At 62.4% G+C, this 57671-nt stretch carries 49 protein-coding genes and 1 pseudogene (2 of these 50 running past the window's edge); 16 read left to right on the top strand and 34 right to left on the bottom strand.

The features are described from left to right. From CBM2586_RS23350 to CBM2586_RS23330, 5 genes are all read right to left on the bottom strand, one after another. Positions 1–483, bottom strand: partial view of an FAD-dependent monooxygenase gene (locus tag CBM2586_RS23350; RefSeq protein ID WP_115690087.1) — the 5' end (the start) only. It extends 675 nt beyond the left edge of the window; only the first 483 of its 1158 coding nucleotides appear in the window; its start codon is at positions 481–483; its stop codon lies beyond the left edge, outside the window. Continuing rightward, positions 480–1361, bottom strand: coding sequence for a VOC family protein (locus tag CBM2586_RS23345; protein ID WP_115690085.1), 882 nt, complete (start codon positions 1359–1361; stop codon positions 480–482). The genes CBM2586_RS23350 and CBM2586_RS23345 overlap by 4 nt, the downstream gene beginning before the upstream one ends. A gap of 10 nt (positions 1362–1371) precedes the next feature. Further along, entirely contained in the window at positions 1372–3063 is a 1692-nt protein-coding gene (locus tag CBM2586_RS23340) for an AMP-binding protein (protein WP_115690083.1), read from the bottom strand. A gap of 88 nt (positions 3064–3151) precedes the next feature. Next, a complete protein-coding gene (locus CBM2586_RS23335; RefSeq protein ID WP_115690081.1) occupies positions 3152–4339 on the bottom strand; it encodes an alpha/beta hydrolase in 1188 nt (395 codons plus the stop codon). Positions 4340–4578: 239 nt separating this feature from the next. Continuing rightward, positions 4579–5643, bottom strand: coding sequence for a porin (locus CBM2586_RS23330; RefSeq protein WP_115690079.1), 1065 nt, complete (start codon positions 5641–5643; stop codon positions 4579–4581). A 443-nt stretch (positions 5644–6086) separates the two neighbouring features. Here CBM2586_RS23330 and CBM2586_RS23325 point away from each other — a divergent pair, with 443 nt between their 5' ends. The 7 genes from CBM2586_RS23325 to CBM2586_RS23295 all read left to right on the top strand — a co-directional run bounded on the left by CBM2586_RS23325 (position 6087) and on the right by CBM2586_RS23295 (position 14077). Then, the gene (locus CBM2586_RS23325) at positions 6087–7040 is read left to right on the top strand and encodes a Bug family tripartite tricarboxylate transporter substrate binding protein (RefSeq protein ID WP_431194960.1); all 954 of its coding nucleotides are present in this window, start codon (positions 6087–6089) and stop codon (positions 7038–7040) included. Between the two features lies 1 nt (position 7041). Beyond that, a complete protein-coding gene (locus tag CBM2586_RS23320; RefSeq protein WP_115690075.1) occupies positions 7042–7530 on the top strand; it encodes a tripartite tricarboxylate transporter TctB family protein in 489 nt (162 codons plus the stop codon). Positions 7531–7577: 47 nt separating this feature from the next. Next, the gene (locus tag CBM2586_RS23315; RefSeq protein ID WP_115690073.1) at positions 7578–9089 is read left to right on the top strand and encodes a tripartite tricarboxylate transporter permease; all 1512 of its coding nucleotides are present in this window, start codon (positions 7578–7580) and stop codon (positions 9087–9089) included. 34 nt (positions 9090–9123) lie between these two features. Further along, a complete protein-coding gene (locus CBM2586_RS23310) occupies positions 9124–10227 on the top strand; it encodes a porin (RefSeq protein WP_172587109.1) in 1104 nt (367 codons plus the stop codon). A 410-nt stretch (positions 10228–10637) separates the two neighbouring features. Continuing rightward, positions 10638–11642, top strand: a complete 1005-nt coding sequence (locus CBM2586_RS23305; RefSeq protein WP_115690069.1) for a Bug family tripartite tricarboxylate transporter substrate binding protein — start codon at positions 10638–10640, stop codon at positions 11640–11642. Positions 11643–11758: 116 nt separating this feature from the next. After that, positions 11759–12658, top strand: coding sequence for a GntR family transcriptional regulator (locus CBM2586_RS23300; RefSeq protein WP_115690067.1), 900 nt, complete (start codon positions 11759–11761; stop codon positions 12656–12658). Between the two features lie 90 nt (positions 12659–12748). Continuing rightward, entirely contained in the window at positions 12749–14077 is a 1329-nt protein-coding gene (locus tag CBM2586_RS23295) for an NAD(P)/FAD-dependent oxidoreductase (protein ID WP_115690065.1), read from the top strand. A gap of 380 nt (positions 14078–14457) precedes the next feature. Here the strand turns inward: CBM2586_RS23295 and CBM2586_RS23290 are convergent, their stop codons facing one another. The 6 genes from CBM2586_RS23290 to CBM2586_RS23265 form a co-directional block, all read right to left on the bottom strand. Then, positions 14458–15513, bottom strand: a complete 1056-nt coding sequence (locus CBM2586_RS23290) for a lactonase family protein (protein WP_240988008.1) — start codon at positions 15511–15513, stop codon at positions 14458–14460. A gap of 131 nt (positions 15514–15644) precedes the next feature. Then, the gene (locus CBM2586_RS23285; protein WP_115690061.1) at positions 15645–17036 is read right to left on the bottom strand and encodes an aldehyde dehydrogenase family protein; all 1392 of its coding nucleotides are present in this window, start codon (positions 17034–17036) and stop codon (positions 15645–15647) included. Between the two features lie 24 nt (positions 17037–17060). Then, positions 17061–17363: a putative quinol monooxygenase gene (locus CBM2586_RS23280; protein WP_115690059.1), complete on the bottom strand. Its 303-nt coding sequence runs from the start codon at positions 17361–17363 to the stop codon at positions 17061–17063. A gap of 13 nt (positions 17364–17376) precedes the next feature. Continuing rightward, positions 17377–18432: an Ldh family oxidoreductase gene (locus CBM2586_RS23275; protein ID WP_115690057.1), complete on the bottom strand. Its 1056-nt coding sequence runs from the start codon at positions 18430–18432 to the stop codon at positions 17377–17379. Between the two features lie 54 nt (positions 18433–18486). Further along, complete coding sequence (locus tag CBM2586_RS23270; RefSeq protein WP_115690055.1) at positions 18487–19953, bottom strand: CitMHS family transporter; 1467 nt, start codon at positions 19951–19953, stop codon at positions 18487–18489. Between the two features lie 188 nt (positions 19954–20141). Continuing rightward, positions 20142–20561, bottom strand: coding sequence for a cupin domain-containing protein (locus tag CBM2586_RS23265; protein ID WP_115690053.1), 420 nt, complete (start codon positions 20559–20561; stop codon positions 20142–20144). 342 nt (positions 20562–20903) lie between these two features. On the opposite strand from CBM2586_RS23265, the gene CBM2586_RS32685 reads away from it, so the two are divergent. Then, on the top strand, positions 20904–21089 hold the full coding sequence (locus CBM2586_RS32685) for a hypothetical protein (RefSeq protein WP_240988007.1): 186 nt from the start codon (positions 20904–20906) through the stop codon (positions 21087–21089). Between the two features lie 75 nt (positions 21090–21164). Here CBM2586_RS32685 and CBM2586_RS23255 read toward each other — a convergent pair whose 3' ends face one another. The 9 genes from CBM2586_RS23255 to CBM2586_RS23215 form a co-directional block, all read right to left on the bottom strand. Beyond that, the gene (locus CBM2586_RS23255; RefSeq protein WP_258874962.1) at positions 21165–21809 is read right to left on the bottom strand and encodes a transporter; all 645 of its coding nucleotides are present in this window, start codon (positions 21807–21809) and stop codon (positions 21165–21167) included. A 102-nt stretch (positions 21810–21911) separates the two neighbouring features. Next, positions 21912–23003, bottom strand: a complete 1092-nt coding sequence (locus tag CBM2586_RS23250; RefSeq protein ID WP_115690049.1) for an amidohydrolase family protein — start codon at positions 23001–23003, stop codon at positions 21912–21914. Between the two features lie 18 nt (positions 23004–23021). Then, positions 23022–23891, bottom strand: coding sequence for a 4-hydroxy-2-oxovalerate aldolase (locus tag CBM2586_RS23245; RefSeq protein WP_115690047.1), 870 nt, complete (start codon positions 23889–23891; stop codon positions 23022–23024). 11 nt (positions 23892–23902) lie between these two features. Continuing rightward, positions 23903–24859: an acetaldehyde dehydrogenase (acetylating) gene (locus CBM2586_RS23240; protein WP_115690045.1), complete on the bottom strand. Its 957-nt coding sequence runs from the start codon at positions 24857–24859 to the stop codon at positions 23903–23905. Between the two features lie 19 nt (positions 24860–24878). Beyond that, positions 24879–25664, bottom strand: a complete 786-nt coding sequence (locus CBM2586_RS23235) for a 2-keto-4-pentenoate hydratase (RefSeq protein WP_115690043.1) — start codon at positions 25662–25664, stop codon at positions 24879–24881. Continuing rightward, the gene (locus CBM2586_RS23230) at positions 25661–27424 is read right to left on the bottom strand and encodes a bifunctional 3-(3-hydroxy-phenyl)propionate/3-hydroxycinnamic acid hydroxylase (RefSeq protein WP_115690041.1); all 1764 of its coding nucleotides are present in this window, start codon (positions 27422–27424) and stop codon (positions 25661–25663) included. The genes CBM2586_RS23235 and CBM2586_RS23230 overlap by 4 nt, the downstream gene beginning before the upstream one ends. Then, positions 27421–28410, bottom strand: a complete 990-nt coding sequence (locus CBM2586_RS23225; protein WP_115690039.1) for a VOC family protein — start codon at positions 28408–28410, stop codon at positions 27421–27423. Before CBM2586_RS23225 ends, CBM2586_RS23230 begins: the two co-directional genes overlap by 4 nt. Continuing rightward, complete coding sequence (locus CBM2586_RS23220) at positions 28407–30185, bottom strand: FAD-dependent monooxygenase (RefSeq protein WP_240988006.1); 1779 nt, start codon at positions 30183–30185, stop codon at positions 28407–28409. The genes CBM2586_RS23225 and CBM2586_RS23220 overlap by 4 nt, the downstream gene beginning before the upstream one ends. Further along, a complete protein-coding gene (locus CBM2586_RS23215) occupies positions 30113–30988 on the bottom strand; it encodes an alpha/beta fold hydrolase (RefSeq protein ID WP_115690035.1) in 876 nt (291 codons plus the stop codon). The genes CBM2586_RS23220 and CBM2586_RS23215 overlap by 73 nt, the downstream gene beginning before the upstream one ends. A gap of 119 nt (positions 30989–31107) precedes the next feature. Between CBM2586_RS23215 and CBM2586_RS23210 the strand changes: the two genes are divergently transcribed. From CBM2586_RS23210 to CBM2586_RS23200, 3 genes are all read left to right on the top strand, one after another. Next, the gene (locus CBM2586_RS23210; protein WP_115690033.1) at positions 31108–31803 is read left to right on the top strand and encodes a TetR/AcrR family transcriptional regulator; all 696 of its coding nucleotides are present in this window, start codon (positions 31108–31110) and stop codon (positions 31801–31803) included. 505 nt (positions 31804–32308) lie between these two features. After that, positions 32309–33268, top strand: coding sequence for a LysR family transcriptional regulator (locus tag CBM2586_RS23205; RefSeq protein WP_115690031.1), 960 nt, complete (start codon positions 32309–32311; stop codon positions 33266–33268). A 106-nt stretch (positions 33269–33374) separates the two neighbouring features. Continuing rightward, positions 33375–33887, top strand: coding sequence for an SRPBCC domain-containing protein (locus tag CBM2586_RS23200; protein WP_115690029.1), 513 nt, complete (start codon positions 33375–33377; stop codon positions 33885–33887). A 468-nt stretch (positions 33888–34355) separates the two neighbouring features. Here the strand turns inward: CBM2586_RS23200 and CBM2586_RS23195 are convergent, their stop codons facing one another. The 5 genes from CBM2586_RS23195 to CBM2586_RS23175 all read right to left on the bottom strand — a co-directional run bounded on the left by CBM2586_RS23195 (position 34356) and on the right by CBM2586_RS23175 (position 41023). Then, positions 34356–34601, bottom strand: coding sequence for a hypothetical protein (locus CBM2586_RS23195; protein ID WP_145987442.1), 246 nt, complete (start codon positions 34599–34601; stop codon positions 34356–34358). A 1080-nt stretch (positions 34602–35681) separates the two neighbouring features. Beyond that, a complete protein-coding gene (locus CBM2586_RS23190) occupies positions 35682–36674 on the bottom strand; it encodes an ATP-binding protein (protein ID WP_145987441.1) in 993 nt (330 codons plus the stop codon). After that, on the bottom strand, positions 36664–38601 hold the full coding sequence (locus tag CBM2586_RS23185; RefSeq protein ID WP_145987440.1) for a helix-turn-helix domain-containing protein: 1938 nt from the start codon (positions 38599–38601) through the stop codon (positions 36664–36666). Before CBM2586_RS23185 ends, CBM2586_RS23190 begins: the two co-directional genes overlap by 11 nt. Positions 38602–38621: 20 nt before the next feature. Continuing rightward, positions 38622–39251: a hypothetical protein gene (locus CBM2586_RS23180; protein WP_145987439.1), complete on the bottom strand. Its 630-nt coding sequence runs from the start codon at positions 39249–39251 to the stop codon at positions 38622–38624. Positions 39252–40732: 1481 nt separating this feature from the next. Continuing rightward, the gene (locus CBM2586_RS23175) at positions 40733–41023 is read right to left on the bottom strand and encodes a hypothetical protein (protein ID WP_115690019.1); all 291 of its coding nucleotides are present in this window, start codon (positions 41021–41023) and stop codon (positions 40733–40735) included. Positions 41024–41504: 481 nt separating this feature from the next. On the opposite strand from CBM2586_RS23175, the pseudogene CBM2586_RS23170 reads away from it, so the two are divergent. Further along, positions 41505–41981: pseudogene (locus CBM2586_RS23170) on the top strand (helix-turn-helix domain-containing protein); the annotation flags it as partial. Between the two features lie 459 nt (positions 41982–42440). On the opposite strand, the gene CBM2586_RS23165 reads toward CBM2586_RS23170, so the two are convergent. Continuing rightward, a complete protein-coding gene (locus CBM2586_RS23165) occupies positions 42441–43307 on the bottom strand; it encodes a LysR family transcriptional regulator (protein ID WP_115690017.1) in 867 nt (288 codons plus the stop codon). Between the two features lie 175 nt (positions 43308–43482). Between CBM2586_RS23165 and CBM2586_RS23160 the strand changes: the two genes are divergently transcribed. The 3 genes from CBM2586_RS23160 to CBM2586_RS23150 all read left to right on the top strand — a co-directional run bounded on the left by CBM2586_RS23160 (position 43483) and on the right by CBM2586_RS23150 (position 46119). After that, entirely contained in the window at positions 43483–44772 is a 1290-nt protein-coding gene (locus CBM2586_RS23160; RefSeq protein ID WP_115691432.1) for a DUF3422 family protein, read from the top strand. 42 nt (positions 44773–44814) lie between these two features. Further along, entirely contained in the window at positions 44815–45000 is a 186-nt protein-coding gene (locus CBM2586_RS23155; RefSeq protein WP_115664439.1) for a hypothetical protein, read from the top strand. Positions 45001–45195: 195 nt separating this feature from the next. Further along, positions 45196–46119 (top strand): LysR family transcriptional regulator, encoded by a 924-nt coding sequence (locus CBM2586_RS23150; protein ID WP_115664442.1) that lies wholly within the window; start codon positions 45196–45198, stop codon positions 46117–46119. Between the two features lie 41 nt (positions 46120–46160). Here CBM2586_RS23150 and CBM2586_RS23145 read toward each other — a convergent pair whose 3' ends face one another. The 7 genes from CBM2586_RS23145 to CBM2586_RS23115 form a co-directional block, all read right to left on the bottom strand. Next, on the bottom strand, positions 46161–47141 hold the full coding sequence (locus CBM2586_RS23145; RefSeq protein WP_115664444.1) for a Bug family tripartite tricarboxylate transporter substrate binding protein: 981 nt from the start codon (positions 47139–47141) through the stop codon (positions 46161–46163). Between the two features lie 53 nt (positions 47142–47194). Then, positions 47195–48406, bottom strand: coding sequence for a tricarballylate utilization 4Fe-4S protein TcuB (gene tcuB, locus CBM2586_RS23140; protein ID WP_115690015.1), 1212 nt, complete (start codon positions 48404–48406; stop codon positions 47195–47197). Beyond that, a complete protein-coding gene (tcuA, locus tag CBM2586_RS23135) occupies positions 48390–49820 on the bottom strand; it encodes an FAD-dependent tricarballylate dehydrogenase TcuA (protein WP_115690013.1) in 1431 nt (476 codons plus the stop codon). The genes tcuB and tcuA overlap by 17 nt, the downstream gene beginning before the upstream one ends. 764 nt (positions 49821–50584) lie before the next feature. Continuing rightward, positions 50585–51046: a RidA family protein gene (locus CBM2586_RS23130; protein ID WP_115664449.1), complete on the bottom strand. Its 462-nt coding sequence runs from the start codon at positions 51044–51046 to the stop codon at positions 50585–50587. 34 nt (positions 51047–51080) lie between these two features. Beyond that, positions 51081–52529: an aminotransferase class V-fold PLP-dependent enzyme gene (locus tag CBM2586_RS23125; protein WP_115690011.1), complete on the bottom strand. Its 1449-nt coding sequence runs from the start codon at positions 52527–52529 to the stop codon at positions 51081–51083. Between the two features lie 237 nt (positions 52530–52766). Next, on the bottom strand, positions 52767–53438 hold the full coding sequence (locus CBM2586_RS23120; RefSeq protein WP_115690009.1) for a response regulator: 672 nt from the start codon (positions 53436–53438) through the stop codon (positions 52767–52769). After that, entirely contained in the window at positions 53435–54889 is a 1455-nt protein-coding gene (locus tag CBM2586_RS23115) for a cache domain-containing protein (RefSeq protein WP_240988004.1), read from the bottom strand. The genes CBM2586_RS23120 and CBM2586_RS23115 overlap by 4 nt, the downstream gene beginning before the upstream one ends. 556 nt (positions 54890–55445) lie before the next feature. Between CBM2586_RS23115 and CBM2586_RS23110 the strand changes: the two genes are divergently transcribed. Further along, the gene (locus tag CBM2586_RS23110) at positions 55446–57458 is read left to right on the top strand and encodes a hypothetical protein (RefSeq protein ID WP_115690007.1); all 2013 of its coding nucleotides are present in this window, start codon (positions 55446–55448) and stop codon (positions 57456–57458) included. A 43-nt stretch (positions 57459–57501) separates the two neighbouring features. Here CBM2586_RS23110 and CBM2586_RS23105 read toward each other — a convergent pair whose 3' ends face one another. Next, a protein-coding gene (locus CBM2586_RS23105; RefSeq protein ID WP_115690005.1) for a YncE family protein crosses the window boundary here: on the bottom strand, positions 57502–57671 show its final stretch. Its footprint extends 1219 nt past the window's final position; 170 of the gene's 1389 nt are visible here — the last part of the coding sequence; the start codon falls outside the window, past its right edge — the gene reads right to left on this strand; its stop codon occupies positions 57502–57504.

Here is a 57671-nt window from a genome sequence, read left to right as displayed (position 1 = left end):
ATGGTTGGTCAGGCTGTGGCGGCGCGTGCCGAAGCCGGCCTCGTTGGCGGCGCGCAGCTGTGAATTGACGCCGTCCGCACCGACCACCAGGTCGGCATCGATGGCCGAGAAATCGCTGATGCGCTGGTTGTACGTGATCCGCACCCGCAACTCGCGCGCGCGCGCCTGCAGGATCTGCAGCAGCCGGATGCGCGGGATCGCGCCGCCGCCCGCGCCGGGACGCTTCATCGTGATCAGATGCTCGTGGCTGACGATGGAGTGGCGATCGCTGAAACGCATCGCACGCGCCAGTTCATCGACCACTGCCGGCGAAGCCGCGCGCAAGTTGGACAGTCCGGTATCTGCCAGCACCACGCCGAAACCGAAGGTGGCGTCTTCCGGATTCTGCTCGTAGATATCGATGTCGACATCGGCAAGCCGTTCCTTCAGCAGGATCGACAGGAACAGCCCGGACGGGCCGCCCCCGATAATGGCGATCTTCATTTGGCTTCTCCCGGGGCGATGACCAATGCATCCATGTCGAACTGTTCGATGCGCCCTGCCAGCCCTCCCGTCAGCGCGCCGTACCAGACCGCCGGTTTGAAGCCGAGCGCCTTGCGGCCGAAGCGGATGCCGGGGTTGCCGTCGATGCGCACGTAGCCGTTGCCGAGCGGCGTGGTGGCGTACCCTTCGATCTTGCCGGCCACGTCGAGCAGCGCAGAAAACTCGGGAACGTCGAGCACGAACACTGAAGCCTTGCCCGCCGGCGCGGTCTTGTCGATCAGCGCGGCCTTGCGCTGCCACACCGGTTCGATCGAGCTGAACGGCGCGCCATCCTTGCCGGCGTTCTCCAGCTCGATGGCGGCCTCAATGGTCAGCCGGGCATCGTCGGCATCGGACCCGCTGAACGGACGCACCTGCCAGGTGATCTCGATCGGATACCCGTTGGGGTCGTTAAAGTAGATCGATTCGATCACCTCGTGCCGGATCTGGTAGCGCAGCGGGATGCCAACCGCTTCGACGCGCTGGCGCCACATCAGCAGTTCGGCCTCATCGCGCACGCGCCAGGCGGTGTGCGTGGCGCGGTCCTGGTAGTGCTCGCGCACGGTCAGCCAGTCGGGGCGTTCGGTACCGATGTAGTAGAAGAAGGCGATGGTGCTGCCGTTGCCGCTGTCGAAGAAGAAGTGCAGGAAGTCCGCATGGTTGTCCGGACCCCAGCCCTTGGCGGAGATCGCATGCACCAGCGGCAGGCCGAGCAGATCGCGGTAGAAGTGCACGGTCTCGGCCAGCTTCCAGGTCGGGCGCGCGGTATGGTGCACGCCATGCAGCTGCACGGAAGGCGCTGCGGCAATGGTCGTCACTTGGGTCGTCGCTTGGGTCATCTCACTTCCCTTAGTTGGTGTTGCCACGGGCCGCCTCGGCCTCGAGGGTCTGCGTGATCTGCTGGCGCAGTAGAGCCTTGCTGAGCTTGCCCGATGCGGTCAGCGGAAATTCGCTAATCACTTCGACACGCTCCGGCCACTTGAACTTGGCCAGGCCAGCCTGCTGCAGGTATTCGGTCAGCTGCGGAAGGGACAGGCTGGTGGCAGGCGGCTTGGGTACGATGAACGCGCACACGCGCTCGCCGTAGATGCGATCGGGCATGCCGACAACGGCCGAAGCCAATACCGCCGGATGCTGGTTAATCACGTTCTCCAGCTCTTCCGCATTGATTTTCTCGCCACCGCGGTCGACCACATCCTTGATGCGGCCGCAGAAGAAGTAGTAGCGGCGCCCGCCGACCACGCGCGACGACATCAGGTCGCCGGAGCGGTAGAAGCCATCGGCAGTAAAGCGCGTTATGTCTTCCTTCTCGGACTTGTAGTAGCCGCGGATCGTGTACGGGCCGCGGAACAGCGCCTCGCCGGCCTCGCCGTCGGCGACCGGCTCTTCGGTGCCGGGATGGACGATCTTCACTTCGTCATACTCGGACACCGGGCTGCCGACCGAGGTATCGCGGATTTCCTGCGGGTCGTCGCGGCGCGCAAACATGATCACGCCCTCGGTCATGCCGAAGATGTGGTGCGTCGGCGAGCCGGTCAGCCGCGTCAGCCCCGCTGCGTTCTTCGGCGCGATGAAGTTGCGGTGCGCGCGCTCGGCCGCGCCGGCCTTGGCCAGCTCCGGCGCGATCCGCGTCAGGATCGGGCCGGCGACGCCGAACCACGTCGGGCGGTAGTCGCGCACCAGTCGCTGCAGGTTCTCCTCGCCGATGTCGGGCGTCACGGTCACGGTCGCGCCGGTCAGCAGGAACGGGCCGAAAAAGCAGCCCATATTGAGGTTGTGCATGTACGGCGTGGGGAAGAACAGCACGTCTTCCCGCGTGTAGCCGTTACAGGCGGCCACCGCGCGCATGTTGTACAGGTACTCGCTCTGAAAGCGCGGGATGATCTTGGGCACGCCGGTAGTGCCGCCGGAAAGCTGAAACACCGCCACCTGGAAGGGATCATGCCGCACGCCGGCGAGCAGTTCGCGCGCCCGAGCGAGCGGCATCTCCCTTACCAGGTCAGCCAGCAGCACTGCCTTGCCACGGCGCTCGCCGCGGGCCTGCAGGATATGGGCAAAGCTCGGCACCTCGGCCTGCATCGCTTCGGCGAAAGCGACATCGTCGAACTTGGGATCGTCACCCTGCACCAGGTGCAGCCGCGCTTCGCACAGGTTGCCCAGGTAGCCGATCTCCAGCTTGCGGAACGCCTGCAGCGAGCACAGCGGAATGATGCCGGCCTTCAGGCAGGCGAAGAACGCCAGCAGCAGTTCGTTGCAGTTGCCGCACTGGAACACGGCGCGGTCCAGCGGCTTTAGGCCCAGCGCCAGCAATGCGGCGGCCAGGCGGTCGGTCTGCTCGTCGAGCTGGCGATAGGTCAACTCGCCTTCGGGGCCCGCCAGGGCCACGCGGTCGGCATGGCGTTCGAACGATTCGCGAAATGCGCCTGCCAGGGATTCGCCGGTCAGCACGCCTTCGGCGACATAGCGGCGCAGCCTGTCTTCGTCTGGATACCTGACGCCCTCTAGCAGCTGCGGCGGACGGACGGTGTAGTTCTGCAACATGTGTCTCTACCCTTTTTGTCGATGGTCGGGGCCGCGTGCGTTGATGTCGGGGGGCGACCGCGCGCTGGCCCTGGTGGATGCTCGCCGGCTAGCCCATGTGCTCGCGCAGCCAGGCAACGATATGACGCCCGGCGATCCGCTGGCCCGGCTCCTCGTCCCGGCTCAGCGCCATGCCGTGGTGGTTGCCGCGCACACGCAGGTGCTGCTTGCGCGCGCTCGGGATCTGTTGGTAGATCGCTTCGATGTCAGACGGGAAGGTGCACTGGTCGCCGGTGTACTCCAGCAGCAGCGTGGGCTGGTGCAGTGCGTCGAGGGTCTTGTCGAGCGCGGCATTCGACGACAGTCCAGACCACGTCGACAGCCACGACTCCGGCGTGACCACGCGGCCAAAGCCAACACTGCCCCAGTTCGATACAAATGGGTCCTTGCCCCATAGCGAACCGGTCTTGCGGTCGGACGGGTCGAGCGAGATGTCCCATGAGCGCAGGTCGGCATCGGTGCGCCAGACCTGGAAGATCGGGGCATGCGCGGCCACACGGCGGTCTGCTGCGGTGCCGCTGCCGGCCTTGATGCGCTGCCGCGCTTCGTGCTTGTCCTTGAGAAGAGCGCGGGCGCGGCTGTCGATGCGGGCCACGCGCTGTTCCTGTGCTTCCCGATAGCGTTTGATGAAGTCCGGCGCATAGCTGCCGCGCCCGGCGCCAGCGTCGAAGCCGTTGGCGGCCGAGAACGGGTCGAGCGACGGGTCGGTTTGCATGGGGTCGTCCTCGTCAACCACGGAAGGGTCGAGGCCGCTCATCAGCAATTTGCCCTGGCCGGGGTGCGGCGAAACCAGGATCATCCCATCCACCACAGGCATCCGGGCTTCGGCCAGGCTGGTCGGGCGGCCGCCAGGCGTGCGAGCGATGCGCTGCTCAGGGGCAGCTTGCGACTGCTGGTTGTAAAAGGCATACAGCCCCGCGCCGCCGGAGTTGCCTAGCAGCACGATGCGCTCGTAGCCCAGCTCACGCAAGTGGGTCATGCCGGCGGCTACGTCGAGCAAGGCAATTTCATGCTCCAGGCGCAGGTCGTTGCCGATCGAGCGCGGACCCTGGACCCAGCAGGCGCAGCCGGCGTCCAGCACGAATGGCACCAGGTAATGGGTGATGGCCATTTCCCTGGGGTGCATCAGGGAGACGACGGTTTTTTCCTTCCCGGTGACCGTGAACAGGAAACCAAGCGTGCGTTGGCCATCGGCTGTCCCAAGTGCATAGGGCACCATTTGATAAGGCCGGGACATCAATCGGGCGTCCCATGATGCACCCCGCATGCCCGCTGTCACCGTTGGCTTCTCTTGCTCTGTCACGATGTCTCCTCTTGATAAATGCTACCGTCTCAATAATGTAAAAGTAATTTGATATGGTGTCAAATAATGGTAAACGCTGTTTCGCCGCCTCCATGCAATGGCGCAAAAAAAGCACGCGCCTTCTGGCGCGTGCTACCAAGGCACGGCGATGCCGCACAGAAGATGAAGCCCGCTTAGAAGTTGTGCCGCATGCCGATGACGGCACCAATCTGGTTTGCGCCGGGTATCACCGAACCGTCATAGCCGTTCGCGCCCAGCGCAGATCCGCCCTTGTTCTTTGTGTAGGACGCCGTCACATAGGCATCGGTACGTTTTGACAACCGGTAGTCGGCTGACAGCACGAACGAGATGGGATCCTTCGGTGAGGTCCTGTCGTTGGTCTTGTACACCGCCGCGGTCAATGCAAAGCTTGGCGCGAGGCTCCAGTTTGCGCCTGCCCACATCAGATCCGTGCGGGTCATCGACGTCACGAGCTGGCTGACCAGGCGGCGGTAGCCGAGGTACGCCGTCACGGGGCCGACCTCCACTGACGCCGCGCCGACATAGCGTCGCTCGGTGAGGCCCGCCTTAGCGGCTGAGTTGCCATTAAGTTGATCGTAGACCCCGCCGAATCGGAACTTGCCAGCCTGGTAGCTGAAGCCGGCGCTCATGTCGCGGCCGACCCGACTGTTTCCAGGTACCTCCGAGCCATTCGGTACTGTCGAATCGACCCCGAAGCTGTAAAGACCCGCGATTGTCAGGCCGCCGAACTTCCCCGTGTACTTGGCTGCATTGTCGACCCGTCCCGCAAGCCACGTGTCATGACTGAAGGCCGAATACTTTGGTGCGAAGTACATCGGGTCATAGGTGATGATGAGGTCGAACATCAGGTTGTGGTGACGCCCCATCGTGAACTGACCGAACGTGCCGCTGTCCAGCCCAACGTATGCCTTGCGCCCGAAAAGCCGCCCGCCCTGCGACGCCATACCGGAGTCCAGCACCATGCCACCTTCCAGCACAAACACACCCTTCAAACCGCCGCCAAGGTCTTCGACACCGCGCATGCCCCAGCGACTGCCAGCGATATTGCCAGACGTCATGCGGAACAAGTCTTCACCTTGTCTTGTTGCATCGGGCACATGGTTTAAGTACTCAATACCGATATCCGCGACGCCGTAGAGCGTGATCGACGATTGGGCATGGGCGTGCGTGGCCGCCGCCGCGAGCATGGCGCCCGCGATGGGCAGGTATTTCTTCATGGCTCCTCCGATGATGGGAAAGACCCCGCCGAGGATTCTTGGCGTCTTGCGGGGCATGCGGTCTCGTATTGGTAAGCAGCACAGCTGCCATGCGGCAAAACTTCTATGCCGACGCAGAATTATTTGAGACCATAACAATAATCAACATTATTTGACTATGTGTCAAATAATGGTTTTCCCCAAGTTCGCTACCTCCCTTGGCTGGTCATACGTTCCGCTCCTGTGCGGGCGCCAACTGGCGAGCTTCGGCTTACACCACTTCCCTCGGGTTATCCCTGCCCTCCCATTCATTGCAAGTGGGCGGTATGCATTACATAATCACAAATCGCATTGTGAGCGACCTCCTGGAAACCTGACCATCAACGCGGATGCCCAGTTTGCCCGAGATTCGACCTGCATTGCACTTTGTTTTAATAGAATGCTTAATGGGGAGACTTAAGATGATGTTTAGAACAATTGCGGTGCGGGCCGTCGGCGTACTTTGTTTAGTTACCGTCAGCGTCGCCTCGGCGATGGATACGGCAAAGATCATGGTCCCGGGATCGCCGGGCGGAGGGTACGACCAAACTGCCAGAACCTTGGGCAAAGCCTTGCAGGAATCTGGCCAAGCAAAGGGAGCAACGTACGAGAACAAGCCTGGAGCCGGTGGGACATTGGGACTCGCTCAGTTCGTGAACAGCAGCAAAAGCGATCCCAATGCGATCTGTATCATGGGCGCCATCATGGTCACCGGGGTGGTACAGAACAACCCGCCCATTACGCTTGCGAATGCAACGCCCATTGCCAAGTTGTTCACCGAGTACAACGTCATAGCGGTCAACAAAGCGTCGCAATTCAGGAACTTGGCCGACCTGATGGCGGCCTTCAAGAAGGACCCTGCCTCTGTCAAGTGGGGTGGCGGCTCGAAAGGCTCCACTGACCATATTGGCGTAGCAGAACTGGCCCGCACAATCGGCGTTCCCAGCAACAAGATCAACTACATACCATTTGGCGGCGGCGGTGAAGGCACAGCCGCGATGCTCGGCGGCCATATCTCAGTTATCACTGGCGGCTACTCCGAACTCGCCAAGTACATTGAATCGGGGCAGATGCGCGCACTCGCCGTGACATCCCCTGAGCGCTTGGCAGGTGTCCAGACACCTACGCTGAAGGAACAGCGAGTGAACGTCGTGATCGGAAATTGGCGGGGCGTCTATGGCGCGCCAGGACTTAAACCGGAACAACAGAAAGCCCTTGCCGACGCCGTGGTGGCGGCAACCAAGACAAAGATTTGGCAGGATACAGTCAAAGCCAACCAGTGGACGGCTGAAGTCATTACTGGCGAGGCCTTCGGCAAGTTTGTCGAGAGCGAGCATGCGCGCCTTCGGACTATCCTTGCCGACGTCGGGTTGAAGTGACATGGCCTGCGCGCAGCCAAATTATCGTCACCTCGCGCTCGGCTTGGGCCTCGCCGGTATTGCTGGCGGCCTTGCAATGGGCGCGGCACGCTTCCCGGCGGACTCGGGTTACTCGGTCATGGGAACCAGTGTCTTTCCGTTCGCTGTGGCGCTGTTCCTCGGCGTCGTTTCCGCCGGGATAGTGCTGCAGGCCCTGACCGGAGGACTGAGGAACCTGGACGAACCTGAAGGATCCGAACCGGCCACTCGTGATGCTCGCGCTGGTGCAGCCTGGGTGTCTGCCGCCGTGCTGCTGGACGCACTGCTGATCGAGCGCGTTGGCTTTGTGTTGGCAGCTAGCCTTCTATTTGTCCTCTGTGCGCGCGGCTTCGGCAGCGGGATGTGGCTCCGGAATTGTGTGGTCGCGCTGGCCATCTCGCTGCCGGTGTATTGGGGATTCGCCAACGGGCTCGGCATCTCACTGCCACGCCTTTTCAATCACTGGATCTAGCCGTCCACCTATGGGGCTGGCGCCCCCCTCACTGGCCGCCAACCATCATGAATGATCTGTGGAATGCCCTTCTCCAGGGCTTCGGGGCGGCGCTCGTCCCAATGAACCTGCTATGGGGCTTTGTTGGCTGCCTGCTAGGCACTGCCGTCGGCGTCCTCCCTGGCATTGGCCCTGCGTTGACTGTAGCCATGCTCCTCCCTGTCACGGCGCAACTGGAGCCCACCAGCGCCCTAATCATGTTCGCGGGTATCTACTATGGGGCGATGTTTGGAGGCTCGACGACCTCCATTCTGCTGAATACGCCGGGCGAATCCGCTTCCATGGTTACCGCGATGGAAGGGAACTTAATGGCAAAAAATGGCCGAGCGGGACCGGCTCTTTCCACCGCGGCGATCGGCTCGTTCTTCGCCGGCACGCTGGCGACTGTGGGGCTGACCCTGTTCTCGCCGTTTGTGGCCGAGTTTGCCTTGCGCTTTGGCCCAGCCGAGTACTTTGCCATCCTTGTCCTGGCCTTCACCACTGTTTCAGCGGTACTGGGAGCCTCAATGCTGCGCGGCCTTGCCAGTCTTGGCCTCGGGCTGTCGATCGGCCTGATTGGCATGGACTCCATTTCGGGGCTGGCGCGCTACACCTTCGGGGTTCCCGAACTCGTCGATGGAATCGAAGTCGTCCTGGTGGCGGTAGGTCTGTTCGCTGTCGCCGAGTCCCTGTATGCATTGCTGTATCCCGCAAGCGGCGACGCCTCCATGAACAGAATGACCTCGCTCTGGATGAGCCGTGACGATTGGCGTCGATCTGCCCCCGCATGGCTACGCGGCACACTCATTGGCTTTCCCTTCGGATCGATCCCTGCAGGTGGCGCCGAGATCCCCACCTTCCTTTCGTATGCGCTCGAAAAGCGTCTGTCAAAAGCCCCTGCTGAATTCGCTGCGAACAAGGGCTGTGGGGCTATTGAGGGAGTAGCGGGACCTGAGGCGGCCAACAACGCAACGGCCACCGGCTCGCTTGTTCCGCTCTTGACACTTGGCATTCCAACGTCGGCAACCGCGGCAATCCTGCTTGCCGCCTTTCAAAACTACAACCTGCAGCCGGGCCCACTGCTATTCCAGAACTCACCAGAACTGGTATGGGGGCTGATTGCGTCTCTGTACGTCGGCAACGTCATCTTGCTCGTGCTGAATTTGCCACTGGTGAGTCTCTGGGTAAAGCTGCTCTCCATTCCGAGGCCCTTCCTATATGCAGGAATCCTGCTGTTTGCCTCGATCGGCGTCTATGGCATGCGGCAGTCCTGGTTCGACTTGCTGCTCATGCTGGCCATTGGGTGGGGGGGCGTACTGATGCGGCGCTTGGACTTCCCGGTCGCGCCCGTCATCGTCGGCATGATCCTCGGCCCGATGGCCGAGAAACAGCTTCGCAATGCGCTGTCCATCAGCCAGGGAGACTGGCTGGTTTTCCTGAGTCAACCCATCGCAGCAAGCCTGCTTGCGGCGACGGTGCTGATCCTATTGGTACCGACCGTCCTCCGCCGCAAGGGTATTCGATTGTCCGAGGACGACTGATCCAATGAATAACTACATCCTGACTGGAGTGAGAATGAAGCAAATGCTGGCCACCGGCCATCGCGTGATGTCGATGTCGATGCTGTGCCTACTTTCCACGCTTGCCGTCCCGGCCTCAGCGCAATCAAGCGTCACTTTGTACGGCCTGGTTGATACCAATATCGAGTTCAGCAACCATAACGCAGTCGACGGAAAGAGCGCAGCTTCGGGTCTTGCCAATGCGTACCGTATGAATTCGGGCGGCATGAACTCCTCGCGCTGGGGGATCCGGGGCAAAGAAGATCTTGGAGGGGGTCTGAAGTCTATCTTTACCCTTGAGAGCGGCATCGACACGGACACCGGCAACTCCTCCGATGGCAGACTGTTTGGGCGCCTCGCGTTCGTGGGTATCGAAAGCAGATATGGTCAACTTGCGCTGGGTCGACAAACGTCTTCGATGTACGACCTGGTCCTTCCCCACGACCCCATGGGGTATGCCCCTCAGTATTCCTGGGTAAGCAGCACCGGCTCGGCGCCCAGCACTGGATACAAGACCCGGCTGGACAACACAGTCAAGTACACAGGCGTCTTCGGGCCGGTAACGACTGTCGCTCACTATAGTCTCGGCGAGCAGGTTGGCAACGGCAATGCCAGCGCGGCATTCGGCGGAGGGCTTCGCTATGACGGAGGGCCAGCCAGTTTTGGTGTGGTCTTCGATCAGGGCAACGGCGCGCCCACGGCCAGCGGCACGTATTCAAAGGCCCGTGATATCACCGCATCCGGCTCCTATTCTTTTGGCGCATTCAGCGTGTTAGGTGGATACCGTTGGTATGAACTTATACCTGTCACTGGCGGCAGTGCAAGAAGTGATTTGTGGTGGGCGGGCGTCCGCTACGCAGTGACACCTGCTCTGCGCCTCACGGGGGCGGTCTACTACGAGGATAAGAAAGACACGGCGTCAGATCCCATGCTGTTCGTACTACAGGCCGTCTACTCGCTTTCGAAGCGGACAAGCCTATATTCGACCGTCGGCTATGCATACGCGAAGACGAATAACGATGGCACCTTCACACCAGTCGGCGTCATGAGGGCTGGCGATCGGACGCCTGTAGCGAGCAATCAGACGGGCGTTACGCTCGGAATACAACACCGCTTTTAACTGACTGCGCTGCTGCGCCCTTGTCGGGCGTAGCAGTCGGATCCGCTTCTGCCTCTTGGTGCCACGCGCTGCAACCGTGGTGGCCGCCTAGCAATGGGCCTAAGCCGTGAAGCGGGCCGTGACTTGCGGGCGCTGCGAATTGACTAGCCGCAGGCCCGCACTGCATCGAAGAGGCAACACCTATCACAATCACAGTGCTTATCTAGATTGTCAATTCATATGCACATAACGCGATTCTTGCGGCAATTTCCTACGGAGTGAAGATGGCTTTTGTTCAACTTTATTTGGCGAATATGACTTTCTAAAGACACTTCTCGCAACAGTCTCGCGGTTGTACTTGTGCGCGCCGCTAATGCCCTCTATGATCATAAAACGCTAAAACTAGATGCGTAGCAAAGGAGACATCGATCATGCCGATCATCTGCAATCTGCGTCGCCGTTCGATCCTCAAGGGATTCGCCCTGGCACCGTTCGCCGGGGGGGCCGGGGCGTTAACCTCGCCGCTCGCCTGGGCGCAAGACAAGTTTCCCAGCAAGTCGGTCACTTTCATCGTTCCCCAAGCTGCTGGGGGCGGCGCCGATCTGCTTTGCCGAACGGTTCAGGCGAAAGCTCAGGAGTCGCTCGGGCAGTCCATCATCATTGATAACCGGCCTGGGGCTGCGGGCAACATCGGGACGGTCGCAGGGGCGCGAGCTGCTCCGGACGGGTACACGATGACGTTCGTCAACCTCTCGACCATGGCTTTGAACCCGCACTTGTATTCGAAGCCGGGATATTCCGTTGCCGACTTCGACCCACTGGTCTGGATGGCGTCCGTAGCCAACATTCTGGTTGTCAATCCAAATGTTCCAGCGAAGACGCTTCAGGAATTTATCGCCCTAGCGAAGTCCAAGCCCGGCAAGTTGACTTACAGCTCCGCCGGAAACGGCAGCGGCAATCATCTCGGCGGTGAAATGCTGAAAACAATGGCACAGATTGATCTGGTTCACGTGCCGTATAAAGGCGGTGCACCGGCCGTTGTCGCGGTACTCGGCGGTGAAGTCGATGCGAGCATTGCCGATCCGCTCGCCGCGCTTCCGCACATAAAGTCCGGGAAATTGCGCGCGCTCGCAGTGACCAGTGCAAAGCGCGCTGCGGGCTTGCCGGAGGTGCCAGCAATCGCCGAAGTGGTAAAAGGGTATGAGGCCACCTCGTGGGCTGGTGCAGTCGTGCCCAAAGGCACGCCGAGTGCAATATCGCAGAAGTTGAGCCAAGCGCTAGTGGCTGGGTTGAAGGATGCGGCAAATGCCGAGAAGCTGCGCAGCCAACTGTACGAGCCAACCGCCGGATCTAGCGCTGAGTTCGCCACCCTCATCCGCAAGGAAAACGAAAAGTGGTCCAAGCTCATCAAGCAACTCGGTATGCGCATCGACTGAGCCGGGTCGGACCTGCGCGGCCTGCGCGACGTCGTGGCAAAATGCAGTCTGACCATGCCGCACCACGTTCGGCGGCAGCCGCCGCCGGCTCATCGGCAACTGCTTCGCACCCGATCATGAATCTGTCTCAGCTCCAAGCCCGTGTCGCCCGGGAGATCGTTGCACTCGTCCGACTCGACAGTCTGCGCGCCGGAGATCATCTAGCGGAAAGCGCGCTGGCGGACCGTATCGGCGTGTCGCGCTCGCCAGTCAACGTCGCCCTGCGCTACTTGGTGGAAATGGGAGCCGTAGTTCATGATCACAATCGCGGGTATTTCCTGGAGAAGGATGCGTCAGATCTGTCCGCTATCGCTGAAGAGCTTTCTGCAGAGCCTGACGACCCTCTATACCTCAGGATCGCTGAGGACCGGCTGAACAAGAGCTTGCCGGATTTAGTCAACGAAGCCGACATGATGCGGCAGTACAACGTGTCCCGCAGCGCGCTGCGAAAGGCGCTGTCCCGCATTCAACAGGAAGGCTGGGTGGAGCGTTCCATCGGGCATGGTTGGATTTTCCTACCCATGATCGACTCGGCGCAGGCCTACGAAGAAAGCTATCTGTACCGTACCGCGCTGGAACCAACGGGGTTGCTAAGCCCTTGGTTTAAGTCTGATCCCGTGGAGCTTGCTTCATTGCGCCGCCAGCAGCGCGCGATCGTGGACGGCGGCTACCAGACCATGACGCCGATCGAACTGTTCGAGTCGAACAGCCGCTTCCATGAAATGCTGGCAAAGTGGTCGGGAAACAGGTTCATCGTCCAGTCGGTCAAGCGCATGGATTCGCTGCGACGGCTGGTCGAGTACGGACAAGCCAAAAACCGCAAACCGCGGCAAGAACAGGCTATTGAACATCTAGCCATCCTGGACGCCATAGCCGCGCAAGATATGCTGAAAGCCGCCGCACTGCTCCGCGAGCATTTGGAAGGCGCGCGACGGCGAAAGGTGCACAGCGCGGACGTTTTCAGGAGCGCAGCCTGAATCGGCAGGTCGTCATCACCTATGGCGGCCTTATTTTTGCGCCGCTGTGCATTTTGTGATCACAAACAGCATTAATGGGGCTTCTGAAGCATGCCAGCAATAACTGAACGACACCGAATTGTGGTCGTCGGCGGAGGCGCCGGTGGACTCGAGTTAGTCACCCGGCTGGGAGACCGCTTCGGCAAACGACGGTCGGCCGAAGTCATATTGGTGGACCGTAATCCCACTCATATCTGGAAGCCGTTACTGCATGAGGTTGCCGCCGGCAGTATGGATCCCAACACACATCAGCTTGAATACGCTGCGCAGGCCCGATGGCATCACTTCGAGTTCCAACAAGGCGAACTGACCGGCATCGACAGGAGCCGCAAATGCATCGAGATCGCGCCTTGCTTTGACCCCGAAGGAAGCGAACTGCTGCCGGGACGGGAGCTCTTCTATGACACGCTTGTGCTTGCGGTTGGCTGTGTAACGCATTTCTTCGGCGTACCTGGCGCGGAAACGCACGCAATCGCCTTGGATACCGTCGAGCAGGCCGATCGCTTCCGGCGCAAGCTGATTTCGGCGTGCATCCGCGCCCAAAGCGGCCGCGGGCGGACCGCTGCGGCCGAGCAGCCGCGCGTGGACATTGCGGTGGTCGGAGCTGGTGCAACAGGGGTCGAATTGGCTGCGGAACTGCGCAATACAGCCCATGTGCTTGCCGCCTACGGGATCCACAGCCTAGATCCGCGCCGCGACGTCCATATCCATGTCATCGAAGCCGGTCAACGCATCCTGCCCGCCCTTTCCCCTCGTGTTTCGGAGGAAACGCGCAAGCTTCTGCAGAAGCTCCACATCAACGTTCTGACAGCTGAGCGCGTCACTGAAGTCTCGCCGCTCGGGATCCAAACTGCAGACGGCAAATGGATCGATGCCGACCTCACGGTCTGGGCAGCCGGTATCACAGCGCCGTCGGTCCTTTGTAATCTCGGACTACCCGTCAATCGCGCCGGCCAAGTGATAGTCGGTCCGACCTTGCAGGCCGACGGCGACCCGGACATCTTTGCTCTGGGCGATTGTGCGAGTTGCACCTGTGCGCATACGCAGACCGTCGTTCCTCCACGGGCGCAAGCTGCGCACCAGCAAGCGACTTTCCTGTTTGCAGCGATGAAGGCAAGGCTCGCTGGCAAGCCGTTGGCTTCGTTTCGGTACAAAGACTTTGGTTCGCTAGTGTCGCTCGGACATTTCAGTGCAGTGGGCAGCTTGATGGGCGGCTTGATTGGCGGCTCGATGTTCATCGAAGGCGTTTTCGCTCGACTCATGTACACGTCGCTCTACCGCATGCACGTGATGGCGCTGCACGGCGCGCTGCGCATGGGACTCGACACCACGGCGCATTGGTTGCGAAGCAAGACTCATCCGCGCATCAAACTGCACTAACCGGCCGGCAAGTTCCTCCCACCCGAGGGGAACGCCCCTATCTCGCTGCGTCGCCGGTCTTCCTCGATGAACCCAAAAAAAGCTCGAACTCGCCAGGGACGCGCTCCAGCATCAAGATCGTCAGTCATCTGACCGGCCTACCCCTTTCTTCTGCCATACGAATCGCAAACTTCGGATAACTTCGAGGGAATTCACCGTAGACCTGAGCCGGAGAAGCCACCGCTAGTTATGCCGGCCGCGGCTGCGCGGTACCTATTGCTCTCGACTAAGAAAATGCGGCGGTGAAACGCTTTTTCGTGAAAGATTAGTGCTCCCATACAGTAAGCGTCGGGGCCCGCGTGAAATTCGGCACATGCAAACGACACTTTTCTGGCGTGCGATCAAACACGCCGAAATGCAACACAAACCGGGCTTCCTGTGTCAATTCTCCACGGCAGCGGTGTGAGCTTTCCGCTCTCCCGCGCGATGTCGAAGGGGACGATTGTGTCCGAGAGTTCGTTTGCCGCGTAAAGGCGGCGACCATCAGGATCGATAGCGAAGAAGCGCGGCCCCTTACCGCGGCTTTCCACCCAGGACAGCGGGGTAAGAAGTCCGCTTGTCGGGTCAATGCCCATCGTCACGATGCTGTCGTGGCCCCGGTTTGAAGCATAAAGAAACTTGCCCGAGTTCGCGATCTGGATTTCCGCCCCGGTGTTGTCACCGCCATAATCTTTCGGCACGGTGGACACCGTCTGCAGGGGCGACAACGCTCCAGACGCTTCATCATACTGGTAGGTTGTGACTGTCGAGTTCAGTTCGTTGATGACATATGCAAGCGGGCGCGCCGGATGGAACGTGACGTGCCGAGGACCGGCTCCCGCCGGCACCTCGACATAGGGCGAACTCGCGGGAGTCAACTTTCCCGTTCTGGAATCGACACTGAACGCAAAGACGCGATCGACTCCCTTATCGGGCACGATAAAGTGACGCCCTGCAATGTCAAATGGGACATCATGCGGATGAGATCCGCCTTGTTGCTCCCGATTTGAGCCGGGATTGCCTGGAAGCTTCGCCAGATCGGCAACGCGCCCCAGACTGCCGTCCGCTTGGATGGGCAGCGTGACCAATGATCCGGTCGCATAGTTGGCGACAACGATGAAGCGGTTGCCAGGCTCTACCGCCAGATGCACTGGATTCTTGCCCTCGGTGCCCTGGCGATTGAGGAGCGTGAGCCGGCCTGTCGTCGCATCGATGGCGAACGCACTGATGTCGCCCAGGTCGCCGTGGACGGCATAGAGATATCGCTGGGCACGGTCCATTGCAAGGAATGAAGGATTGTCGAGTCCTTCCATCAATTGCACGTGCTCCCACCCATCTTCTCGCACGCGATAGACGTTAATCCCCTTGCCGCGCGCATTCCGGGCCTTGGTGGTCCTGCATCCAACGTATGCGTACATAGGTTTTTGCTCCGCACCATGCGCGTGAACACCAGGCATGCCGTAAAGGGCGGCTATCGCACTAAGGCTGCGCAATACCCTGCGTCTTCCTGCGTCCAACGATGTCTCCTGGCGTAGTTACGTGGATAGACTCAGGCCGCGGAAACGGCCCAATACGTCCGAGCGTTAGTGAATTCGCGGATGCCAGCCGCCGCCAACTCCCGGCCGTAACCGGACTTGCGGGTTCCGCCGAACGGCACCCGTGCATCCGAGGCAGTGATCGCGTTGATGAAGGCGGCACCGCTTGTGACGCCCTTGGCAACCTTCAACGCTCGCTCGGTGGAGGCCGACCATACGCTCAGGGACAGACCGAAAGGCGTCGCATTCGCGAGCCGCACAGCGTCCGCATCATCCTCGGCAACGGCGATGGCCGCCAGCGGGCCGAACGTCTCTTCGTCGAACGCCGCCATGCCGGGACGCAAATTCGCCATCACGGTGGGTTCGTAGAAATTGCCTGGACCTTCAACAGCCTTGCCGCCGGTCAGCAGCACTGCTCCGGCTTCCACGGACCGGCGCACCTGGCCGTCCAGCGCATCACGCAGGTCCGGCCGAGCCAACGGACCCATCTGCGTCGCGGCATCGGCGGGATTTCCCACGATCAGTGCCTTCGTTCCCGCGACGAACCGTGTCGTGAACTCATTGGCGATTGGCTTCGACACAATGAAGCGCTTGGCACATACGCAGCTCTGGCCAGCGTTGTGGAAGCGTGCCTTCACGGCCGCCGCGACCGCCTTATCGAGATCGGCATCGTCGAGCACCACGAAGGCGTCGGAGCCGCCGAGCTCCAGAACCGATTTCTTCGATGCCCGCCCGGCTGCTGAGCCAACGGCCGCGCCAGCCCGGTTCGAACCGGTCAGCGTCACGGCGGCGATACGATCATCTTCGATCAGGCCATTAATCACTGCCGGCACCTCGGGCTCCGCTACCACCAGGGTGGTGATGAGATGCTTGGGCAATCCGGCATCGAGGAAGAGCTGCTCCAGCGCTAGCGCGCAGCCAGTCACATTGGGAGAGTGCTTCAGGAGCACGCCGTTGCCCGCAGTGATGGCAGGAATGGCAAACCGCATGACCTGCCACACCGGAAAGTTCCACGGCATCACCGCCAGCACGAGTCCGATAGGCTCGTAGCTCACCCAAGCGTCGACGCCGTCGATGCGGACGGCTTCGTCCGCGAGGATGCGATCAGCATTGTCGGCATAGTACAACGCAGTCACCGCCGACTTTTCCATTTCGCCAGCGGCTTCGGCTTCGATCTTGCCCATCTCGGCCATAATTAGCTTAGCAAACGACGCACTCTGGCGGCGCAGTTCATCTGCCAGGCTGCGAACCGCTGCGACCCGCTCCGACAAAGGTTGCTTACCCCAATCCAGCGCCGCTTCGTGGCCAGCCTGGACAGCCTCGTCGATCTGTGCTGTCGTCCAGCTTTCGTAGGTCTGCAGCGGCTCACCGGTGCAGGGGTTATAGGTGGTAATGGAGGTGGTCATGGTTTAATCCTGTGTGCCGTGCCGTCAGGCATGGTGGAAGAGCTGAGTGCAGAGCGTATTGGCCTGGCTACCCTTGACGACACAGCGGTCCGCGGCCTGGCGCCAGATCGCAAAATGCGGCGCAGCACGGTGCGCTTCGATAGCGGCCTCATCTTCGTACAGTTCGTAGAACATGAAGTGATGCGGGTTCTTCAGATCCTGCGTCACGTCGAAATACTTGCATCCGCTCTCGTCGTTAAACGTACGGTCCGCGTTTTCCTTGATGGCCGCAAGGAATTCCTCCAGGCGCTCCGGATACACATCCAGGGAAACAATCAGTGCGATCATTGCGAAGTCCTTCTTATGCGGTGAACGTCGGCGGGAGCGAAGTCCCGGTCTCCTGGCTGAGTTTCGCCAGGCTTTGCCAAGTCGTATCGGCCAGTGAAATGCCGGTTTCCAGCAGGCGGACTGTGTTCTTGTCCTCCAACTCGCCGGGGAAGAAGATTTCCTCCACGCCGTGGGCGGTGGGGGCCGACTTGACCTCGTCGATCAGGGCTTCCATGCGCTGCTCGAATTCATCCAACGGCATGGTGGATTTGATGTCGATGGTGATCAGCAGGTGACCGGCGCCGCTGGTGCGGTTTGCTTCGTAGGGGCCGGCGACCTTGGAGCCAAAGTTGCTGCCGGTCAACACACCTGCCAGCACGTCCATCATGAAGGAGATGACGTAGCCCTTGTGGCCAGCCATCGGCAGGATCAGGCCATGGACGGCCTTCTTCGGGTCGGTTGTCGGCACACCGTTCTCATCAGCGGCCCAGGTGTCCGGGATTTCCACGCCGCGTTCGGCGGCCAGATAAATCTTGCCGCGCGCGACTGCCGTATTCGCGATGTCCATCACGGCGACGCCGCGTCGTCCGCCGGGCGCGGCGATCGACCACGGATTCGTGCCGATGCCCTTCACACGACCACCCCAAGGCGCCATCGCCGGGCTGGCGTTGGTCGCAAGCAGCGCCACGCAACCTTCCTTCGCCGCCATCCGTGTGAAGTACGCGGCGGTGCCGAAGTGGTTCGAGTTACGCACACCGACTGCGCTGATACCATGCTGGCGAGCCCGCTCGATGCCGAGTTCAACGGCCTTCGCAGTCAGTACCTGACCGATCCCATGGTGGCCGTCCATGACGGTAACCGCCCCGCTGTCCATGACGATCTCGGGCCGGGTTGTTGCCGTCATCACGCCGCTACGCAGGCGTTCCACGTACCAGGGCAGACGCAGCATGCCGTGCGACGAATGGCCCCACAGTTCGGCCACGACAAGGCTGTCGGCCAGCAGATGCGCATCGGCTTTGGGAACACCCAGCGACTCCAGCACGGCGGTACCAAATTGGGTCAGCGCCTGTGCCTTAACGGTTGTCGTCATTTCAATCTCTCCAAATATGGCTTTGATTCATTTGTCGGCTGCTGCCGGAGCCGTTCACAGCGGGTACGCCCCGGTCAATCCACCGACCAGCAGCATCACCAGACCCACAGCGACGGCGCGCCAGATCGTGCGCCGGGCGTGCTCGCCCAGTTCGACCTTTGCCAGGCCGGCAAGCAACAGGAACGACGGAACCAGCGGACTGGACTGGTGCAGCGGCTGGCCGACAACCGCAGCTCGGGCCATCTCCACCGCGGATATTCCGTAATGAGACGCCGTCTCGGCCAGAATCGGCAGTACGCCGAAATAGAAGGCGTCGTTGCTGGTGAAGAAGGTCATCGGGATACTGACCAGACCGGTCACCATGGCCAGGTGCGGGCCCCACGCGGCGGGAATCACGGCAACCAGCCACTTCGCCATGGCTTCTACCATACCGCTGCCGCTGAGCACGCCCGTCAGTACCGTGGCCGCGAAGACCATCCCGACGACGCCGACAATACTCGATGCATGCGACTTGATCTGCTCCGACTGCTCGGCAACGCGCGGGAAGTTGATGACCAGCGCGACCGCGACACCCAGCAGGAACACCACCGGCGACGGGATGATCTCGACGACCAGCAGCGTCATGACGCCCAGCGTCAGCAGCGCGTTAAGCCATGTGAGGTGAGGCTTGGCGTTCGGGCGATGGAGCACCAGGCCTTCGCTGGAGACAGGGACGGAGAAATCGTCTGACGTACCGCCTGTCACATCGGCCTTGGTCGGGACATTCATTTGCATGGCGCCCAAAGCCGATGCGGGCATGGCGGCGGCGCTGCCCATCGCAACTGGGGCAGCGCTCACGCCTGCCATCGCATTGGAGAAGGCGGGCTTGTGCGAGCCAGAGAAGGTTTTTGACGACTTAAATTCCAGTCGACCGATGCGGGCCCGCTCGCTGCGGCCAAGCAAGTAGGCAAGGCCAATCAACGCAGCCATGGAGGCGGCGATGGCAGGCATCATGGGCACGAAAATGTCGACGGGGTTGAGCTTAAGGGCCGCAGCAGCACGCGCGGTCGACCCGCCCCAGGGCACCGTATTCAGGATGCCGTTGGCCGTCGCCGCAATGCAGGTCAGCACCCACGGGCTCATGCCAAGCCGCAGATAGACCGGCAGGAAAGCAGACGTCACGATGATGAAGGTTGTGGAGCCGTCACCATCCAGCGAGACAATGCCCGTCAGCAGCGCCGTGCCGACCGCCAGGCGCACCGGGTCGTTATGTACGAACCGAAGAATCAGCCGGATCAAGGGGTCGAACATGCCCACGTCGATCATCATGCCGAAATAGATAATGGCGAAGAAAAGCAGGCACGCCGTTGGCGCCACTGTCTTGATAGACGTGATGATCGACTTGCCAAGGTCCAGACCACCGCCCGCCGCAAGGCCAAAGAGGATGGGGATCAGAATCAGCGCTGCCACCGGCGTCAGCCGCTTGGTCATGATCAGGTACATGAACGCGGCAATCATGCCGAATCCGAGAATCACTAACATCTTTTGTCTCGCTCGCTATTCTTGACCGACGGTGGACGTGGGGAGTACTGCGTGTCCGGGACGTTGGCGATGCGGTTGTTCGCCGGCGCGGTCGATCTTGGTGGGAACGCTGCTGTCGGGGCACATGCAATGTGCACCCGGCTCAGCGATGAGGCTGCGTCCATCACGGCGCAGCAGATGCCTCGTCCTTACGACTTACCGTGCTCGGCTGCGACCGGATTGGTAGCGCCGGATGCGGTTAGTGTACGGGTCGCGTCGACGGTGGCATAAATCCAAAGAATCTTCATCGGTTCGGTCTTCGAGATGTTGCGAAACCGATGGTTGACGTTCGGAGGAATGAACGTCACGTCGTGCTGCTTGAGCCGGTATTCCAGTCCGTCGATGTCGAGAATTGCCTCTCCCTCCATCAGCACGACGCTCTCCTGACAGTTGTGGCTGTGGAAGGGAATCTCCACACCGGGATCGAACGATGTGTAGCCGGTGATGAAGCTGCTGGTGCCGAGTTCTCGTGAGACGAGCGGCGTGGTGCGGGCACCACCGCCGCGTTCGTGGGTAGTAAGAGCTTCGGGCTTCAGGAGCACAGCTCCTGATGGCGTTTTGATGGTCATGCTGATGTCTCCGATTCCGATATGCCTGCACTGACGCTACAAGGGCTGGCGAAAAAACTGAAAGAAAAAGGCGTCGACGTGGATGCATCGCCGAAGGTGCGGCACCCATCACTGTCTTCTGGTGCAAGAATGGCTGTTCCGTAAACCTAGTATAGCTTTTCGTGATCACGTAATGCAATTGAAGTTGCACAAGGGTTTACCCTATAAATGGGATAAAACCCCGTAATCAATGAGTGATAGGCTTGAGAACGACGCGACTCTCATATTGCCTTACAACTGCCTTACAGAGTGAGATACAGCAACTCAATGTGGGGCACGCGTGCGCGCTGGAGTGTTCATGGCATGACCACTTCGGATTTAGGGATGGCAATCAACGAACCGCCGAAGCCGCAGACCTCGTTCCAGGCTGGCTATCTGGCCGGCAACCTGCTTGCCCTCGCCCGCCGGCGGCGCGCGCCCGCCAAGTGCGGCGCGCTGCCGCTGGGTGCTGACCGTGCTCTACTTGGAGGCTGCGCGCGTCCGAGCTGACGGTCACTACCATGGTCGCCTTCTTCTGCAGGCGCGATGCCTAGGGCATCGAGCGCTGGAGGCTGGAGGTCCGCGTCAATGACCTGCACCCAACGCCGCAACCCGGCGAGGCCATGGCGCTGGTGCTGCCGGTGATCGGGTGCGAGCAACGCGAAAGAGCCGGGGATCGTGACCCAGGCCTGGCGCGCTACACCTGATTACCAAGAAGTGGCACCCTTTAACCCGAGCAGGAGCAGAAGCCTGCGTTGTCTTCGTTAGAACAGTTTGAATGAGGCGAACTTGCGTGAAGTCGCCGGCCTTGGCGTTGCGAGAGCCGACCGTCCTCATATACTGGATGGTCAGCGCCGCATCGAGAACCGGCACTTTTGTAGTGAAGAAAGCCCCGCCGTTGAATGTCCGGTAACGGCTCGTCCCCCAAGCGTTGTTCGAATCGCTCTGGTATTGATGCACGAGCACTGTATGCAGCCCGAACGCGCCGATGGCCGTCTTGTAGGCCAGCGCGTTATCGAGGCCGATCCAGTTGCCACTGCGCAGGTCGTTGTCCCGGTTCCCGGTGTTGGGGCCCCAGGTCAGCTTGGCCGACAAGGCAAGGTCGTGCTTCGGCAAGTAGTCAACCTGGATTCCCGGGCGGAACGTATAGAAATTGCCATAGCCGATGTCAGGGCCAGGATTCGCGTCATAGCGCCCGGTCGGGAGCACAAGCGACGCGCCGGCGAGAATGCGGAACCGTTCGATGGCATTCGCGCCCCCTGTATAGGGCGCGAATCAGCTTGAAAGTTACGGAAAGAACCCAGCCAGTTAGGGGCGCGGCCGGAGAAAGCGTCAGCGGTCGCGCAAATGCTCTGCGATAGCACTTACCGGTTTTGCCAGCAGCCTTCTGGCCTTGGCACCTAATGACTCGCCTTCGTAGACAGGCGCCGCAATGACAGGCTCCTCATGTCCGGCGTACCTTGGAAACAGTCGCAGCGCGTGCGTCCGGTCGATGCCGTGGCGCACGGTCTCATCCCAGATGGTGCTCCCCTCAAGCGTCCGCACCTGCAGCGATGTCGCCGCGGCTGGCGCATACGGGAAGTCACTGCCAAACAGAATGTGGTCCGGCTCGACCAGTTCGCGCAACGCCGCCATCGAGATCGGCGAAGGCGACAAGCCGGTGTCGAAATAAAAACGGCGTAGGTAGGTCAGGAAGCCTTGGGGAATGGCGTGCTGGAACTCTGACATCGCATTGACCAGCGAAGCCCGCCAGCCAATGTAAGGCAGGAAGCCCCCCGCATGCGACAGGATCCAGCGTATGCGCGGATGCCGCTCGGTTACGCCGCGCAAGATCAGGTTTAGCGCCGCCCGGCTGGTGTCGCATGGAAATTCGAGGACGAATCCGGGCGCCATCAGATCCAGTGCCAGGCTCGACGGATGCAGGTTGGGATGCACAAAGACGATTGCCTGGCGCCGATCCAGTTCGGACATCAGTTCGTCATATCGCGGGTCGCCAAGGAAGTGCCCTTCCACACTTCCCAGCAGCACGATGCCGTCGGCGCCAAGGACATCCAGCGCATACGCTGCCTCGTCGCAAGCCTCGTGCGTGAATGGCATTGGCAGTACGGCGAATGAGCCGAACCGCCCCGGATGCTTGCGGGAAAGTTCCACTGCGTAATCGTTGCACGACCGGGCTAGTGCCACAGCCTCTCCCTTGTCGCCAAAATACACACCCGGCGCCGACAGCGACAGTATGGCGGTCTGGATGCCGTTGGAATCCATGACGTCCAGTGACTGCTCCGGCGTCCAGTCCGGAATGCGGACACCAGCCTCCTCGGTGATGCCTCGCCGCGCGTTCTCGGCCTTGTACGCCGGAGGAAAGAGATGATGGTGGACATCGATCCGCCCATGGCGGACCTGCAAGGCTTCTGCTAGTGATTCCATGATGACTCCCCGAGGGAATCAGCGCGACCGCGACTGCAACAGGTCCAGCGCCACGTCGACAATCATGTCCTCCTGTCCACCGACCATCCGCCGCCGGCCCAGTTCGACCAGGATGTCCACCGTGCTGAGCCCGTACTTGGCCGCGGCGGCCTCGCTGTGGCGCAGGAAGCTGCTGTACACACCAGCATAGCCCAGCGCCAGCGTCTCGCGGTCGACGCGCACCGGCCGGTCCTGCAGCGGGCGCACGATGTCGTCGGCCGCGTCCATCAGCCGGTACAGGTCGCAGCTGTGCTGCCAACCCATGCGTTCCGCCGCGGCAATGAAGACTTCAAGAGGCGCATTGCCCGCCCCTGCCCCCATGCCGGCGAGGCTGGCATCGATGCGGTCGCAGCCCTCCTCCACCGCCGCGATACTGTTGGCGACGCCCAGACTGACCTTCGCCTGCCTTGCGAGCTCCTGGGGTGAGATCATGTGGCTCATCATCAGGAAGCCAACGGCCTCCATGCCCAGGTGGCGTGCATACTCAATGTGCTGCCGGGAGATGTCGGCCTCGGTGCAATGGGTCGCCACACGCAAGATACGCGCGCCGGCGTCGTAAGCAGCCTTGAGATCGTGGACGTTGCCGATGCCCGGCAGCAGCAGCGTCGCAATCTTCGCGCGATTGATGACGCTGGCCACAGCCTCGATCCATTCGATATCCGTGTGGGCGCCAAAGCCGTAGTTGAAGCTGCTGCCTTGCAGGCCATCGCCGTGTGCCACCTCGATCGAATCGACGCCGGCCCAATCCAGCGCTTGCGCGATGGCCTTGGCCTGTTCGATGGTGTACTGGTGGCGGATGGCGTGCGCGCCGTCGCGCAGCGTGACATCGGAGATATAGAGCTTCTTCATCGTCTTTCCTCTCAAGCAGTGGCAGTGCGCGCCAGCATGCCGTGGGCTATTGTCTGCGCCGTGCGCAGCGCCGCGCTGGTCATGATGTCCAGATTGCCGGCATAGGCAGGCAGGTAATGCGCCGCGCCTTCAACCTCGAGGAAGATGGTGGTCTTCAAACCGGTCATGCGGTCGCCCACGCCGGGAATCCGCATCGGCTGCTGCGCCGTGATCCGGTCGAACTGCACCCGTTGCTTCAAGCGATAACCAGGCACATACTGCCGGACCGCATTCACCATGTCGGTAACGGAAGCTTCGATCGCGGCCTCGTCGGCCGGATCGCTCAGGGTGTACACCGTGTCCCGCATGATCAGCGGCGGCTCGGCCGGATTCAGCACGATGATCGCCTTGCCCTTTGCCGCACCGCCCACCTGCTCGATGGCGCGCGCAGTGGTTTCGGTGAACTCGTCGATATTGGCACGCGTGCCAGGTCCGGCGCTCTTGCTGGCGATGCTCGCGACGATTTCGGCATAGTGCACGCGGGCAACCCGCGATACCGCCGCCACCATCGGGATGGTGGCCTGTCCTCCACAGGTGACCATGTTGACGTTGGGCGCATCCAGGTGTGAGTCGCCGTTAACCACTGGGACGCAGTACGGACCGATCGCCGCGGGAGTCAGATCGATCATGCGCAAGCCGGGGCGTAGTGAGCGCAGCAGCGCATCGTTATGGGCGTGTGCTGTGGCGGACGTCGCATCGAACACGATGTCGACCTCCTCGAACTGCGGCATCCTGGCCAGTCCTGCAACACCCTCATGCGTGGTCGGCACGCCGAGCCTTGCCGCACGCGCGAGTCCGTCGGAGGCGGCATCGATGCCCACCATCGCCGCCATTTCCACCTGGTGTCCGTGGCGCAGGATCTTGATCATCAGGTCCGTGCCGATATTGCCGCTGCCAATAATGCCGGCTTTCAGTGTGCGTTGTGTCATAAACGTTGCTCCGGGCCGGTCAGGCCATGCGACAATTCACGGTGCCCAGTGCCGCGATACGGGCCTGGATCAGATCGCCTGCCTTTACAGGCACCATGGGCCCGAGTGCGCCGGACAGGATCAACTCCCCTGCCTTGAGTCCCTGGCTGCGTTCGGCCATCGTGCGGGCCAGCCAGTAGGCTGCCCGCAGCGGATGGCCTAGGCATGCGGAGCCAGTTCCGACAGAAACAGTATCGCCCTGCCGGGTCATGGCCATGCCCAGATCAGCAAGCGCCAATGCGCCGACGGGCACCGGCTGATCGCCGACCACGTAGAGCGCGGAGGAGGCGTTGTCCGCCACCGTATCGAACAGGCTGATCTTCCAATCGGCGATCGCGCTGTCGACGATCTCCAGCGCTGGCAGCGCGTACGCTAGGCAGTTAAGGAACTCACCGTACGTGGGTGACCGCGCCGGCAAGTCGCGACCCACCACAAACGCGACCTCGGCCTCGATCTTCGGCTGAATCAGGCGCTCGGTCGGAATCTCGGCGCCGTCAAGGAATTCCATGTCGTCGAAAAGCACGCCAAAATCCGGCTGATCGACGCCGAGTTGCTGCTGCACGGCCTTAGAAGTCAGGCCGATCTTCTTGCCGACGATGCGGCACCCCGACTCCAGCCGCGCAAGAGTATTCAGCTCCGCTACCTGGTAGGCGACTTCGAGCCCCTCAAGCTGGTGAGACACGGAGACTGGGGATACAGGGACACGGGTGGCCCTGGCTTCGCGCAGCTTCAGCGCCGCGCGTTGGATAGCTTCGGTCGCCTTCAAGCGGCCTCCTTGGTCGGGAACGATGGTCTGATATGGGCAGCAGTGCGATCGGCCAGCGAAGCATGGCCGGAGATCTCGGGAGTACCCAGCATTTCGCGCAGCTTCGCCGTGGCATCGCCAAGCCGGCGCTCCGGCACGATGCCGAAGACAAAGCGGTCCGGACGCAGAATCGCCACGCTGCCATGGCGAGCGCCGGCGCGCTTCAGCCACCGATACCAGTCGCCGGAAACATCTTCCAGTTCGATCAGGTCCGTCGGCCAGCATTGCGGGATGGCGCCGTACGGCCGCTCGCCCCAGGGATAGATCACCGCATAGCGCATACGAATACGGTCGCACCACGCGCGCGCGTCGACGTCCAGCAGCGACCTCGGGTCGACGCCGGCACCGAAAAGCACGAACCCTGCGCCGAGCGCGTCGTCCAGCCGGTGGCGGCAGCCATCGGAGGCGCGCACGATCGGCTGTGGCATCAACGTGCCCTCGCGACCTGACCAGCGCCGGCGTGGCAGGCCAAGGTATGCGCCACGGCGATAGACCGGCTTGGGAATGAAATCGCCACGATTGATGAAAGGCCCGATCGCCGGCAGCCGCGTCAGCACGCGCGACACCCCGTTGCGCAGCGCCGCGAGCGCCGGATTCGAGACCGAGACAAAGTCTTTCACGCGCACGGCCTCGCGGATCATCGCCGTGGCGTGGGGACGGCGTTCGTGCTCATAAGTATCGAGCAAGCTGTCCGATCCTGCGCCGCTCAGCACGGCGTGCAGCTTCCAGCCCAAGTTATGGGCATCGCGCACACCGGCGTTCATTCCCTGCCCGATGAACTGAGGCATCATGTGGCCGGCATCGCCCGCCAGGAACACGCGCCGATCGCGCCAGCGCTCCGCCATCAGGGCATTGAAGGTGTAGACCAACTTGCGCAGGATCTCGAAGCGGTCGACATCGACGTACCGGGACAGGTAGTGGCGCACGGTCGCCGGGTCTTCCATCTGCTCCTTGGTCTGGCCAGGCGCCAACATGAATTCGAAACGGTGATGGCCCTTCGGCTGCACGCAGTTCACTGTCGGGCATGCCGGATCGCAGACGAAGGCGAAATACGGCACGTGCCGCAGCCCGTCGATCCCATCCCTGGCCTTGATATCCACAACTAGCCACGGATTGGGAAAGGACCGTCCCGTCATCTTGATGCCAAGCTGCGTGCGTACCAGGCTGCGTCCGCCATCGGCACCGACGAAATAGCGTGCGCGCACGCTGGCTTCGACGGCATGCAGGCCCTGGCTGCCGGGCTCCGGCGCCTGGCCGTAGCCACTGCCTGCCGTGGCGATGTGGCGAATATCCACGCCCGCATCGTCCTGCTCAAACCTGACGACTTCGCGCCCGCGCAGGATCGTGACGGTCGGGTATGTCGACAAGTTATCGGCCAGCGCAGTCTCCAGGAACGGCTGGTAGAAAAAGTGGCTCATCGCCCAGCCATATTGGCGGTCGTCGCTCATCAGCGTGCCAAGGCATGAGCCGTCCGGCAGCATCATCTGCACCGGAACGTCTTCCAGCATGTCACGCAGCAGCCGGTCGGCCATGCCGAAGGACTGGAAGATGCGCATGCATTCGCCGTCGGTGTAGACGGCCCGCGCGTTGCCGTAGAACTGCGGCTCACGCTCCAGCACCAGCACTGACACGCCGCGCATGCCGAGTGTATGCGCAAGCACCAGGCCCGTGGGACCGAGGCCGGCGATGACGACGTCGAATTCCGCCTCCCGCGCGCTCATGGTTTCGCCCCAACGGTAAACTCACGGCGTGCGAGCGATAGCAGGCCACGCCCGAATCGGCGTGCCGACAGGCCAAGCGTAAGGTTTTCGGGGTAGTGTCCCCATAGGCTGATACCGCGATAACTCTGCTGGAACCACTGCCGCTCCGCCTCTTCAGTCACGACGATGGGGTTCCAGCCGAGTTCGATTTCGAAGCCACTGGGTGTCTCCACATAGAACGACAGTTCGCGATCGTTGGAATGTTGGCCGATCGCATTGGCAATCGGGTAGCCCAGTTTGCGGCAACGGCGATAGCCCTCCGTCACGTCCTCCAGGTTCGCTGCCTGCAGGTTCAGGTGATGGATGCTGGTACGCAGCGGGTTGAGCCGCACACCGCGGGTGAAGGCGATCGCTACCGAATGGTGCCGCTCGTTCAGCCGCAAGAACGTGAAATCGAGATCGATGCCGCTCAGGCGATCCTCGATGTAGTCGGAGACCCGTGCATCGAAGATACGCTGCCAGAAGCGCTGCATCGCCTCCGGCTCGCGCGTGGTGATGGCGACGTGGCCCAGGCCGCCGGCACCGGTGAGAAAACCGCTCGCCTTCATCAGTAGCGGGCGCCCGGTCTTGAGCGGCGTGGTGAAGAGTTCGACCGAAGTGCGCTTGGGTCCGGTGAACGACCAGTACTCCGAAACACCGCGCGCCCCGGCCTCGCCGCCGCGGTGAAGCTGGGGCGAGATGCCGATCTCGCGCAGGCGCTCCAGCGCAAGGCGCAGCGCCGCGTCGTCGTCCAGCTCCCAACCGAGAGCCACGACGTCCTCCGCCGAGCCACGCTGCACCACCAGACGGCGGTTGCGATCGTCCACACGCAAAGCCAGCGTGTCAGTCGAAACCTCATCGACGTGCAGCCCCAATCCGTCGGCGGCAAAGCGCTTCCACTCCGCCAGCCGGCTGGATTCAACCATCACATAGCCAAGCCGCACGCTGCCAAACAGGGTCGTCTTCATGCGGCCAGGCCCTCTTGCTTGCGATGCCGTGCTTGCGCGGCCCGCGCACCAGCCCTGCCGCAAAGCAGCTCGACCAGCGCACCGGGGTCTGCCGGCGCCGTGTCGCCGCGCCAGGCGACGTGCTGGTCTTCGCGCACGATCAGAAGCCGATGGCGGAAGACCGGGTCGCCGCTGACGGTCGTCACGTCCACCACCTTGATCGGCATGCGCGCGGCTGTCGCGGCTTGGAGCAGTCCGTTGACATCCACCGAGGCATCGAAGCGCAGCAGCGTGTAGACTGGACCCAGCAAGTCGTAGACCGACTCGCCGCTCTCCGTCCAGAAATGGGGCATGCGGCAACCGGGCACGGTGGATGGCGTAACGCCGCCCATGGTGTACTGCGGCGCCGGTTCCCCGTCATACGCGATGATGGGCGAGCCCTCGTAGTAATAGCCAAAGTTGAGCCCTTCCGGCGCGAATTGCGGGACGTTGAGCTTGTACAGCTTCGCCCCCATCACCTTGCGCATGGCGATGCCGGCCGGGTTGTAGCGCGACGACAAAGCCTTGGGAGCGGTTCCCTGCCCCAGCGCATCGATGGTGTCGAGCATGCTCTGCATCGCATGCCGGGAGACCTGCTCGGTAATGGGCTGGCGTTCGGCCTCATACGCGTCGAGCATCGCCGGATCGGCCCAGCCCTGCAGCACGTTGGCGAGCAGCCAGGCGATATTGACGCCGTCGGCGATACCGGCGTTCATGCCATAGCCTGCGAACGGCACCCAAAGGTGAGCCGCATCGCCGGCGAGGAATACGCGGCGGTCACGGAATGTCGACGACACCAGCCGCCGGCCCACCCAGTCCTCGTGGTGCAGCACCTCATACGAAAAACTTGCTTCCACGCCGAGCAGGTCGCGGATCGACTCGTGCAGGTCCAACGCATTAAAGTCCCGCTCGCCGGCAGGCAACTGGCGGTGCAGCAGCCACGTATCCTCGCCATCGATGGCGACGACGACGCCGCGCACCTTGTGGTTCACGATCCAGCTCATCCATGCCGGCCGGCGATCGCCGAACAACTTGCGCACGCCCGGCGCGCGGATCAGCGTGGAACGCATATGCGCCAGCTCGGCATCGCCTTGCAGCCGCACGCCCATGCCCTGGCGCACCACGCTGCGGCCCCCGTCGGCGGCAATGACATACCGGCCGCGCACGCTGCTCTCGCTGCCGTCTCGGTGCCGCAGCCGCACGGCGACACCGCCGTCGTCCTGCGTGTAGCCAATGACTTCCGTCTCATAGCGCACCGTGACGCCCGGCGTCGCATGCATGCAGCGCGCGATGATCGGATTCGAGTACAACTGGCTGACCCGCACGAAGGGCTCGGGCGTGCGCCAGTGCGCATCAGGAAAGCCCTTAGGGAAACGCTGCGCAGCGCGCTCATTGCGCGACGGCAGTTCGATGCGCGTGAGTTCCGGACCGGCCAGGCTGGTCGCATAGATGACGTCCGTGGTGTAGTCGTCCGGCAGCCCCGCCGCGCGAACCTGGTCGGCAATACCGAACCGGCGCAGGGTCTCGAGCGTGCGCGACGCCACGGTATTGCACTTGGCATCGGCCGGCTTGTCGGCAGACTTGGCGTCGACGACCAGCACATCGATGCCGCGGCGCGCCGCTTCGATCGCGGCGCACATACCCACCGGGCCAGCGCCCACGACAATAATGGATGCAGCGGCACTCATTGCACGGTCTCCATCTGCTTGCGAGTGAACGCCGTTACCGCAGCATTGAATTCCTCCGCGCGCTCCCATTGCACCCAATGACCGGTGCGGCTGAACAAGTAGGCGTCGCAGTTCGGCATGCGCTTCTGCAGGGACTGCGCGCCGCTGGGCCGGTTGACGAGATCTTCGGTGCCCCACAGCACCAGCGTCGGGGTCTGCAGCTTGGACAGGCGCGGGTCCCGCGTGAAGTCGATTAGCCGGAACTTCGGCAAGCCCTTGGGCCGCACCAGGGGCGGGTAGGCTACGACCTCCGGGTCCAAGCTGGCCTGGAAGCGCCCGTCGATCACTGACTGCGGCACCCGCGCGCCGTCGTACACCAGGTACTGGCGGATAAAGGTGGTGAGCTTATCCTTGCTCGGGCCTGCGCCGCCATAGTAGTCGAGCAGGCACTTCAGCCCCGCCGTCGGCAGGCTGCGCGTGGTATCAATCCCGCCCGGCCCCATCAGCACCAGGCCGGCGACGCGACGTGGGCGGTCTAGCGCCATGCGCAAGGCGCATGCCCCGCCCAGTGAGTTGCCGACCACGCATGCGCGGTCGATCTCTAGGTAATCGAGTAGGCCGAGCATGGCCTCGGCACAGTCGCCGAATGGATCGGAGCGGCTCAGGCCCTTGGTTGAGCGACCGTAGCCCGGCATGTCGGGAATGATCACGCGGAAATAGCGTGCCAGCTCCGCAATATTGCGCTCGTAGTTCGGTACCCCGGAAGCCCCGGGACCACCACCATGCAGCATCATCAACGGCGCGCCGGCACCCGCCTCAGCATAGAAGATGTTTCTGCCGCTTATACGGACGGTACTGCTGGCTAATGAAATCTGCAGGTCGGCAAGATTCATCGCGGGCTCCTCTGTTGGACTGCGCCAATCATACTGAGTACATTGTCATTATGACAAGACTCTCGTTTTCCCTAGGGGTGGGGTTAGAATTGCCGTGAATGACAACTGCGCAAAAAGTTATGAGCGAGGCAAGCAAGACTGACCATCGGACCCGCGTCGCTGCAGAGCGGCGCGAGCGCATGCGGGCGCGCTTGGCAGAAACCGCCTTGGCGATATTTGCCGAGAAAGGCGTCGGTGCAAGTGTGATCCAAGATGTGATCGCAACAGCAGGTGTCTCACAGGGCACCTTCTACAACTACTTCCGGACCAATGAAGAACTGCTGCTGGCCGTGGCAGAGGAGCTCAGTAATGAACTAATTGATGCAATTGAACGCACCGTCAGCCAGTACGAAGACCCAGCGGAGCGCATCGCGATGGGCGTGCGGCTCTACCTATACAAGGCGCGCGCGTTTCCATTGTTCGCGAGCTTTGTCGTGCAGACAGGCTTGCACTTGGCAAGCCCGAATAACTTGATCTACGAATACGTGCCGCAACACTTGGAAGCGGGCTTTGCCTCTGGGCGCTTTCAGCGGATGCCAATGGAAGTGGCAGTCGACTTGATCGGCGGGCAGGCGCTGATGGCGATCGCCCGGCTGGAGGCCGGCGGTGCGGCCGAGGACTATCCGGAGTGGGTCGTCGCGACGCTGCTGCGGGCGCTTGGGGTGGCGCAAATGGACGCGCAGCGCATTGCCTTCGAGCCGCTGCAACCTGTTGCCATACCGGAGGATTCGCTCGTAGCAAGAGCAACGATCCGTGCAAACACCCTTGTAGGGTAGTAGGCAGCATCACGTGCTAAGGGAAGGGTTCAAGATTGAGATGACTGGCTCAGACCATTGGGAGGCATTGAACTCTAGTCTGCAATGACGGAATCTGAAACGACATTGGCCATCGCGAAGCCAACGAGTGCAACAAAATGCCGCCCCAGGGCGCGTGACACAGCGCCATAGGACAACTCGCGTCCTAACGGCCGCGCTCATTACCACTGGCAGAGCCGCACGTCCTGGACGTTCTTCTGCAAACCAGTGTCGACGGACAAGTGTTCAAGGGCCAGGGCGAACGCCGTTGCCGGCGGTAACAGCCGGGACGGTGAAGCGCGTCAGCTCCAACCGGGAAGTTCCATAGCATGACCGCCCTCCGGACAGCGTAGCTATTGACCGAGGTTTCCAATGCACAACGCGTCGGTATGGAGATGAAGCCGGGAACTGCCCGGCGTCGAGAAACGTGCCCCTGGCACAATGCAGACTGCCTCCGTCCTCCACACCAGTCTCTCTCTTCTCGCAAATGAAAGACTTGAAGACCCTCGACCTTAATCTGCTCAAGGCGCTCGATGCACTGCTCGATGAACAGAACGTCACCCGCGCGGCTGCGCGCCTAGGCGTCACGCAGCCGGCTATGAGCGCGATGCTGGTCCGCCTGCGCGGCACCTTCGGGGATCCGCTTTTCGCCCGCGCCCGGCGCGGCATTGTGCCCACTCGGCGGGCGCTGGCGCTGGCGGAGCCGCTGCGGCAGGTGATGGGACAAATCAGCGCGCTGCTGCAACCGGCGGTGTTCGAACCATCCAGCGCGACACTCACCTTTACCATCGCCGCCACAGACTACGCCGCGCGCGCTATCGCAGCGCCCTTCGTGACGGCGCTGCGCCAGCGTGCGCCGCACATGCGGGTGTCGCTGGTCGCAGTCGAAGAGGCGCGGGTCCAGAGCCAGCTTGAACACAGCGAAGTCGACCTCGCACTGCTCACGCCCGAGACCTCGCCGCCGGACCTGTATGCCCGCCGACTGTTCGACGAGCGCTACGTTTGCGTCATGCGCGCCGACCATCCCGCCGCGCAAGGCCGTCGCCTCACGCTCAGGAAGTTTTGTGAACTCGATCATGCGCTGGTGTCCTACAGTGGCAACCGCTTCCGCGGTGTGACAGACGCCGCGCTGGAGACGATCGGGAAGGCGCGCCGGGTCATGCTATCGGTGCAGAACTTCCTCATACTGCCGGAACTGCTGCGCGCCAGCGACATGGTCGCCGTACTGCCTGCTCGATTGGTGCGAGGACTGGACGGGCTCGCTGTCTTCAACCCTCCCGTGGCGATTCCCGGCTTCACTAAGACCGCGGTCTGGCATGAACGGACGCATCGCGAGCCCGCGCACCGCTGGCTGCGGGAACTGTTGGTGGAGACCTGCGGTGACACCCGCCTTAGGTCGGACTATGCGTCTGATATCACCAGTTTTGATGTAACACATAAAAACTGAGGATTGGATTTATGTCTTGCGCCTCGCCATCATGGAACATCAATTCACGGCGCGCAGAACAATCTACTGCGGTTGCGCCGGCTTCTCTCACGCCACGGAGTCCCATATGCACGCAATCCTCTGGCCGGACGACTATCTGCCCGGTACCACCGAAAATTTCGTTTCCAATGAAGTCATCGTCGACGGCCTGAGTGCGCTCGAAGTATGGCCGTGGCTCAGCGAAGCCCAGCGCTGGCCCGACTACTACGAGAACTCGGCGGACATCGTCTTTCACGACGGTGAAGGCCCGGCGCTATTCGCCGGCCGTCGCTTCGCCTTCAGCACTTTCGGCTTTCCGGTGGAAGCGCAGGTCACCGAGTACGTCGAGCCAGCGCTGGGCATGCCCGGGCGCGTGGCGTGGCACGGCTGGGCGGGCGATGGCGAGGAGCACCTCGATGTACACCACGCTTGGCTCGTCGAGGATCTGTCCGGCGGACGGGTGCGCATCCTGACTCAGGAAGTGCAGAAGGGCAAGCCGGCGACAGTCCTTGCCAAGACCCGGCCGAACCCGATGCTCAACGGCCATCAGGATTGGCTAGACGGGCTGGTCGGCGCCGCGCGCCGATCGCGCCAGGTATGAGTCGCGCACGGTTCCGCGGCCGCTCGTCCTCTGCACAGCCCCATTCGCGTGGCGCCCCCGCCCCGAGCATTCACTGTCGCCGGGCAACTTGCGTCCTGTGCTGCAGCCGGTTTTGGAGACCCTGGTAACCAGGGTGGCCGCAGGTCGCGGCACACTACCCGCTTGTCAGCGCGCATATTGCGCATGCGCGCTTGGAAGGCGGGGATGTCGCAGGCAACATATTCTGTTGGATGTGACGGCTGCGGACAGTTGAGCGTGGGCGACAGCGCTCCAGGGCGAGATCAGCGCACCTTATCAATGGAGTGTGGTTTGACCCTTCGGCGATGTGTTGCGCAGCACGAGAGTGCACTGGCGCAACTGTGTCGCCCAAGCGGCGGCATTTTTTGTCCTTGTACTTCCGTGGCACCTCTTCGTCGATTCCCAGTTGTCTTTCTATCATTTTATCTGAGGAATCTAGACCACCATTCCTCAATATGACAACCGATGAAACGGGTTTATCGGCATGCCCGCCACGCTTTCGAAGGCTACAAATCCGTGGCAGTACTCGTCACTCCCGAAATCCGCGACACACGCATTTTCTACGATTTCGATCAGAAAGCTGTCAAACACGATGGGTTTTCCGCGCTTGAGGATTTTTACGATGGTCGCATAGAGGCAGAGCGTCACGGCCCGCACAGATAATCGGCAAAGGCTACTACGGAGCAAACCTTGCACGCCCTTCTCCGCCCATACATGACGAACATCGTCCGTCAATGAGTAGTTCCCCAAAGACGGCCCTCCATCAAAAAAATAGCGGAGAACATGAAGAGCTGCAACGTGATGATCTTGCGATTCAATTCGTAGCAGTCTACCGTCCCGCCACACCCTTGAACAGTGTCGCTCGGTACAAGGCGCCGTTTGTACTAGCAGCCATTTCGCCAGCATTCGTAGCGTAGCCCGATACACGAGATCGACGTACCGCCGCTCATCCCTCCGACGCCTTGATTGAAACAATAGTGTCCCATCTCGGCGCAAACACCAACTGAGTATCGATACATAGTGCTTAGAGCTCTCAAGGCTTGGCGGGAGGGAAGCCGAAAGACGAGCGCATAGCGCGTAGGCAAGCGCTTCGCGCCTCTCCCAATAGCTGCAAATCTCTGCATACGCAGACCCAACGTCAGCATGAGCCAGATGTAGGCTGTTTGCCCAGGCCAATAGGCTCTCGAACCTTCGGTGAAGTTCTGCTTCGTGGTCTCGGAATTCACAATGCATGAGAGGTAAAAACTCCCCGCCGGAGATCGGCGATCGGCAACGTTTGCAGTAATAGGGATTCGACGTGTTGCAGGCATCAATCACGCCTGGTAGTGCGCAACCACAATTTTGACAACGAGACGTCAACGGTACCGCGTGGATCGGACACAAGGGAAGCGCAACGCATTGAAACCAAAAGCTGTGGTAGCCACACTCCAAACACAACGGACATATCCTCAGCATCGACGAAAACAACGCACCCAAGAGGCAGGCCGCGCGCCCGGTCATGACGCTCGCTTCCTCGACCGGGCGCTGCAGAATGACCCCAGCATTCTCCAGTGCCGCGGCTAGTACATTGGACGCATCAAAGTAGCATTTCCTCCTCCTGCCCCAGTAACGTTTGACATGCAGCACTGTCAAGTCGCCCTCGCTTAGGTCATTTAGCTGAACCCATCGCATCAGTAAAGATAACGTCGACTCATAAGGAAGCGGCCCCCACTGGACGCCTGTCCAAGCCAGCAGTTGTCTGTCCGCTTCGTTCGTTGCCATAATGAGCACCAGATGCTAGTCATCCATCATACCGGCGGCATGCGCTACCGCTGCGTCCCAGTACTCTTTTTCCAGGCTACCTTTTTTGAAATCGTCGTCCGCAACGCGAACGACAAAGTACGAAAGCGCATCGAAAATTCGCCGACTCAGCAAGTACCTCTCCATTTTCTTATTTACCCCACTTCCAACCTGTATCTCTCTGACTAGACCAAGACTTTCAAAGGATTTCCAAAAGACTTCCAAGTCGTTTTCAAGCCGATATCCCTCTGCGACCGCCTTCGGGAAGAAGTACTGGGCCCACGTGCATCCGGACTCTTTCGGCCAAGTTTTGACGTCAACCGCGTGGAGTAAGGCTTGCAGTGATTCCTTGTTGTAACCGCGCAATCTCACTCTGTGAAGACCAAACCGATCAGCACATGCGCCAGCGGGCCCGTGTGATTGCATGGATTCCAGCTTCATCTTCAAATCCGGGTCCTCTCCACATGTCACTACGATCAATGAACTTCCTCGCTTCACAAGTTTATTATGTATGTCCTTGAGAAATCCGAAATCTTCAGGTAGAAACGCCTGGGCCTCGTCCAACAGCAGCACCATCATGTTCCACAACGTCGTGCTAGCCAATACTTCGAGGCTGTTGCACACGCGCACTTTGAGCCTAGGGGTTTCTCCGCTAAGCTTAGGATGATCTATCGACCAAAGAACTTCTATGAAGAAGGCGCGTATGGAAGGCACCTCGCGGTTTGCTGCCGAGTAATCAAGTGTTGCGAGGCTACCACCAAAATCGCTCGGTAACTGCGCGCTCAGCGCGCGCAACAGCGACGTTTTCCCCTCTCCCGTTACCTCTGAGATGTAAAAGCTTCGACGCTGCAAGATACATAGCTTGCATGCCGCATAAGCTTGTCTTATCGGTGGCGTCCACAATGGAGTATTACTCTCGTGTGCGAGAAGCGGATGGGTACCGGTTTGCAAACGACTACGGATATCATCGAGAATAGCTTCAGACATCATCGTCTCTCCTGGTATTGCGAAATTCGCCGAATATCCCCCGTGGTTCCCTACTACCGTGCTCGGCAGATGACCTGGTTGATCCCTCCGCTGGGTCGTACGCGATCTGTCGCTGTAGTTTGGCGATTTCCAAAGCTTCGCGTTTACTTCGCTTTTTTGGCTTCTGTTCGATGAGTGCTTGACGCCTCGCCTTTATAACCTCATGTACAACCCGAGGATCTCGTTCGGCTGGACACGCTAAGGCTTTCCGATTCATGACTTGCCGAGCCAGAATCGAATACTTCCAGTCGGCCCAGCGGGCGTCCGGATTTAGTTGTCCAAGATCCTGTCCAGTACTGAGGAGGACGGCCCATGCTTTGCGAATGTCCATCCGCTGGACTTGAAGCTCCACTTTCTGCCCAATCAGCGTGAAGTCAGAGGAGAGTCGCTGATTTGTATAGCGGCATCGATCAAATTGAACGTAGGGCCGCACGCCCTTCTTCACTGAACCTCGGACAGTGGCCACCGTCTTATGCATCAGGAGCCGTAGTTCCGGCTCGCTCGAGATTGGCAACGGCTGTGGTACCCAATCGAGCTCCGGCCGTGTCGCATAGCCTTCCAATATGTCGCGAATGGTGCTGCGGAAGAATTTTTCCGGCGTAAACACGGTGTGATGCTCTGCGATGACGGCATCGAGGATTGCCGTAAGATCCTTGTCACGCAGTGTATACAGCGCTGCCTCCTTCTCTGGCTGGTGGCGCCGCGGATCATGCGGACCACTGCCATAGGTACACCGCAGTCGATGGAGGCCCCGTTCAGCCAGCTTTCCATTGAGTCGCTCGATAAAGGGTCGGAGCCACCAGGCGCGCGGAACGCCGAACTCGACAGCGCAACCGAGTACATCGATGACATTGTTCACAAAGTCATTGGCAACGTTCGCCCACCCATTGTCGACTTTAAGCAGGCAACACCCCTGTCGCGCATAGAGGAGAATAAGATTTGGCAGGAGTGAGGCGTGTTCAGGTACAACATCGCGCATCAATGGCGCGACGTCGTCCTGTGCTACCGGCATCAACGAAGAGAGGACAGTCTGGAGGGCCGTATCGGCCGACGGCTCGGCCTCATAAGCGACGTGATAGCCACATACGCCCCCAGTGCACTCATCGGCCAGCAAACCGACGTACCAACGCGCGACAAGCAAACGATGTAGTTGGCCATAGCGGTCCTCGAACTCGATGTACCCGGGTGCATCCTGCCGGACATAATCCAATTCCAAGATCGAAAACGGCATCCACGCTTGAATCAAGCGTGGATGCCCCCTTCCGATCATCAAGTGCCTCGCGGCCTCCTCCCCACTGCGCTCCCGAATGTATGCGGTCGGTCTGGTTTTCAACAGCGCATGCAAATACTTCCGAAGTGCGGAGTATCCACGATTTTTCGTATGTAAAGGCCATTCGCTCGGCTTGAGTTTTCCCTTCAATTCTTCAAAGAACTCCTTGTGAATATTGGCAATTGACTTCCTGGCTTCAACATATTCGCCGTCGTCATTCCGCCCAAGAAACTGATTTATGACTCGTTCACGCAACCAGGGAAAGCGATCGAATAGCTGCCCCAGGGCGCCTGCATATCCGCTTGAGCAGATTGTGCCCCCTACAAAATTGCGCGCTGCCGACTTCGACCGCTTGTATGTTACGACGTGAAGCCCTGGATAAAGGGCGCGAAAACCGAAAATCCGTTTATCCGGGGCGACGGCGAGACAGCGCTTGATGATACGACGAAGGGTATCGTCAGAAATCAGCGTTTCGGTTGCAATAGCTTTAAAGCTATACCCTGCAATGTAGAGAGCGATCGCCTCCTTCTTGCGTGCTACGCCACGACGTGCATTTTCGTCTAGGTTAGATACGTCGATATCTGGCCAAGCTGCAATATCCTGCAATGCAGCAGGAATCATAGAACGTCTCGCACCTGATTTCATTCTGCACCCCTTGAGAGCAAGGAACGCCGCGAAAACAATTGCTTCTTGAGCTCGGTTCGCAAAATCCCTATTGCCAGTTGCTGTGCAACGGCAGCGAGCATAATGGCAACATCTATGCCCGGCTGAGCGATCACTTCGCTCAGCGCAACGGTATGGCGGTCCTCAAAGAGTCCCGCGAGCACTAATAACTCTTTGCCTGCATACTTGCCATGAGCGCGGGTACGTGCCGCACAGAGGAATCTCCAATTTTGCGGAAGTAGCCCGGCAGCGCGAATTTGCGCTTCAGTCTTAATAATGATTGGATAGGGGCACTGATCTTCCTTTGGCAAGCCGCGGCGGCTGAAATACCAGCGCTCAATTTTTTCACCCACAAAATGGACGTCCACGGCGTCGGAAGCGGAAGCATTGCCGGCAAAATCTGAGCGCAAGATATATCGGCGAATCTCGGGGTTCCCCTCCGCCAACATCAGGTGCCAGAAGCAAACTTGCCCAAATACCGCCAACCGTTTATTGTTCTTGGGGGACTCAAAAACGTAAAGGTTGCGCAAGCCTCGTCCGGGCAAGTCAACATAATGCCGCGCAGCGATTGTTCGCGGCAGAACTACCACATGTGCCTCGTGTTTCATCGCGATCCTCATATTTTCGAGGGATGAGACCAGGCCTTACGCGGCAGCAAAACATTCCCCTTGACTTCCGGGAAAAAATGAAGCAAAGTCAATCCAAGCTTGCGGAGATGTTTCGGGTAAGTGCGAACGCGGCACTGGCCGGAATTCTTTCAGGCGATAATATTCTCCTCGTCGTGTCGGACGATTTAGGTTTTGGCGCGAGATCAGCCGTTACTGATCTCGCGCCGTGCTGTTTTCAAGCACGAGCAACTGACTCGTAATTGTATTTGTCATAGTCGCCCCCCCAAAAATTGCAAGCTTTATCGGCGAGTCAGAAATCTCGCCAAGATGATTTTAAGGCGCAAGACGGGAGGATTTCTCCGGGCATTTTGGCCGGCATATAAATAAAATATTTTTTTATTATCCATGGCTGTCGGTTTTTCGCTTTTTGTTGGAAAACTTGACGCATTTCCAGAAAATCTCATAAGCCCGGGCGTCGGAAGGCACGAATGCGCCGCATTTTTGCGTGATCGGCGCGCCATATGGCCTTTTGACCACCACGGCCGTAATCGCGACCAAAGTGACCTGCGGAACACGCGTGCGACATTGTTATTTGTGTGGAAAAGCAGACTCGACTAGGAAATTGGAACGTCATACTGACCACCTCTCCCGTAGGCGTTCTGATGCCGGCTCTGCTATTGCAGCTTAGAAGTCACACGTCGTGAGAGGTCCCTTGACGATTTAGCTGTCACCGCCGCAGGTCTGCTGGACACAAACGCTTGGCAAGTTCAGATGCTTCGCCCCTCGTCGCGCTCTGCAGTCGTGGACTATCGTTCTGCAGGGCTTGGCTAATATTCCCTGCCATTCGTCAGCGCTACCGGTGGCGTCATCTCAGCTAGTCCCATAGCCGAAAATTAGCAACGCAGCGCATGCAGTGTTGGACCCATCGGAGTTGATTGCCCTGTTCGCCGCAAAAGGCCGGTCGACTTTCGCCGACCTGGGCGAACCAGTCTTGAGTGTCGTTGAAAGGAACGCTCCCTAGCGCTGGCTCACGAAACCGTCTGCCTACTTGCAGTCGCCTTAATCGACCATTTCAGGCGAGCACACTCCGGCCGCTTGCTCGTCCATGACGCAGAACTCTCGCGCCTTCTTGCAGCGATGTCGCGGATGGCCAGCTTACACGTTATGTTCGGCATGCCGGTCAGATCCGATGGCGCACACACCATAGGTGCGCAATGCCGCGACGCCTTGCGCGGCGCAAGTTGCTATCGCTCAATTGTGCTACCCGCTTATCAAAAACAGACGAGGCGACTGAACCGTTTGCAATGTTGACGGCCGCCGAATGAGCCATGGGTCAGGACCCCGACTCCTCTGAGAATCATCGAACAGCTCTCAGAGTACATGCGCGCATAAGAGTTTTGGCGCGTCAGAACCCGGGACCTTCGCTGCAAGAGTTGGCCAGCGCCGGGGGATATGAAGTTGGAATCCACGGCGCCATGGCCTCATTGGTGCCGGAATGTGCGACTGAGCCGGTCGCGCAAGCGAGGCAAGTTGGCCACCCAACCTTTGGTCACCACGTCTTGCGCCGGCAGTCGTTCGCTGGGATGCGCGGCGAAGTAGTGCTCGCTCGCCTGCATCAGACGCGCGGCTTCGCGCGGGAAGCTCGATTGCACCACCATAGCGGCCAGCCGGAATACGTTGGCCTCACGCTGGTTCAGTGCGGACCCCGTGCGCTCGCGTGCAACGGTCGCGCAGCGACGTAGGAGTCCAGCTTCGACGTCACGGGAACTCATGCTGGATCTTCCGATGGGTGGTATCAACAGATGCCTGGCAACAGCAAAAAGTAGAACAATGCTCACTCCGCATGGCTGTTTCATCTTAGTCCGTGAAGTTTATAACACGGCTTACGTTGCTAGTTACTACGGCCTAGCGGGAGAAGCAGACCTTATCGCGCTAACGGTGGAGCCGGCCATCGCTATCACGGATTAATATTTCCCGAGCATTTGTACCTTATGCGCCTCCCTACTTTTGCCTCCAGTTTTACGTTGCTCTTACTTTTCCACGTCATGTTTCCACACATAGATCGTGGGAGAAAAAGTGCCGCGTACTCCAAGGACAGGCCGCTAGGGTAACAGTCAAGCCAAATCTCAGCCGACAACTTTACGTTAGAGGACTGAAATGTCCGCCCGAGGCGCTGCCCATGGTATTCAGCCTGTCCGGTTGAATGCAATGGAGACGCCAGGCATGGCAAGACCAGAGGTCATTACAGTAAGCATGCGCGAGATTGACAGGCTCAAGACCGTCCAGGCGGTCATGGATGGTCAGTTGCGGCCCGGCGTGGCCGCCGAACGATTGGAGATCACTGACCGGCAGCTGCGGCGGTTACTGGAGCGCTACCGGCTGGAAGGCCCAGCCGGGCTGGTCTCGCGCAAGCGCGGCCGACCCAGCAACAACCGTCTGTCTGGCGAGCGCGAAGCCGCAGCGCTCGGCCTGATCCGGGAACACTATGCCGACTTCGGCCCGACCCTGGCGGCCGAGAAGCTGCGCGAAGCACACGGGCTCACTCTGGCGAAGGAAACGATCCGCCGGCTGATGACGGTGGCCGGCCTGTGGGTGCCGCGCAAACAGCGGCCGCCGAAGGTCTACCAGCCTCGTAACCGGCACGCCTGCTATGGCGAACTGATCCAGATCGACGGCAGCGATCACCGCTGGTTTGAGGAGCGCGCCCCAGCCTGCACCCTGCTGGTTTTCGCCTATCGGAGATCGATCAGGGCGCGATTGTGGACAACAAGCGGCTCGGAGCTGTGTTGCAGATAGCGCAATACGTTCAGGAGAAGCGCGACGGCCGCCCGGCAAGAAGTCCCAGCGTTCCCTGGGCCAGAACGATATGTTGGAAGCTCTGCAACGCTTACAGCAGCAGCCGTGGCCGCTTAACGGAACGGAGAACTGAACTCAGCTTGCTACCGGAATTCAAATCCGCTCCGCCGGCATGACTGCTTCACCCTGAGCTGGATTCAACCGTGTCAGGCCAGCACCACCGCCCTACGGAACACCCAGAAAACTGACCAAGCAAGTTGAAGACTGACCGGACATTTTAGCTTTGCCGGCGACCGGACATTTCAACTTTGCCTGGACAAGGACTGTCAGGGCTAAATAGAAACGTCGTACCTCCTTGCCACCCCTGGCATTACGCGTGCTCTGAGGCTGGCGCTATGGCTGCACCGCCCCTGCTCGCAGATCCGTCATGATCTGCTCGGCAAGGAAGTCGCAAGGCGGCCGCTTGGACTTGGCGCTGCGCGCGAGAATCAGTTCGAGCGGCGGCAGGTCAGGCAGACCATGGGCCTGGCCAAGCACGGTCAGTTGCGACGGGATCGCGCAGCGGGCCAGCGCGGCGACCGCCAGGCCGGCCTCGACCATGCTGAGCAGGCCCAGCAGGCTCGGGCTTTCGTACGAGGTCCGATGCGCGATCCGTGCGCGATCCAGGCTGCGTATCGCGTTCTCGCGCGCCACGCTGCCCGGCATGAACACGGCGATGGGCAATGGCCGGTCCTCCCAGACTTGCGGCCCGTTGGTCATGGCGGCCCATGCCATCGGCTCATGACGGATGAAGTCGCCGGACAGGCCCTTTACGCGCGTGCCGCAGACGAGGTCGACGGTCCCGTCCTTGACCAGTGGCGCGAGCGCGCTGCTGGGCAGGCCGACCACCTGGATCTCAACTTTCGGGTACGTCGTCGAGAACTTCTTCAGCACCGAGGGCAGCAGCGATGACGCGTAGTCGTCGGGCACGCCGATCGCCACCTTGCCGGTTACCTCCGGCCGCACCACCGCCGCCCAGGCTTCGTCGCGCAGGGCCAGCATGCGCCGGGCGAAGCCCAGCAGCACTTCGCCCTCATGCGTGAGCACAATGCTGCGCGGCCGCCGCACGAACAGCGGCCGGCCCAGCGCTTCCTCCAGTGCCTTGACTTGCATGCTGACAGCGGATTGCGAACGGTTCACCGCCTCGGCGGCCCGCGTCATGTTGCCGGTCTCGGCGACGGCGATCACCGTCGCCAGCACATCGTGGTCGAGCATTTTCATGGCTATCAGGGAAACTGAACGCAACAATCAATATTATGCGTTTTTCTTCTTGCAAACGGCATGCGATATTCGCCGGCAAGAACCAAGGAATCCTGGACAGCAAGCCGGCGCCGCGCCCTGAGCGCGGGCGTCCGGCATCCGCCCCTAGAGCATGGACAACAACGCCGCTTCGCTGCTGGTCGATCACCCGCTACGCGCCTCCCTCGTCGCCGAACTGCATGCCCGCCCCTTCCTCCGGCTCGGCGGCAGCGTGTCACTGACCCACTACGCCATCTACTCGGACGAGGATGCTGCCATCCACGAGTATCTGGTGCGCACCTTGTGCGAGCAGACCGGCATGGCGCTGCCCGCGGAAGGGGTCACGCACCACGCGGTGCAATCCCGGTTCGGCTGGCATCTGAAATGGGAGCGCCACACCGAGTTCTCCACCTTCACGTTCGTCAGTCCGCGCGACGACACCGACTTCTTCAACGACCTCGCCATCGATGGCGTGCCGGCGGACTGGCTGACCTTGCTGGCCGGCAAGCGCTTCCATGCGGTGCGGATGGAATTGCTGTCAGGACCGGCGGCGGCCGCCGTCAGCGCGAACTTGCGTGACTGGCTCGACGGACCGGTCCTGGTCGGCAGCGAAGTCCTGGGCGGGGGCAAGGTCTATGGCGACTGGAGTGTGCGCGCCGACGGCTACGTGCGCATCCTGGCGATCGACGAGGACTTCCGCGAGGAACAGGGCGGCAGGCTGCTGCAACGGCTCTACGAGATCGAGACGTATCGCATGATGGCCTTGCTGGCGCTGCCGGTTGCCCGCAGCCTGGGGCGCAAGCTCGACGAGATCCACGCCTCGCTGCAGGAACTGATGCGGGCCATGGACACACGCCGTGCCGGCGACGACGATGCCGGATTGCTGGACCGGCTCACCGAGCTGGCCGTGCGCGTGGAGTCGCTGTCCGGGCACAGTGGGCGCTTCAGCGCGTCGCGCGCCTATGAGCGCATCGTGCTGGCGCGCATCCAGGAGTTGCGCGAACAGCGCATCGAAGGCATGCCCACCATCTCTGAATTCATGGAGCGGCGTTTCGGTCCCGCCATGGAGACATGCCGCAGCGTCTGGTCGCGCCACGAACAGATCGCGGCACGGGTCGCGCGCGCGGTCGACCTGCTCCGCACCCGTGTCAACCTGGCGCAGGAGCGCGACGTCACCAGGCTGCTGGCAGGGCTGGAACGTACCGCGCGCAACCAGTTGCATCTGCAGCATGCCGTCGAGGGGCTGTCCGTTGCCGCGATCTCGTATTACGTGTTGTCCATCGCGGCAGCGGGCTTGAAGGCATTGCATGTCGTCAAGCTGCCCGTGGATCCCGAACTGGCCGAAGGCTTGTTGATCGTTCCGGTGGTAATGATCGTGTTCGGCGTCATCAAGCGCAGCCGGACCCAGAAGGCCCACGATGGCCCTGCCCGCGCCGGCCACGCCTGAACCACCGTCAACCTGCAGCGCACCTTTTTTCGAGAATCGCCCATGAACGCCGTCACCAGCATTGTCCCGTCTCCGCTGTCGTTGCCTGGCGCTGTCCGGCAAGCGCCGCAGCCCGGCCCGCATCGGGTGATCCGGACGGGCAAGCAAAAGCCCCCCACGGAAGTGCTGACCGACAACTCGAACGACCGGCCGGACGTCGCCACGATCGCGGTGCTGGGCTACAACTGAAGCTGGCAATGCCCGCCCGGATCCCGGGCGGACAAGTACCCCATTTCAACGCCCGCCGGGCAGTTCCCTCCCGTGCTTCCATTCGGGCATCCATCCCGCCAGGTGCTACCATTGCGCGGCATGCCGCACGGTACGACGGCCAGCCACTGAGCGGTCGCCGCTGCGATCGCTTGGTGCGATGCCATCCAATACCCCATGGAACTGCGTCAACTCCGCTACTTCACCAAGGTCTGCGAACTCGGCAGCTTCGGCAAGGCAGCGCTCGAACTGGAACTCGCGACCTCAGCGCTCAGCCAGCAGATCAGCAGGCTCGAGCGCGAACTGTCGACGCGCCTGCTGCAGCGCCAGTCCACGGGCGTGGTGCCGACCGATGCCGGACTTGCCTTCCTGCGGCAGGCACAGCTGACGCTGCGCCACGCCGATGACGCGGTACGCGCGGCGCAGCAGGCGCGGCTATCCGGCCACGTCAGCATCGGCCTGGCTTCGACCACCGCCGCGGTGCTGGGCGTGCCGCTGCTGCGCGCCATGGCTGCGCGCTATCCCGACGTGCGGGTCCACGTGGTCGAGGCGCTGTCGGGGCATCTGAGCGAGATGCTCAATGCGCGCCGGCTCGACCTGGCGATCGTGTTCCGCACCGAGACCGCGCGCCGCTGGAGCGTGACGCCGCTGCTCGACGAAAAGCTCTATGTGCTCGGCGCGGCGGGCTTGCCCGGCCTGCCCGGTAGCCAGCGTGCCCGGCTCGCCCAGCTGGGGCAGCTGCCGCTGATCCTGCCGAGCGCGACCCACGGTCTGCGCGCCCTGCTCGATGCGGCCTTCGCACGGGTGCGCGTGACGCCGAACGTGGTGGCGGAAATCGACGGCCTGTCGCTGCTGATGGATGCGGTGCGCGCGGGCTTTGGCGCCACCATCCAGCCAGGCGCGGCGACCGCGCGCCTCGATCCGGCGCTGGTCCGCGCGCGGGTGGCCGACGCCCAGGTGGGTCGGCACAACCTGCTGGCCAGCCTTTCCGATGACGAGCTGTCTCCTGCGGCCCTGGCGGCGCGGGTGGTGCTGGCCGATACCGCGCGCAGCCTGGTTCGCGACGGCGCGTGGTTTGGCGCGACGCTGCACAAGGATTGAGACCGGGACGGCGGTGCTGCCGCCCGGCCTGAGCCTCGGCCTCAATCTACGGTGATCTTCCGCTCCCGGACGATCGCGCCCCACTTGGCGCTCTCTTTCTTCATGAAGGCGAGCAGTTCCGGGCGCGTGGTCGGCTGCGGCGTCAGGCCATGCTTGTTCAGCGCATCCTTCACCGCTGCGTCGTTCAGCACCCTGACGATCTCCTGGTTCCAGCGATCGAGGACCGGGGCCGGTGTCTTGCCCGGTGCCACGAAGGCATACCAGTTCAGCGCCTCGAAGCCGGGATAGCCGGATTCCGCCACGGTGGGCACGTTGGGCAGGTACGCCGGCCGCACCGGGCCGGTGGTGGCCAGCGGCACCAGCTTGCCGGCCTCGACCTGCGGCATCGCCGTCGGCGGTGCCGCAAAGTACGAGGTCACGCGCTGGCCAAGCAGATCCTGCAGCGCCGGTGCTCCGCCCTTGTAGGGAATATGGACCATCTCGATGCCGGCACGCTGGTTGAACAGTTCCCCGGCAAGGTGGGAGGCGGAACCCGCGCCGGTCGAGGCGTAGTCCACGGCCCCCGGCTTCTTCTTCGCCAGCGCGACCAGTTCCGCCAGGTTGTTCACGCCGGCGCCCTTGTGCACCACCAGCATATTGGGGAAGTTCACGCCGCCCGAGACCGGGGCCAGATCCTTGAACGGATCGTAGGGCAGCTTCATCAGGTGTGGCGCGATGGTCAGCGGCCCGACCGAGCCGAACAGCAGCATGCTGCCGTCCGCCGGACCGCGGGCCACCAGCTGGTGGGCAATATTGCCGCCGGCGCCGCCGCGGTTATCGACGACGACCGGCTGGCCGAGGTTGTCCGCCAGCTTCTTGGCGATCAGCCGCGCGGCGGCATCGGCAGCGCCGCCGGCAGCGAAGCCCACCACCAGCGTGACCGGCTTGCCGCCGGCGATGGGCTGCGCTTGCACGAGCCCCGGGGTCAGGGGAAAACAGAGCGCGGCCAGCAAGGTTGCGCGCAGGATCAGTCGACGGTCCATCGATTCGGTCTCCGTATTGTCGTTCTGGAAAGGGTCTTTTGTCGGCCGGCGGCTCAGTCCGCCCCCAGCCCGACCGGGTTCGGGCGGCGCTTTTCCACCGCATGGCGCAGCAGCGCCGCACTGCGGAACACGCCGTGGCCGAATTTGCCGTAGGGCATGGTCGCGAACAGGGCCATCACCGCACCGAGGTGCAGGCACAAGAGCAGCGCCAGCGCCGGCGTGGCGCGGCCCAGCCACAGCGCCAGGCCGCTGGTGGCGGTCAGGAACAGCAAGGCGATGAAGCCGAGGTCCATCGGCCGCTGGTCTTGTGCCAGGTGCAGGCGGTGACGTTGCAGGTTGAGCCAGCCGAGCCCTGCGGTGCCGACCGCGAGACTGGCGCCGCCGAGGGCACCGAGCACCTTGGGCAGGCTCGGCAGCTCGTATGGCGCGTGCCAGCCGAAGGCATAGTGATAGATCGTGGCCACGGTGGTGGCGGCAAAGCACAGCAGGAAGCCGTAGAAGGTCAGATGGTGGAAGCGCCGGCGCGAAAGCGTGAAGGCGTCGTCGGCATTGTTGCAGCCGGCACCGTGGCCGCCGTCGAGGTATTTCAGCCGCAGCACCGCGGCCCCCGCTTCCGCCGCCGCCGGCGCGTTCACTGGCGCACCGCTGGTCGCGGGGGTGACTTCGCGCCAGAACCTGCGCACGCCCATTGCCAATGCGAGCACGACGAAGCCGAACACCGGCGCAAACATCGACACCAGCAGGTTGTGCGGGAACAGGGCGTAGAAATTGCCGCTGGCGGGGCCGCCCCACAAGGTACCGTTGAGCGCCACGGCCAGCAGCAGGAACAGCGTCAGGCCGAGCGCCAGCGCCAGCGACACGGTGAGGCCATTACGCCGGTACAGCGCGCCGAGCGCCGGCGGCCAGGCATAGTCCTGGTAGGTCTGGCCACGCACCTGCGCCATCGCCACCGGGACATTGACGGCGAACTCGTGCGGCGGCGCGTACTGGCAGGCGTGCAGGCATGCGCCGCAGTTGTGGCACAGGTTGGCCATATAGTGCACGTCGGCCCGGCCGAACTCGAGCCGCCGCGTCATGGCGGGAAACACCGCGCAGAAGCCTTCGCAATAGCGGCAGGCATTGCAGATCTGCAGGATGCGCGCGACTTCGCCTTCGGCAGCCGTCAGCGGCAATACGGGATGGATCGGAATCACGCGCCGGTCAGTGCTGCCCACGCCTTGCGCATCGGCACGAGCCTGATCGACCAGTTCAGCCAGCGATGGCATGGGACTGCTCCATATCGAAATCGGGATGTCGGAAGCCGCAGGCATGCGCGGCGCTCACGCCGGCGATGCGGCCAAACGCCGTGCCGATCGCCATGCCGACGCCTGCGGTATACCCCTTGCCCAGCACGTTGCCGGCCATCATTTCGCCGGCGACGAACAGGTTCGGGCTGGGCCTGCCATGGAAGTGGGCCTGCGCGCACTCGTTGACCTTGAGGCCCAGGTAAGTGAAGGTCACGCCGGGGCGCAGCGCGTAGCCGATATAGGGCGGCGTGTCGAGCGGCCGCGCCCAGTGCGTCTTGGCCGGCGAGATGCCCGCGGTGGCGCAGTCGTCCAGCACCGTGTGGTCGAAGGTGCCGGGCCGGCACGCGGCGTTGAAGGCCTCGACGGTCCGCACGAAGCTGGCTTCGGGCACGCCGAGCTTGCGCGCCAGTTCGCCGAGCGTATCGGCGCTCGTGCCCGGAAAGACCGGCGGCATGAAGCGGCCGATGGCCTTCTGGTCGATGATCGAGTAGCCGATCTGGCCCGGCTGCTGCGCGACCAGGCGTCCCCAGATGGCGTATCGCTTGGGCCAGAAGTCCTCGCCCTCATCGTAGAATCGTTCGCCGTCGCGATTGACGACCACGCCGAGCGAGACACAGTCGATCCGCGTGCAGATGCCGCCGTCATAGAGCGGAGCGCGCGCGTCGATCGCCACCATGTGCGCCTGGGTCGGATCGCCGATCGCATCGGCCCCCGCGTCGATCATGTGGCGCAGCAGCACGCCCTGGTTGAAGCGCGTGCCGCGGATCAGGAAGTTGTCGGACGGCCACTCGCCGCGTTCGTTCCGGCCCCAGGCCTGGCGCAGCCAGTCGCGGTTGGATTCGAACCCGCCGGCGGCCAGCACGCAGGACCTGGCCTCGATGCGTTCGCCGGCAGCGGTCACGGCTGCGACGAAACGGTCACCGTCGCGCTCGATGGCAACCACCCGGGCGTCGTAGCGGATCTCGACCCCAAGTGCCTCGGCACTGCGGAAATAGGCGTTGACCAGCGCCTTGCCGCCGCCCATGAAGAAGGCATTGGTCCGCGCCACATGCAGCGCTCCCGACAGCGGCGGCTGAAAATGGACGCCGTGCCGGCGCATCCAGCCCCGGCAACGCGACGATGCCCGGATCGTCATGCGCGCCAGGCGCTCGTTGGTGATGCCGCCCGTCACCTTCAACAGGTCCTGCCAGTATTCCTCTTCCGGGTAGGCATCGACCAGCACATCCTGCGGCGCCTCATGCATGCAGCGCAGGTTGCGGGTGTGCTGCGAATTGCCCCCGCGCCATGCGCGCGGCGAGCCCTCCAGCAGCAGCACCGAGGCACCCGCCTCGCGCGCCATCAACGCGGCGCACAGCGCGGCATTGCCGCCGCCGATCACCAGCACATCTTTCATGGGGGAATCTCCTTGTGGGCTCGACTGTAAGCACGGCCCGGTGGAGACGAAAGATGGTGCCGATTAAGGCGTGTTCAGTTTTTGTGAAGGGTCGGGGCGGTGGCGCGAGGCGAGAACGCCGCGCCGTTGATCACGCTGTACCCCATGGCGGGCAGGCTCGCCGGGGCTGGATTGGCACTGTCCGTATCCTGTGGCCGTGGAGTATCAGGCTGAACCTTGGTAGGGCTTGTTGGTAGAACTGGGGTACCGAGGTTGACTTGTTTGTCGTGCTTGGCGGGCGTGGCTGTCTCGCCGGCGCAGCCGGCGACCTACTTTCTGTCCGAGCGACAGAAGGCAAAGAGCGCGTCGCCCACGCGGCTGGCTAAGGCGGCGTTGGTGGCTCCGGCGGTGGTGACTTGCGCTCAGGCGGTTTGGGGGTTCCAGTCTGCTGACGCTACCTGGAGGTGCCTGGCGTTCGGGGTCGGATGGACGAACCCGACTGTAGGTCGGTGGCAACCTGCTTATCACGCTATTGGTCGGACGCCTTCGGCTGCGCTGCGCGCGCTCCCGATCGCAGGTCTACTGCTCTGGCACCGAGTGCGTCGCTGCGCTAGCACGGCCTTGTCGCGGGCGAGCCCAGCCTGTCTCCGCCCGCATGTTTTTTCCCCTCTCCCGCGTGCGGGAGAGGGGCGGGGGTGAGGGCCGGCGCATCCACGAAGTCAACCGCATCAATCCCTGCACATCCGCATCATCGCCCGGAATTTGGCGATGAACCCCAAAAAACCTCAGGGCTTGACCGCGATCGCCCCGATCTCCACGGCAACGTCGCGCGGCAGGCGCGCGACCTGCACCGTCGCCCGTGCCGGCGCGACGCCGCTGAAGTAGGTCCCATAGACCTCGTTCATCTTGCCGAAGTCGTTCAGGTCCTTCATGTAGACGGTGGTGGAAACCACGTCGGCCATGGTCATGCCGTCGGCCGCCAGTACCGCCTTGAGGTTGTCGAGCACCAGCCGGGTCTGGGCCTCGATGGGGGCATCCTTGAGCAATTCGCCGGTCTTCGGATGGATCGGGATCTGGCCGGCAAGGTACAGCACATTGCCGGCGCGCACCGCCTGGGAGTATGGACCGATGGCCTTGGGGGCGTCGGTCGAAGCGACGGCGCGCAGCGTGCCGCCGTGCTGTGCGCAGGCCGACAGCGATGCCACGCCGCACAGCGCCGCGGCCATCAGAGCGATAGATCGTTTCATGGGCTTGACTCTTGTCGTGTTGAAGCGGGACCGGTTACGCCATGGCGCCGGACAGGGTCCACATCGATTCCACCAGCCGGTCGATGTCGTTCGCGTCGTGCCACAGGTGCGTGGAAATGCGGACGCCGTAGTGCTGGGCCGGCGCGCCGATGACCTCGAAGTTCACCGAGCGGATCACGAAGCCGGGGGCAAAGTCGCTCAGCATGCGGTTGACGAACATCGTCACCTTTTGCTGGTTCATGACATCATCGCGATTGCGGAACGGATTGAAGCAGGTCAGCGCGGACAGGAGCTTCGGATCGTCCTTGGGCGAGTACAGCGCCTCGACGCCCCAGCGCTCGACGATCTTCTCCTTCAGGTACGACGACAGGGTCAGGTCGTAGGTCTCGATCTTTTTCCTGCCGATGGTGTCCCACATCTCGCAGGCGCGGGCCAGTGCGCGGAACATCGGCACGTGCAGGCTGCCGCAGGAGGTCACGGTGGCGGCGATGTCATAGGTGCCGCGCGCCTGCCTGACGTAGGAGCTGGTATGGATCGGATACCACTCCGGCAGCGGCAGCGGATTGGACGGGCGCATCTTGTTGCGGATCACCAGGATGCCGGTGGAACCCGGGCCGCACTGCCACTTGTGGCCGGCACCGGACATGAAGTCCATGCCCAGCGCGCCGTAGTCGTACGCCATCATGCCAGGCAGGTGCGCACCGTCGACGATGCTGATCAGGCTGTGGGCCTTGACCACCTGCATCAGGTCGGCGATCGGCAGCATGGTGCCGGTCTTGTAGGTGGGCGACGACCACATCATCGCGCGTACCCGCTTGCCCTGCCCCTTGAGCGCGCGGATGCGCTCGTCGAACAGCTGCACATAGGTGCTCGCGGTCTGGTTGTTGCCGACCGGCAGCGCAATGGTCGAGACCTCGATGCCATAGCGGTCCACCGCGATATTGAGCGGGGTCAGGCCGCCGCCGTGTTCGTGGTTGGTGGTGACCACCACGTCGCCCGGTTCCCACTTGATGCCGAGGATCGCATGGCACATGCCCGACGAGGTATTGCCGGAGAATGCCACTTCATCGCCGTCAACGCCGAAGCCCTTGGCCACGGCCGCGCGCAGGTCCGCCAGGTTGCCGTAGCCGCTGGACGAATCGGCGGCCTTGGCCAGGTTTTCCTGGCTGAAGACATCGAGCACCACCTTGGGCATCGAGCCGCCGGTACCGATGTTCATGTAGACCTTCTCGGGCTTGAGCACGAACATGCCCTGCACCTCGCTCCAGAAGGCTTCATCCTGCGCCAGCTGCGAGCGCAGGTCCGACGATGCCGCCGAGGCGTCGTCCGAGCAGGCGCTGATCAGCGGCGCCAGCGCCAGCGAGCCGGCCCCGTAGGCCAGCATGCGCAGGAATTCGCGCCGCTTGGGCGTCCACGTCGCCAGCTCTTCCGGATGCGATGGCGTTGCGACAGCCGCTCTCTGCTTTTGCTTCAGCTCGTCCATGGTGCTCTCCCGTTGTGTCCCACGATCGGCGCAGCGGCGTGCTTGCGCTTGCGTGCCTGCATGCCTGGCGCCTGTTCTGTAAAAAAGTCTACGCAAACAACGGCCGCGACAGCAGCACGACTTTCCCCTACGCAGTAATACAGAGAGCGCGTTGCGCGCTCCAATCATGGTGCGCACCACCGCCCTGCCCCGGTGCAACCGCACCAGGCACGGACACATCGTACGGGTAATGGGCAGTCAGCAGTCCGCGGCCAGGGCCGCGTCGGCCAGCTGGATCGCGTGCAGGTCGGAGAAGTGGACCGCGTACTTGACCAGCTCGGCGCGGCCGCCGACCTGGAGCTTGCGGCGCAGGTGCAGCCGGTGCGTCTCGACGGTGCGCACCGACGTGCCGAGCCGCTCGGCGATCTCCTTGTTGGAGCGGCCCTCCGCCAGCAGCTTCAGCACCGTGGCTTCCTTTGGGGTCAGCGCGCGGCGCGAAGATGGCGGCGGCTCGCCGGTCTGCAGGAAGGCCTGCAGCTCGGCGTTGAGGTAGGTCCCGCCGGCCGCGACGGTGCGGATCGCGGTCACCAGCTCGTGCGCCGGCGCTTCCTTGAGGACATAGGCGGCGATGCCTAAGGCAAAGGCGCGCCGCACGTATTCCGGGTCCTTGTGCATCGACAGCGCGATCACGCGCACCGAGGGAAAGCGTTCGGCAAAGCGCGTGGCAAGCTGCAGGCCGTTGGCATCGGGCATGTTGATGTCCGACACCACCAGGTCCGGCTCATGCCGCCCCGCCAGGATGATGGCTTCCTCCACGCTCGCCGCCTGGCCCACCACCGTCATTTCCCCGGTGGCCTCCAGGCGAAGGCGGACGCCGTCCAGCACGAACGGATGGTCATCGACCAGCAGCACACGAAGGTTGGGGGTCATGCGGCAGGCCTCCTTGCAGGGGAATGATGGCCCAGGCCTCGTCCGGGCCGGGTCCTGGTGCGGGTCTCGGGCACCGGCGGCGGCAGGCGCAGGCGGGCCTCGACGCGCGTGCCGCGGGGGCCGGTGTGCACGACGAAGTCGCTGCCTTCCAGGCTTTCGATGCGCTCGCGCATGTTGCGCAGGCCGATGCCGCCCTTGCCGTCGGCGCGGACCTTGTTCAGGTCGAAGCCATGGCCGTTGTCCTCGATCGTCAGCGCGACGTGATGGCCTTTGCCGGCCAGCGTGACCTGGACCCAGCCGGCCTGCGCGTGCGTGAGGGCGTTGTTCAGGGCCTCCTGCGCGACCCGGAACAGCGCGGTGCGCTGGGCCTGCGACAGCGCGGGGATGGCGCCCTGCTCGATGAAGCGCAGCTCGACGGCGCGCTGCGGGCGCAACTGCTCGACCAGCATGCGCAGCGCGGCGGCCAGCCCGAGGTCGCTCAGCAAGGCCGGATGCAGCCCGTGCGAGACCCGCCGGATCTCGACCAGGGCTTCCTGCAGCCGGCCCAGGCCTTGTGCCAGCAGTGCCTGCGGCGCGTGGCGGCGCGCTGGCACGCGCTCCTGGTCCGGGTCGGTGCCGGGCTCCTGTTCCAGATGAACCTGTGCGGTCTCGAGCAGGTACTTGGACGACACCAGCACCTGCACCACGCCATCATGCAGTTCGCGGGCGACACGGGCGCGCTCCTCTTCCTGCGAGCTCACCACGCGCCGCGCCAGGCGCCGCAGCTTCTCGCCGGAGATGCGCGAGTTGCGCAGGTTCCAGGCCAGTCCGGCCAGGCTGATCAGCATGACCGAGCCGATCGCGAAGGCGGTCAGCCGTATCTGCGTATCGCGCAGCGTGCGCGCGGCATTGGCATCGAACGCGGCCAGTTCGCGCTCGATGTCGTCCATATAGAGGCCGGCGCCGATCACCCATCCCCATTTGTCGGCGGTCCTCACGTACGACATCTTGGGTGCCTCGGTGCGGGAGGACGGCTTGATCCAGTTGTACCGGACAATGCCGCCGCCGGCTTGCGCCTGGCTGATCAGCATCCTGGCCTGGTCGCTGCCGGTATCGGCGGGGTCGCAGAAATCGACCCCGTCGATGCCCATGCTGCCGGGATTGAGCAGCACGTTGCCGAGGCGGTCGTAGACAAAGAAGTAGCCGTCATTGCCGAAATGCATGCGCGAGAGCGCCGCGAGCACCTGTTGCTGCAGCGCGGCTTCCTCGCCGCTGCCCTGGGCGATGCGAGCCAGCGTGGCATGGCCGAGTTCGACGTAGTGGCGCAATTCCTTTTCCTTGCTGGCCACATAGACCGCCTGGACCTGTTTGCGGTCCTGCCGGGAATGGCCGACCATCTGGTACGAGACCATCCAGGTCACCAGCAGGAACACCACCAGCATGAAGGCCGCCGACAAGGCGACCGTTCTCATGCGGATCGTCATGCTTTGCACGCACGGGGGCAGTTGGATCATCGGGGGGGCCCAGGGGAGCCGGTCATACTCGGGCTGGCGGGCCGACTGCGCAGGCCGCCGACGAAAACACCGAAGCGGCGTAGGCGCGAATGCCAACGCCGCCACGACAAATCGATTCCTCCCAGTTCGATTGATTGAAACCGCCCTGTGCGCGCGTTCTGGTCCCGCGCTTTGCCAGCCGGTTTCTCGACCCCTGATGCAGCCGGCGAACGCACTGGCTCAACCGATATGCATGAGGAAACCTATGACGTTTTGTGGCAAAAAGCAAGCAGCGTGCCGGAGCCCGCAGCGCAGGATGCAAGCGCGCGGAAACGTCGATTGGGGCGATTACCGATAACAATGCAGACATGGACCACAGCCGCGCCAGCCAATGCAGCAGAAATATGTGCTGGCGTACTAAGCCGCGCCCGCAAAGCTGCCAAAGTCAACCTGGCGCATCCTTGCGCCCACGATTTTCCTTTGCGCCGCATAGAGACAGATGCCCGGAAAGCGCTTGCCATCGCACCACACTGCCATGCGTCAGGCCGTGAGCCCGACGCTGGCTGCCTGCGCCGTCGTGCTGGCGATGGCGGCCTGCGAGCGCGAAGCGGAGCGCCGCGCCGTGGCGCCCGTGCCGTCCGGCACCGCATCGGTGGCGGCTGCCACCAAGCCGGTGCCCGCGCCGGCGCCCGCGCAACCAGCGCCACCCGTGCCGGCGGTCGCGGCAGCGCCACCGCGGCCATGGTTCGACGACATCCTGGATGCCGACGGCACGCTGGTGCGCGAAGCCTATCTGGCCATCGCCTCCGATTACAGCAGCGACGAGGCCATTGCCTATCGCTACGGCCCGGCCAATACCAGGCCGCTGGCGACGGCGCCGACCCACTGGCAGCCGGGCGACCAGACCTTCTATCCGCATGGCAATGCCTGCTATCAGAAGGAGTTTCCCAAGTCCGAGCCGGATCACAGCCTCAAGGTCATCTATCAGCTGGGCCAGCTGGATTGCGCCCGCAACGATTACGGCAGCAATATGGGGGATGTCATTTATCGCGCCGATGCGGCGTCGGACCCTGGCGTCACCTCATTGCTGACGCTGGCCCTGAGTGCCGGGACAGTTGCCGAGAAACCGCAGCTGCCGTGGGTTTACGGGCATGTCGCGACCGATCCCCAGTTGCACAATCATATTGCCGCCAATGGCGGCGAAATGCCCAGGCGCCCGATTGCGATGGGACGCTGCAGCGAACACGACTGCGCCCAGGCCTTGATCGCGTTCCAGAACGGGCTGATTGCCTCGGTCGGCAGCAATACCGCGTCGCACTCGGCGGCAGTGAAACTGCCTGCGGGCAAGGTGCCCACGGCGATTGCGATCACGACCAATTCGGAATTCGCGCTGGTGACGATCTGGGATACGGTCGGCTTCAAGGGCCAGCTGGCGGTGCTGGCGCTGGGCAGCCTGGCCGATGGCAGCAAGGTGGGCGGGCCCTATGACCCCAGCGCGGGGTCGTGGCCGGGCCTCTACCCCGGCCTGCGCAACATGTCCAACTTTGTCTTTATCAAGCTGCTGGGCTTTATCGACCTGCCGGGCATGGTGGCGCCGACGGATGTCTCGGCCGTGACGGATTTCGCCGTGATGCAGGACAACAGCACGCAAGGCTGGCTGATCGACCCGGTCGGCCGCCGCGGCGCCGGCCTGACCATGACCGAGGTAAACCCGGCCACCAGCAGCGTGAACCAGAGGAGCTTTACGCGTGCCGGCATCAACGGCAGGCTGGTATCGCGCGCCGGCGTCGCGGCGGTGATCTCGAAGTCCGAGAAGAAGGTGCTCTTCCTGAACCTGAAGCCGCTGTTCGACAAGGTCAACCGGGCTTACTTCGAAGGCAGCCATGCCGCGCTGCAGGCGACGCTGGCCAACACCGGCCTGGGCGATGGCCAGTGGCCGCCGGTATTCGCCGTCGACAACTATGCGCCGACCATCGTCAAGTCGGTGCGCCTGCCGCAAAAGCCCACGGTGGTCAGGATCTCGATCCTGCCGGTCCCCGGTCGCGCGTGGGTGGCCACGGAGGAAGGCAAGATCCGCGCGTTCTCCGTGGCGGGGCTGCAGTCCGGCCGCAATCCGGAACCGCGGATGATCGAAGAGATGCTGAGTGTGCAGGTCGGCAAGAATCCCACCAGCATGAAGCACCATGTCAACGTGGGGCTGGGCAATTCCAACACCCGCCTGTGGGTGGTGTCGCGCGGCGCGCAGAAAATCCAGCTGGTCGACATGGTGGGCCTGACCGTCGAGAAAACGCTGCAGGACTCGCGCATCGTCGACCCGATCACGGTCGACGAGACCCAGCAGAACCCGCTGCTGACCAGCGTGATCACCATCGCGGACTACACCGGCAGGCAGGTGATGAACTACCGCTACGCGCCGATTGCCCTGCAAGGCGGCAATACCCCGCTGCATATCGGCGTCGGCAAGTCGGGCAATGCGCCGTTCGAGTTCGGCGGCGCCTATGCCGTGCCCGGCAAGCCGTTCGATTTCACCCAGAGCAATGTGCCGTGAGCACCCTGCCCCGCGCTGCCCCGCGGCGCGCGCTACGGCACGCTCAAGGCGCGCTGAGCAGTACCGCGTTGGCCGGGTCCGGCGGTGCGTTGCCCTCCATCACCACCAGCTGCACCGGTGACGGCGCCTGCGGCGACAGCGTCGGCACGACTTCCCGCAGCGGCCCGATCGCGGTGCCGTTGGCCATGCCGGCCGGGTTGGTCCGGAAGCTTG

The sequence above is a fragment of the Cupriavidus taiwanensis genome (assembly GCF_900250115.1).
In the GTDB taxonomy this organism is placed as follows: Bacteria; Pseudomonadota; Gammaproteobacteria; order Burkholderiales; family Burkholderiaceae; genus Cupriavidus; species Cupriavidus taiwanensis_B.
Note: the sequence above shows the minus strand (reverse complement) of the source record. Positions and strands in the feature narration are given on the sequence as shown.

Bases quoted from the DNA above. Each gene is read 5' to 3' on its own strand.
- CBM2586_RS23340 (WP_115690083.1), bottom strand. From the start codon at position 3,063: ATGTTGCAGAACTACACCGTCCGTCCGCCGCAGCTGCTAGAGGGCGTC.
- CBM2586_RS23190 (WP_145987441.1), bottom strand. From the start codon at position 36,674: ATGATGTCTGAAGCTATTCTCGATGATATCCGTAGTCGTTTGCAAACC.
- tcuB (WP_115690015.1), bottom strand. From the start codon at position 48,406: ATGCCATCGCTGGCTGAACTGGTCGATCAGGCTCGTGCCGATGCGCAA.
- CBM2586_RS23165 (WP_115690017.1), bottom strand. From the start codon at position 43,307: ATGAAAATGCTCGACCACGATGTGCTGGCGACGGTGATCGCCGTCGCC.
- CBM2586_RS23270 (WP_115690055.1), bottom strand. From the start codon at position 19,953: ATGTTAGTGATTCTCGGATTCGGCATGATTGCCGCGTTCATGTACCTG.
- CBM2586_RS23120 (WP_115690009.1), bottom strand. From the start codon at position 53,438: ATGACCCCCAACCTTCGTGTGCTGCTGGTCGATGACCATCCGTTCGTG.
- CBM2586_RS23245 (WP_115690047.1), bottom strand. From the start codon at position 23,891: ATGAAGAAGCTCTATATCTCCGATGTCACGCTGCGCGACGGCGCGCAC.
- CBM2586_RS32685 (WP_240988007.1), top strand. From the start codon at position 20,904: ATGACCACTTCGGATTTAGGGATGGCAATCAACGAACCGCCGAAGCCG.
- CBM2586_RS23315 (WP_115690073.1), top strand. From the start codon at position 7,578: ATGAATGATCTGTGGAATGCCCTTCTCCAGGGCTTCGGGGCGGCGCTC.
- CBM2586_RS23155 (WP_115664439.1), top strand. From the start codon at position 44,815: ATGAACGCCGTCACCAGCATTGTCCCGTCTCCGCTGTCGTTGCCTGGC.
- CBM2586_RS23175 (WP_115690019.1), bottom strand. From the start codon at position 41,023: ATGAGTTCCCGTGACGTCGAAGCTGGACTCCTACGTCGCTGCGCGACC.
- CBM2586_RS23290 (WP_240988008.1), bottom strand. From the start codon at position 15,513: ATGTACGCATACGTTGGATGCAGGACCACCAAGGCCCGGAATGCGCGC.
- CBM2586_RS23185 (WP_145987440.1), bottom strand. From the start codon at position 38,601: ATGATTCCTGCTGCATTGCAGGATATTGCAGCTTGGCCAGATATCGAC.
- tcuA (WP_115690013.1), bottom strand. From the start codon at position 49,820: ATGAAAGATGTGCTGGTGATCGGCGGCGGCAATGCCGCGCTGTGCGCC.
- CBM2586_RS23325 (WP_431194960.1), top strand. From the start codon at position 6,087: ATGTTTAGAACAATTGCGGTGCGGGCCGTCGGCGTACTTTGTTTAGTT.
- CBM2586_RS23150 (WP_115664442.1), top strand. From the start codon at position 45,196: ATGGAACTGCGTCAACTCCGCTACTTCACCAAGGTCTGCGAACTCGGC.
- CBM2586_RS23275 (WP_115690057.1), bottom strand. From the start codon at position 18,432: ATGACGACAACCGTTAAGGCACAGGCGCTGACCCAATTTGGTACCGCC.
- CBM2586_RS23130 (WP_115664449.1), bottom strand. From the start codon at position 51,046: ATGAAACGATCTATCGCTCTGATGGCCGCGGCGCTGTGCGGCGTGGCA.
- CBM2586_RS23335 (WP_115690081.1), bottom strand. From the start codon at position 4,339: ATGTCCCGGCCTTATCAAATGGTGCCCTATGCACTTGGGACAGCCGAT.
- CBM2586_RS23330 (WP_115690079.1), bottom strand. From the start codon at position 5,643: ATGAAGAAATACCTGCCCATCGCGGGCGCCATGCTCGCGGCGGCGGCC.
- CBM2586_RS23285 (WP_115690061.1), bottom strand. From the start codon at position 17,036: ATGACCACCTCCATTACCACCTATAACCCCTGCACCGGTGAGCCGCTG.
- CBM2586_RS23125 (WP_115690011.1), bottom strand. From the start codon at position 52,529: ATGGACGAGCTGAAGCAAAAGCAGAGAGCGGCTGTCGCAACGCCATCG.
- CBM2586_RS23240 (WP_115690045.1), bottom strand. From the start codon at position 24,859: ATGACACAACGCACACTGAAAGCCGGCATTATTGGCAGCGGCAATATC.
- CBM2586_RS23180 (WP_145987439.1), bottom strand. From the start codon at position 39,251: ATGAAACACGAGGCACATGTGGTAGTTCTGCCGCGAACAATCGCTGCG.
- CBM2586_RS23215 (WP_115690035.1), bottom strand. From the start codon at position 30,988: ATGAATCTTGCCGACCTGCAGATTTCATTAGCCAGCAGTACCGTCCGT.
- CBM2586_RS23205 (WP_115690031.1), top strand. From the start codon at position 32,309: ATGAAAGACTTGAAGACCCTCGACCTTAATCTGCTCAAGGCGCTCGAT.
- CBM2586_RS23110 (WP_115690007.1), top strand. From the start codon at position 55,446: ATGCGTCAGGCCGTGAGCCCGACGCTGGCTGCCTGCGCCGTCGTGCTG.
- CBM2586_RS23280 (WP_115690059.1), bottom strand. From the start codon at position 17,363: ATGATCGCACTGATTGTTTCCCTGGATGTGTATCCGGAGCGCCTGGAG.
- CBM2586_RS23295 (WP_115690065.1), top strand. From the start codon at position 12,749: ATGCCAGCAATAACTGAACGACACCGAATTGTGGTCGTCGGCGGAGGC.
- CBM2586_RS23250 (WP_115690049.1), bottom strand. From the start codon at position 23,003: ATGGAATCACTAGCAGAAGCCTTGCAGGTCCGCCATGGGCGGATCGAT.
- CBM2586_RS23345 (WP_115690085.1), bottom strand. From the start codon at position 1,361: ATGACCCAAGCGACGACCCAAGTGACGACCATTGCCGCAGCGCCTTCC.
- CBM2586_RS23310 (WP_172587109.1), top strand. From the start codon at position 9,124: ATGAAGCAAATGCTGGCCACCGGCCATCGCGTGATGTCGATGTCGATG.
- CBM2586_RS23230 (WP_115690041.1), bottom strand. From the start codon at position 27,424: ATGAGCGCGCGGGAGGCGGAATTCGACGTCGTCATCGCCGGCCTCGGT.
- CBM2586_RS23145 (WP_115664444.1), bottom strand. From the start codon at position 47,141: ATGGACCGTCGACTGATCCTGCGCGCAACCTTGCTGGCCGCGCTCTGT.
- CBM2586_RS23210 (WP_115690033.1), top strand. From the start codon at position 31,108: ATGAGCGAGGCAAGCAAGACTGACCATCGGACCCGCGTCGCTGCAGAG.
- CBM2586_RS23225 (WP_115690039.1), bottom strand. From the start codon at position 28,410: ATGAAGACGACCCTGTTTGGCAGCGTGCGGCTTGGCTATGTGATGGTT.
- CBM2586_RS23115 (WP_240988004.1), bottom strand. From the start codon at position 54,889: ATGAGAACGGTCGCCTTGTCGGCGGCCTTCATGCTGGTGGTGTTCCTG.
- CBM2586_RS23320 (WP_115690075.1), top strand. From the start codon at position 7,042: ATGGCCTGCGCGCAGCCAAATTATCGTCACCTCGCGCTCGGCTTGGGC.
- CBM2586_RS23300 (WP_115690067.1), top strand. From the start codon at position 11,759: ATGAATCTGTCTCAGCTCCAAGCCCGTGTCGCCCGGGAGATCGTTGCA.
- CBM2586_RS23220 (WP_240988006.1), bottom strand. From the start codon at position 30,185: ATGGGAGCGCGCGGAGGAATTCAATGCTGCGGTAACGGCGTTCACTCG.
- CBM2586_RS23265 (WP_115690053.1), bottom strand. From the start codon at position 20,561: ATGACCATCAAAACGCCATCAGGAGCTGTGCTCCTGAAGCCCGAAGCT.
- CBM2586_RS23200 (WP_115690029.1), top strand. From the start codon at position 33,375: ATGCACGCAATCCTCTGGCCGGACGACTATCTGCCCGGTACCACCGAA.
- CBM2586_RS23305 (WP_115690069.1), top strand. From the start codon at position 10,638: ATGCCGATCATCTGCAATCTGCGTCGCCGTTCGATCCTCAAGGGATTC.